This window comes from Methanomassiliicoccales archaeon, from assembly GCA_038850735.1.
GTDB lineage: Archaea > Thermoplasmatota > Thermoplasmata > Methanomassiliicoccales > JACIVX01 > JACIVX01.
The window spans coordinates 230,686-279,074 of sequence record JAWCLO010000001.1; the positions used below are offsets into that span (position 1 = coordinate 230,686).

General features: G+C 45.6%; 59 protein-coding genes and 1 pseudogene (1 of these 60 running past the window's edge). 24 read left to right on the top strand and 36 right to left on the bottom strand.

The genetic code is table 11. The features are described from left to right. The 18 genes from QW087_01090 to QW087_01175 all read right to left on the bottom strand — a co-directional run. Positions 1-14, bottom strand: partial view of a 30S ribosomal protein S14 gene (locus QW087_01090; protein ID MEM2943324.1) — the 5' portion only. It extends 133 nt beyond the left edge of the window; the window shows 14 of its 147 coding nt (coding positions 1-14); it begins with the start codon at positions 12-14; the stop codon falls past the left edge of the window. Further along, the gene (locus tag QW087_01095; GenBank protein MEM2943325.1) at positions 11-523 is read right to left on the bottom strand and encodes a 50S ribosomal protein L5; all 513 of its coding nucleotides are present in this window, start codon (positions 521-523) and stop codon (positions 11-13) included. Before QW087_01095 ends, QW087_01090 begins: the two co-directional genes overlap by 4 nt. Continuing rightward, positions 520-1,230 carry a 30S ribosomal protein S4e gene (locus QW087_01100; protein ID MEM2943326.1) on the bottom strand — a complete coding sequence of 237 codons (711 nt, stop codon included), beginning with the start codon at positions 1,228-1,230 and terminating at the stop codon, positions 520-522. The genes QW087_01095 and QW087_01100 overlap by 4 nt, the downstream gene beginning before the upstream one ends. Further along, positions 1,227-1,604 carry a 50S ribosomal protein L24 gene (rplX, locus tag QW087_01105; protein ID MEM2943327.1) on the bottom strand — a complete coding sequence of 126 codons (378 nt, stop codon included), beginning with the start codon at positions 1,602-1,604 and terminating at the stop codon, positions 1,227-1,229. The genes QW087_01100 and rplX overlap by 4 nt, the downstream gene beginning before the upstream one ends. Positions 1,605-1,614: 10 nt before the next feature. Next, positions 1,615-2,022 (bottom strand): 50S ribosomal protein L14, encoded by a 408-nt coding sequence (locus QW087_01110; protein MEM2943328.1) that lies wholly within the window; start codon positions 2,020-2,022, stop codon positions 1,615-1,617. Beyond that, positions 2,019-2,348, bottom strand: a complete 330-nt coding sequence (locus tag QW087_01115) for a 30S ribosomal protein S17 (protein ID MEM2943329.1) — start codon at positions 2,346-2,348, stop codon at positions 2,019-2,021. Before QW087_01115 ends, QW087_01110 begins: the two co-directional genes overlap by 4 nt. Positions 2,349-2,352: 4 nt before the next feature. Next, complete coding sequence (locus tag QW087_01120; GenBank protein ID MEM2943330.1) at positions 2,353-2,598, bottom strand: ribonuclease P protein subunit; 246 nt, start codon at positions 2,596-2,598, stop codon at positions 2,353-2,355. A 25-nt stretch (positions 2,599-2,623) separates the two neighbouring features. After that, positions 2,624-2,923, bottom strand: a complete 300-nt coding sequence (gene yciH, locus QW087_01125) for a stress response translation initiation inhibitor YciH (GenBank protein MEM2943331.1) — start codon at positions 2,921-2,923, stop codon at positions 2,624-2,626. Further along, entirely contained in the window at positions 2,923-3,123 is a 201-nt protein-coding gene (rpmC, locus tag QW087_01130; protein MEM2943332.1) for a 50S ribosomal protein L29, read from the bottom strand. The genes yciH and rpmC overlap by 1 nt, the downstream gene beginning before the upstream one ends. Positions 3,124-3,129: 6 nt before the next feature. Beyond that, on the bottom strand, positions 3,130-3,939 hold the full coding sequence (locus QW087_01135) for a 30S ribosomal protein S3 (protein ID MEM2943333.1): 810 nt from the start codon (positions 3,937-3,939) through the stop codon (positions 3,130-3,132). Further along, positions 3,940-4,386 (bottom strand): 50S ribosomal protein L22, encoded by a 447-nt coding sequence (locus QW087_01140; protein ID MEM2943334.1) that lies wholly within the window; start codon positions 4,384-4,386, stop codon positions 3,940-3,942. Between the two features lie 8 nt (positions 4,387-4,394). Then, complete coding sequence (locus QW087_01145) at positions 4,395-4,856, bottom strand: 30S ribosomal protein S19 (protein ID MEM2943335.1); 462 nt, start codon at positions 4,854-4,856, stop codon at positions 4,395-4,397. 5 nt (positions 4,857-4,861) lie between these two features. Beyond that, entirely contained in the window at positions 4,862-5,563 is a 702-nt protein-coding gene (locus QW087_01150; protein ID MEM2943336.1) for a 50S ribosomal protein L2, read from the bottom strand. A gap of 11 nt (positions 5,564-5,574) precedes the next feature. Then, complete coding sequence (locus tag QW087_01155; GenBank protein MEM2943337.1) at positions 5,575-5,853, bottom strand: 50S ribosomal protein L23; 279 nt, start codon at positions 5,851-5,853, stop codon at positions 5,575-5,577. Next, positions 5,846-6,628 (bottom strand): 50S ribosomal protein L4, encoded by a 783-nt coding sequence (gene rpl4p / locus QW087_01160; protein ID MEM2943338.1) that lies wholly within the window; start codon positions 6,626-6,628, stop codon positions 5,846-5,848. Before rpl4p ends, QW087_01155 begins: the two co-directional genes overlap by 8 nt. A 2-nt stretch (positions 6,629-6,630) precedes the next feature. Next, complete coding sequence (locus tag QW087_01165; protein ID MEM2943339.1) at positions 6,631-7,632, bottom strand: 50S ribosomal protein L3; 1,002 nt, start codon at positions 7,630-7,632, stop codon at positions 6,631-6,633. A 794-nt stretch (positions 7,633-8,426) separates the two neighbouring features. Then, positions 8,427-8,747, bottom strand: a complete 321-nt coding sequence (locus QW087_01170; GenBank protein ID MEM2943340.1) for a DUF5611 family protein — start codon at positions 8,745-8,747, stop codon at positions 8,427-8,429. Between the two features lie 54 nt (positions 8,748-8,801). Then, entirely contained in the window at positions 8,802-9,821 is a 1,020-nt protein-coding gene (locus QW087_01175) for an archaeosine biosynthesis radical SAM protein RaSEA (protein MEM2943341.1), read from the bottom strand. A 573-nt stretch (positions 9,822-10,394) separates the two neighbouring features. On the opposite strand from QW087_01175, the gene QW087_01180 reads away from it, so the two are divergent. The 3 genes from QW087_01180 to QW087_01190 all read left to right on the top strand — a co-directional run bounded on the left by QW087_01180 (position 10,395) and on the right by QW087_01190 (position 13,301). Beyond that, positions 10,395-11,744 (top strand): FAD-dependent oxidoreductase, encoded by a 1,350-nt coding sequence (locus QW087_01180; protein ID MEM2943342.1) that lies wholly within the window; start codon positions 10,395-10,397, stop codon positions 11,742-11,744. 39 nt (positions 11,745-11,783) lie between these two features. Next, the gene (locus tag QW087_01185) at positions 11,784-12,059 is read left to right on the top strand and encodes a ubiquitin-like small modifier protein 1 (protein ID MEM2943343.1); all 276 of its coding nucleotides are present in this window, start codon (positions 11,784-11,786) and stop codon (positions 12,057-12,059) included. 171 nt (positions 12,060-12,230) lie between these two features. Continuing rightward, the gene (locus QW087_01190; GenBank protein MEM2943344.1) at positions 12,231-13,301 is read left to right on the top strand and encodes a tyrosine--tRNA ligase; all 1,071 of its coding nucleotides are present in this window, start codon (positions 12,231-12,233) and stop codon (positions 13,299-13,301) included. Between the two features lie 15 nt (positions 13,302-13,316). Here QW087_01190 and QW087_01195 read toward each other — a convergent pair whose 3' ends face one another. The 13 genes from QW087_01195 to QW087_01255 form a co-directional block, all read right to left on the bottom strand. Continuing rightward, positions 13,317-14,267 (bottom strand): DHH family phosphoesterase, encoded by a 951-nt coding sequence (locus tag QW087_01195; GenBank protein ID MEM2943345.1) that lies wholly within the window; start codon positions 14,265-14,267, stop codon positions 13,317-13,319. A gap of 266 nt (positions 14,268-14,533) precedes the next feature. Beyond that, entirely contained in the window at positions 14,534-14,896 is a 363-nt protein-coding gene (locus QW087_01200) for a prefoldin subunit beta (protein ID MEM2943346.1), read from the bottom strand. Beyond that, positions 14,889-15,131 carry a KEOPS complex subunit Pcc1 gene (locus QW087_01205; GenBank protein MEM2943347.1) on the bottom strand — a complete coding sequence of 81 codons (243 nt, stop codon included), beginning with the start codon at positions 15,129-15,131 and terminating at the stop codon, positions 14,889-14,891. The genes QW087_01200 and QW087_01205 overlap by 8 nt, the downstream gene beginning before the upstream one ends. Before the next feature lie 13 nt (positions 15,132-15,144). Beyond that, on the bottom strand, positions 15,145-15,288 hold the full coding sequence (locus tag QW087_01210) for a DNA-directed RNA polymerase subunit P (GenBank protein MEM2943348.1): 144 nt from the start codon (positions 15,286-15,288) through the stop codon (positions 15,145-15,147). Next, the gene (locus QW087_01215; GenBank protein ID MEM2943349.1) at positions 15,281-15,556 is read right to left on the bottom strand and encodes a 50S ribosomal protein L37ae; all 276 of its coding nucleotides are present in this window, start codon (positions 15,554-15,556) and stop codon (positions 15,281-15,283) included. Before QW087_01215 ends, QW087_01210 begins: the two co-directional genes overlap by 8 nt. A gap of 5 nt (positions 15,557-15,561) precedes the next feature. Then, positions 15,562-16,335 (bottom strand): exosome complex protein Rrp42, encoded by a 774-nt coding sequence (rrp42, locus tag QW087_01220; GenBank protein MEM2943350.1) that lies wholly within the window; start codon positions 16,333-16,335, stop codon positions 15,562-15,564. Positions 16,336-16,337: 2 nt separating this feature from the next. After that, complete coding sequence (gene rrp41 / locus QW087_01225; protein ID MEM2943351.1) at positions 16,338-17,102, bottom strand: exosome complex exonuclease Rrp41; 765 nt, start codon at positions 17,100-17,102, stop codon at positions 16,338-16,340. Positions 17,103-17,124: 22 nt separating this feature from the next. Further along, complete coding sequence (gene rrp4 / locus QW087_01230) at positions 17,125-17,877, bottom strand: exosome complex RNA-binding protein Rrp4 (GenBank protein ID MEM2943352.1); 753 nt, start codon at positions 17,875-17,877, stop codon at positions 17,125-17,127. A 25-nt stretch (positions 17,878-17,902) separates the two neighbouring features. After that, a complete protein-coding gene (locus QW087_01235) occupies positions 17,903-18,598 on the bottom strand; it encodes a ribosome assembly factor SBDS (protein MEM2943353.1) in 696 nt (231 codons plus the stop codon). An 11-nt stretch (positions 18,599-18,609) separates the two neighbouring features. Next, positions 18,610-19,332 carry an archaeal proteasome endopeptidase complex subunit alpha gene (gene psmA, locus QW087_01240; GenBank protein MEM2943354.1) on the bottom strand — a complete coding sequence of 241 codons (723 nt, stop codon included), beginning with the start codon at positions 19,330-19,332 and terminating at the stop codon, positions 18,610-18,612. Positions 19,333-19,530: 198 nt separating this feature from the next. Continuing rightward, positions 19,531-19,839: an Rpp14/Pop5 family protein gene (locus QW087_01245; GenBank protein MEM2943355.1), complete on the bottom strand. Its 309-nt coding sequence runs from the start codon at positions 19,837-19,839 to the stop codon at positions 19,531-19,533. A gap of 26 nt (positions 19,840-19,865) precedes the next feature. After that, a complete protein-coding gene (gene ftsZ, locus QW087_01250; GenBank protein ID MEM2943356.1) occupies positions 19,866-20,963 on the bottom strand; it encodes a cell division protein FtsZ in 1,098 nt (365 codons plus the stop codon). A gap of 138 nt (positions 20,964-21,101) precedes the next feature. Then, positions 21,102-21,317, bottom strand: coding sequence for a hypothetical protein (locus QW087_01255; protein MEM2943357.1), 216 nt, complete (start codon positions 21,315-21,317; stop codon positions 21,102-21,104). Positions 21,318-22,432: 1,115 nt separating this feature from the next. Between QW087_01255 and QW087_01260 the strand changes: the two genes are divergently transcribed. The 17 genes and pseudogenes from QW087_01260 (at position 22,433) to QW087_01340 (ending at position 42,608) form a co-directional block, all read left to right on the top strand. Further along, on the top strand, positions 22,433-24,481 hold the full coding sequence (locus tag QW087_01260) for a CoB--CoM heterodisulfide reductase iron-sulfur subunit A family protein (GenBank protein ID MEM2943358.1): 2,049 nt from the start codon (positions 22,433-22,435) through the stop codon (positions 24,479-24,481). After that, positions 24,482-25,060 carry a 4Fe-4S dicluster domain-containing protein gene (locus QW087_01265; protein ID MEM2943359.1) on the top strand — a complete coding sequence of 193 codons (579 nt, stop codon included), beginning with the start codon at positions 24,482-24,484 and terminating at the stop codon, positions 25,058-25,060. A gap of 1 nt (position 25,061) precedes the next feature. Next, on the top strand, positions 25,062-26,000 hold the full coding sequence (locus tag QW087_01270; protein ID MEM2943360.1) for a heterodisulfide reductase-related iron-sulfur binding cluster: 939 nt from the start codon (positions 25,062-25,064) through the stop codon (positions 25,998-26,000). Beyond that, a complete protein-coding gene (locus QW087_01275) occupies positions 25,997-26,419 on the top strand; it encodes a hydrogenase iron-sulfur subunit (GenBank protein MEM2943361.1) in 423 nt (140 codons plus the stop codon). The genes QW087_01270 and QW087_01275 overlap by 4 nt, the downstream gene beginning before the upstream one ends. Then, on the top strand, positions 26,419-29,448 hold the full coding sequence (locus QW087_01280; GenBank protein ID MEM2943362.1) for a CoB--CoM heterodisulfide reductase iron-sulfur subunit A family protein: 3,030 nt from the start codon (positions 26,419-26,421) through the stop codon (positions 29,446-29,448). The genes QW087_01275 and QW087_01280 overlap by 1 nt, the downstream gene beginning before the upstream one ends. After that, a complete protein-coding gene (locus QW087_01285) occupies positions 29,445-29,861 on the top strand; it encodes a hydrogenase iron-sulfur subunit (GenBank protein ID MEM2943363.1) in 417 nt (138 codons plus the stop codon). The genes QW087_01280 and QW087_01285 overlap by 4 nt, the downstream gene beginning before the upstream one ends. Beyond that, complete coding sequence (locus QW087_01290) at positions 29,861-31,021, top strand: heterodisulfide reductase-related iron-sulfur binding cluster (GenBank protein ID MEM2943364.1); 1,161 nt, start codon at positions 29,861-29,863, stop codon at positions 31,019-31,021. The genes QW087_01285 and QW087_01290 overlap by 1 nt, the downstream gene beginning before the upstream one ends. After that, on the top strand, positions 31,021-31,410 hold the full coding sequence (locus tag QW087_01295) for a hypothetical protein (protein MEM2943365.1): 390 nt from the start codon (positions 31,021-31,023) through the stop codon (positions 31,408-31,410). The genes QW087_01290 and QW087_01295 overlap by 1 nt, the downstream gene beginning before the upstream one ends. A gap of 149 nt (positions 31,411-31,559) precedes the next feature. Continuing rightward, positions 31,560-32,864 (top strand): CoB--CoM heterodisulfide reductase iron-sulfur subunit A family protein, encoded by a 1,305-nt coding sequence (locus QW087_01300; protein MEM2943366.1) that lies wholly within the window; start codon positions 31,560-31,562, stop codon positions 32,862-32,864. Beyond that, positions 32,861-34,705 carry a CoB--CoM heterodisulfide reductase iron-sulfur subunit A family protein gene (locus QW087_01305; protein MEM2943367.1) on the top strand — a complete coding sequence of 615 codons (1,845 nt, stop codon included), beginning with the start codon at positions 32,861-32,863 and terminating at the stop codon, positions 34,703-34,705. The genes QW087_01300 and QW087_01305 overlap by 4 nt, the downstream gene beginning before the upstream one ends. Beyond that, positions 34,702-35,106: pseudogene (locus QW087_01310) on the top strand (hydrogenase iron-sulfur subunit). The gene QW087_01305 and the pseudogene QW087_01310 overlap by 4 nt, the downstream one beginning before the upstream one ends. A 369-nt stretch (positions 35,107-35,475) precedes the next feature. After that, positions 35,476-38,484, top strand: a complete 3,009-nt coding sequence (locus tag QW087_01315) for a CoB--CoM heterodisulfide reductase iron-sulfur subunit A family protein (GenBank protein ID MEM2943368.1) — start codon at positions 35,476-35,478, stop codon at positions 38,482-38,484. Positions 38,485-38,515: 31 nt separating this feature from the next. After that, positions 38,516-38,938 (top strand): hydrogenase iron-sulfur subunit, encoded by a 423-nt coding sequence (locus QW087_01320; GenBank protein ID MEM2943369.1) that lies wholly within the window; start codon positions 38,516-38,518, stop codon positions 38,936-38,938. A gap of 40 nt (positions 38,939-38,978) precedes the next feature. Continuing rightward, positions 38,979-39,311 (top strand): hypothetical protein, encoded by a 333-nt coding sequence (locus QW087_01325; GenBank protein ID MEM2943370.1) that lies wholly within the window; start codon positions 38,979-38,981, stop codon positions 39,309-39,311. A gap of 2 nt (positions 39,312-39,313) precedes the next feature. Further along, positions 39,314-40,339 (top strand): oxidoreductase, encoded by a 1,026-nt coding sequence (locus QW087_01330; GenBank protein MEM2943371.1) that lies wholly within the window; start codon positions 39,314-39,316, stop codon positions 40,337-40,339. Continuing rightward, complete coding sequence (locus QW087_01335; protein ID MEM2943372.1) at positions 40,336-41,847, top strand: Ni/Fe hydrogenase subunit alpha; 1,512 nt, start codon at positions 40,336-40,338, stop codon at positions 41,845-41,847. Before QW087_01330 ends, QW087_01335 begins: the two co-directional genes overlap by 4 nt. A 239-nt stretch (positions 41,848-42,086) precedes the next feature. Next, complete coding sequence (locus QW087_01340; GenBank protein ID MEM2943373.1) at positions 42,087-42,608, top strand: DUF2148 domain-containing protein; 522 nt, start codon at positions 42,087-42,089, stop codon at positions 42,606-42,608. Here the strand turns inward: QW087_01340 and QW087_01345 are convergent. Both QW087_01345 and QW087_01350 read right to left on the bottom strand, forming a co-directional pair. Continuing rightward, positions 42,565-43,356, bottom strand: a complete 792-nt coding sequence (locus QW087_01345; protein MEM2943374.1) for a metallophosphoesterase — start codon at positions 43,354-43,356, stop codon at positions 42,565-42,567. The genes QW087_01340 and QW087_01345 overlap by 44 nt on opposite strands. Positions 43,357-43,417: 61 nt before the next feature. Continuing rightward, a complete protein-coding gene (locus tag QW087_01350) occupies positions 43,418-44,095 on the bottom strand; it encodes a YfcE family phosphodiesterase (protein ID MEM2943375.1) in 678 nt (225 codons plus the stop codon). Between the two features lie 272 nt (positions 44,096-44,367). On the opposite strand from QW087_01350, the gene QW087_01355 reads away from it, so the two are divergent. After that, positions 44,368-44,658 (top strand): DUF211 domain-containing protein, encoded by a 291-nt coding sequence (locus tag QW087_01355; GenBank protein ID MEM2943376.1) that lies wholly within the window; start codon positions 44,368-44,370, stop codon positions 44,656-44,658. Here QW087_01355 and QW087_01360 read toward each other — a convergent pair. Both QW087_01360 and QW087_01365 read right to left on the bottom strand, forming a co-directional pair. After that, positions 44,646-44,939 (bottom strand): signal recognition particle subunit SRP19/SEC65 family protein, encoded by a 294-nt coding sequence (locus QW087_01360; protein MEM2943377.1) that lies wholly within the window; start codon positions 44,937-44,939, stop codon positions 44,646-44,648. The genes QW087_01355 and QW087_01360 overlap by 13 nt on opposite strands. A 40-nt stretch (positions 44,940-44,979) precedes the next feature. Continuing rightward, a complete protein-coding gene (locus tag QW087_01365; protein MEM2943378.1) occupies positions 44,980-45,360 on the bottom strand; it encodes a 30S ribosomal protein S8e in 381 nt (126 codons plus the stop codon). Positions 45,361-46,077: 717 nt separating this feature from the next. Here QW087_01365 and QW087_01370 point away from each other — a divergent pair. Both QW087_01370 and QW087_01375 read left to right on the top strand, forming a co-directional pair. Continuing rightward, positions 46,078-46,308 (top strand): hypothetical protein, encoded by a 231-nt coding sequence (locus QW087_01370; protein MEM2943379.1) that lies wholly within the window; start codon positions 46,078-46,080, stop codon positions 46,306-46,308. Between the two features lie 88 nt (positions 46,309-46,396). Further along, positions 46,397-47,374 carry a hypothetical protein gene (locus tag QW087_01375; protein ID MEM2943380.1) on the top strand — a complete coding sequence of 326 codons (978 nt, stop codon included), beginning with the start codon at positions 46,397-46,399 and terminating at the stop codon, positions 47,372-47,374. A gap of 160 nt (positions 47,375-47,534) precedes the next feature. Here the strand turns inward: QW087_01375 and QW087_01380 are convergent, their stop codons facing one another. After that, the gene (locus tag QW087_01380) at positions 47,535-47,657 is read right to left on the bottom strand and encodes a hypothetical protein (protein ID MEM2943381.1); all 123 of its coding nucleotides are present in this window, start codon (positions 47,655-47,657) and stop codon (positions 47,535-47,537) included. A 383-nt stretch (positions 47,658-48,040) separates the two neighbouring features. On the opposite strand from QW087_01380, the gene QW087_01385 reads away from it, so the two are divergent. Beyond that, positions 48,041-48,178, top strand: coding sequence for a hypothetical protein (locus QW087_01385; protein ID MEM2943382.1), 138 nt, complete (start codon positions 48,041-48,043; stop codon positions 48,176-48,178). Positions 48,179-48,389 lie beyond the last annotated feature (211 nt).

Here is a 48,389-nt window from a genome sequence, read left to right on the forward strand (position 1 = left end):
TTTTTCGGTTTCAATAGATCACCTCCGCACCAAATTTCTCTTTAATGAACTCTATCACTTCTTCTCTTGTTAATCGGTGAGATTTTGGAAGTCTGCGCGGCATAACGCGTCTTGTAGATACCCTATACCCAGGACGCTTCACAGAGACACAGACGTCCATGCCAAAGATTCCTATTTCTGGATCATATTTCATCCCCTGAAAATCCGTGTAGTCTGATATACCAAAAGAGAAATTGCCTTCAGGATCGAAAGAATAACTAGCGATTCTGTTCTCTCTAATCCAGAGGGCTCTTTTCAAAAATTCTTCTGCCTTTTCTCCCCTCAGCGTCACTTTGCAACCAATTGGCATCCCTCTTCTTACGCCAAGGTCTCTGTTCGTCACCCTGGCAGTAGTTACTATTGGCTTCTGCCCAGTAAGCATTTCCAGAACCCTCTGGGCCTTAACCAGTTTCTCCCCAGCCTCGCCGACGCCAATATTCACAACGACCTTCTCAATCCTGGGCTTTTTCATCATCTCACTCATAGTGCACTCTCCTCCGGAAGGTCAATTTCAGGAGCTTTATTACCGATAACAAATACATTCTCCTTCGTTGTCGAAGTACCATCTTTGAATTTGACGATGTTTGGAGTAGGACTTCGCATTATTACATAATCCTCGATGATTGACATTTTGCCCACATGAGTTCCACCAATGATATATGCAAGATTTCCCTTCGCCAGCCTATATACATCAAGTATTTTCTGGCTCGGAATTTCGATTTTCAGCACATCGCCAGTTTTGTAGTCCGCATTATCGAGGAGAATGCTGCGACCGTCGTGAAGGCAGAGCTGCGTCTTACCTCCCTTAACAGTTACCCTATCCTCAATCTTACAGAGCTTCCACTTTTCCTTATTTTCAGGTATTTTGACGAGTTCGAATTTTCCACGAGAGTTCAACATCATTCTATAATGCTGATTCAATTTCGGTAGGGATATTACGTCCATAAGGCCAACAGGGAATTTTCTGTTCTTGACGGGCCTTCCGTCAACCAAGATATCTTGATTCGAAAGAATAAGTCTTGCCTCATGTGCTGTATCGCACAATTTCAACATATCCCGAATGATGATGAGTATTGGCATGCTTCTTTCCTTCGAATGCGGACCCGGTGAGGGCTTAGTAATCCAATGCCATTCCTTTCTTGGCACAGGCCAACTTCTGGGTGCTGTCAGACGCTTCATATCTCTACTCATGACGACCCCTCCTGGCTTACGGCGAGTTTACGCTTGCGCCACTGATCACTGAGATCAAGCTTTGTTATGACGACATTTGAAGCATGAATTGGTCGAGGTGCTTGCGTCCCATCGGCCTTGCTGATAGTAACTCCCTCGATAACTATTCGACCGGTCTTTGTGTTGACCTCAACTACTTTTCCTTCAGTCCCAACAATATCTCCATCTCCTCTAACAATGAGAACGGTATCTCCACGAATGACTGGTAAAGACCTTCGTTTGAATTCCTTCATCAGGGAGTCGCTGAGGTGCGATGACACCATCCTTCTCCTCTTGGCGTTGTGTGCGTTGTAGATCGCCTTTCTTTGTTTCCTAGCTTTTGTGCTTTTGATCATTGAAATCACCTCAAACGATCATAGATGCTACCGCGGCAATTCTTGGCCATCGCTCGGCAGCTTCTCTCGCCACAGGTCCCTTGATGTCCGTTCCTTTCGTTTCGCCTGTTTCTGTTGTTATGACCGCAGCATTGTCTTCGAAAGATACCATAGTTCCATCGGGTCTTCTGTAAGGACGCTTCTGTCTCACAACTACCGCGTGCAAAACTTGACGCCTCATTTCAGGCGTTCCTTTTTTTACCGAAACAATCACAATATCGCCAATGCCCGCCCTTGGATACCTTCTGCTCACACCATGATATCCCGGAACAGCAATAACTGAGACAACCTTCGCACCGGTATTATCAATGACGTCCAACTCGCTACCTGTTTGAATTCCCCTGGTCTGTCTGCCCGCGATTCCCTTCAAATGTATCACCTCTTCTCGATAACCACAAATGCTACTGTTTTACTCAGTGGCCGGCATTCGATTATTTTTACCTTATCGCCTACCTTTACTCCCAAGCATGGAGGGCAATGAGCCGAAATTCGACTAGTTCTCTTCTCATACCGCTCGTATTTCTTGATGTATCGCAAATACTCCCTCTCAACCACGACCGTCTTATCCATTTTTGCGGAGACAACCGTGCCATCGAGTATTTGCCCTCTTACAGAGAGTCTCCCGTGAAATGGACAATTTACATCATTGCACCGTGTTTCTGGGAGCTTTACATCGATGCCGATATCCCTAACATTCGTATCCATAAACTCACCTGATTTTCTTGATACGATCCTCTGGTCTAAATCTGATTTCATCACCACGGATCTTTATCTTTTGATTTTCAACAGTAAATGTAAATTCATTTCCGACTTTCGGAACCACTTTCTCCTTCCCATTTTTCTGAATTCGAAACGTGTTCTTTGTTTCGTCAACGATCTTTCCTTTCATGCTAATATAACCTGGATGATGGGATGATGTAACCTCAACTTCTAGACCAATAAATTCAGCTTTCATGAACTCCCTCTTTTTCATAAACCGCTCATCTAACCTCAGTTTTGAATCCCATTTCTTCGAGAACCTCTTTGACCTTTTTCTTGTGATCGCCTTGCAACTCAATTTTCCCATCTTTAGTAGTACCACCAGCAGCACATTTTGTCTTTAGCTTACGAGCCAGATCCTCTAAATCAATATCATTCGCGTCGATTCCTTCTATAACAGTGACAGTTTTCCCATATCTCCTGCTGTCGGTGCTGATCCTAACCGTCTGTTGTTCCCTTGCGATTTCCTCACACATGCACAGTTCTTTTGGCAACCCACATACCGGGCAAATCTCGGCCATTACTTTTCTTCCTCCCTTTGGACGGTGAGAATCCGGGCAATGTTCTTCCTGAGTGCTCGGATACGTCCAGGATTTGCTGGTGCGCCACCCATCGCCGCTGTTCCCCTTTCGTGCATCAATTCATTTTCTAATTCCCTGAGTTTTGCGATTCGTTCTTCTTTGTTCATCTTCCTAATTTCCGAGGTCCTCAGAAGCGCCATTTGATTCTACACCTCCCCAGCATCTTCATCATTCTCGTCATCTAGTTCAGCATCATCAGACAAGTCATCAACATCATGATCCTCACTACCACCAGATCCTTCGTCAACATGTTTCTCTTCTGACGTATTTTCGGTCGCACTAACTCCAGGTGTTCCAATACTCTGCTCCTCAGATGGAATAAGCACCTCGGCTAGTTCTGGGAGCTTCTCTACAGCTTTATCTGGTGGCAATACCTCAACTTCATCTGGCAGTTTTGCATTTGGATCCATTATTTCCACGCGAACTCCAATAACCCCAGGTTTCAATTTCGCCACTGCAAAACCTGTTCTCATAAATTTCAATCTCGGCTCACCACAGAACTTGATATAACCTTCCTTGAATTTCTCCGTTCTATGACGCTGGCCTGTAAGTTTTCCAGAGATAACTACCTGGCATCCTCTTGCACCAGCGTCCATTATTCTTCTCACAGTGGAGTGACCTGCTCGTCGAAAATGCCATCCGCGTTCTAATGCAAATGCAAGTTTCTCAGCCATTATTTGAGCATTCAAGCTTGGATTCTCCGCCTCCTGAACCTCTATCTGAGGATTGTCAAACTTGAATCGCTCTTCAATCGCTTTTGTGAGGTTCTTGATAGCTGCACCTCTTCTGCCGATAACCATACCTGGTCGTTCAGTTATGAGCGTCACTCTCGTGCCCATCGGGGTTCTCTGTACTTCTACTCCGCCGAATCCTGCCCGATCGACTTCCTTCATGAGAAATTCCTTCAAAAGAACCCTTCTGATATTCTCCGTAACGAATTTTCTCTCGCTCGCCATCTACTTCATCTCCTCCAATATGATCTCGATGTTGGTGGTCTGCTGATTCCATTGAGTAGCTCTCCCATAAGCCCTAGGCATATATCCCCTGATGGTTCTTCCCAAATTTGCCGTGATCACTTTTACCTTCATATTTTCAGGATCCAGTCCCTTATATTCAGCGTTGTGTTTTGCTCCTTCCAAAACCTTCAATATTTCTTTAGCTGCCTTTTGAGGATACCTAGCAGGCCCCACGCCGCTCTTATGCGCAATCCCTTTCTTGAAACGCTTCATGGGCACGGGTCGTTTAAGTTCGATGATTTCCTCCAAAATCCGAGCGGCTTGATTGGTCGTTTTCCCTCTTAGCATGTTGCATATCTCTCTAGCATGCTTCGGTGAAATGGGTATTTCCTTGCCGATAGCTCGGGATGTAATATCTGGATCAGCTTCTGCAGTGTACCCGACCATAACATCACCTACTTAAGTGGCAAGAACTTGGACGATCTTGTTGCACCAACGCCTGGTCCCGAGTGCTTCACGGGCTTTCGGGTCATCGCAAATTCGCCAAAATAGTGCCCTATCATCTCTGCTTTAATCTCCAATTCCTTGAACTCCTTTCCATTATGCACCGCTACTTTTTTTCCGACAAATTCAGGCAACACAGGAATATCCCGACAATGAGTCCTTACCACTGGATATTTTCCTGATTTCAATTTCTCAATAAATACTCTCTGCTCTTCGTTGAACCCCCTAATAAGCGTGCGCCTGATTCTAGCAGGCATAAGTGTTATCAACTCATCAAATGGCATCTTGAGCATTTCTTCTAAAGTGTAACCTCTATAGGTGAACTCCTTCTTGCGTCTTGCCTGGATAGCTCCCTTCTTCTTCCTCGCCTTCCTTCGGGACGCCTTCGTACCGCTCATCTTTTCCTCGACCATAATACTCACTTCCTCACTTTCTTCTTTCTCGGCGACAGACGGCCTACTTTTCGACCAGGTGGAGCATTGCGACTAACTGTACTAGGTCTTCCCACATGCTGGTGTGAACCACCACCGTGAGGGTGATCGACGGGATTCATCGCCACACCTCTCACCTTGAAATAGGCTTTGCTCTTCGACCGATACGCATGGAATTTTACACCAGCTTTTCCAAAAGGCTTTTCTTTGTGGCCTCCTCCAGCTACGACGCCAATCACCGCTCTACATCGTGGATCGAAGCTCTTCATGGCACCTGATGGGAGCTGTACGACCACTTTAGCTCCCTTGCTTACGATAACTGCTGCATTTCCCGCGCATCTCACAAACTTTCCACCATCGCCCGGTCTCGACTCGATGTTGTATACAAGAGTACCTTCAGGAATGTTTGCCAACGTCATAATATTGCCAGGCGCTATCATTTCTGATCGACCGATTACGATCTCCTGTCCAATAGCCATTCCTTCAGATGCGATCATTTTGAAAACATTTCCATTGACCTCGATTTCTGCCAATGGGCCTGTTCGGCCTGGTGCATGAACTATGTCGATGATTTTTCCGGTTCCCTCAACAATGGGAGGCAACCTGATATCTCCCAGATGTCTATGACTGGGTGATCGGTATTGAGATCCGCCACGACCTCGTCTTTGCTGTCTGAGATTTTTTCCCATCGATCCACCCCTTAGAACACTCCAATTCTCATTCCAATTTCTTCAGCAGAGTAACCTTCCGCTAATTTGATGATGGCATGCTTCCCTTCTTTGGTAATCCTTGTCCATACTTTTTCCACCTTAACCTCAAATCTCTTTTCAAATTCATCCTTGATTTCTTTTCTTGTGGCGCTTCTGAGCACTACGAATTCAATCCTGTTACCATCCTTGAATTCCTGTGTTGGCGAACCCGTCATGTGGTTCATCGACTTCTCAGTAACATAAGGATATAAAAGAACATTCCTAGCCATCAGACCACTCCCTGAGCTTTGTGATCGCAGATTCCGAAAATAATGCAAGTCTTCCAGGAGTTCCTCCTGGTGCGAGGAGTCTAACGTTTAGATTACTCACGTCTGTGATTTCCACACCAGGTAGATTTCCGGCTCCTTTTCTTAATGGTACACTCATATTAGAAACAACGATCAGGAGGCTCCGAGGTACTTTGTACTTTCTATTCCTCATTTTTCCGCGACCGGCCCTAATACTGGTGCCCTCAATAGCCCTCAATACATCCTCGTCGATTCCAATATTCCCAAGAACGCTGAGGACCTCACCAGTCTTCGAAATATTCTCGATATCATCTTCCACTACCACTGGAAGCGTTACACTGTCTGCAAAACGGTGTCCACGAGCTCTTACTTTCTCAGTGTCAGCAAGAGCGGCAAGGGCCGACATTTTCGCTTTAATTTTCTCTTTGACATTAATTTTCTTTAACCAATCTCGTTCCGCATATGGAGGATGGGCCCGTCTTCCACCTACGGTGCCAGGCGATTGAGCACCTCTTGAACCCTGACTGAGTCGCTGTACTCTAGCAACACCTCTCCCCTTTCCCCATGTCGATACCGCATGCCTCATTCCAGCTGATGACGATGCTCCATACGGTTGTCGCTTATTAGATTCCATCACTAAAACAGCACGGCGGATTAGATCTGGTCTAAATTCAGTGTTAAATACCGGGGGCAAATCGATTTCCTTGATGATTTCGCCCTTCAATGAATAGACATTGACTCTTCCGCTTCTAACCATCTTCAGACCCCCTGTTTAGATTCTAGAGAAACGTATGTCACGACTGGCGGTTCCTTCAATTCCACACCCATCGGTCTAATCGGATCTCTAAAGCGTATGAGCCTTTTTGAAGGTCCTGGAACCGACCCATGAAGAAGAACATAATGACTTGAAATCTTCCCGTAATGTAAGAATCCTCCCTTGGGTGTAACATCCAATCCATTATCACCAATCTTGAGTACTCTCTTGTTGAATTCAGTTCTTTGGTGATAACCGACTTGACCAGCCTGGGGAACTGTTGGTCTCACATAACCCGGTCTCTTAGGTCCCAATGTTCCCACTAACCTGCGATGCTTACTGTTTTTATGTGATAGTAACTTGATCCCCCAGCGCTTCACAGCGCCTTGAAATCCCTTGCCTTTCGTAACCGCTGAGACATCAACCATAGCGCCTTCTTTCGTGAAATCAGTTATCTTAATCTCTTTCCCAAGTAAAGACTTGGCATAATCTAATCTTTCTTGTATAGTCCCGCCACCTATGCGTATCTCCATGAGATCGCATTTCTTTTTAGGAATTCCAGTAACCAAGCGGGGCTGGGTATATGCGAGTATTCGCACATCATCTACTGAAGAAGCATCATAGTTAGTCCAGGCCTTCCCTGAATCATAATTCTTTGGAATAGGAAGTAATCTTCTTAGCTCCGGATCAAGTGTGGACGTCCAGACCTCGCCCATAGTTTTTAGCCCATAAGCTGTGTTTTCATACATCCTCACCGCAGCGACTTTCATTGGAGGTACCTCAATTATTGTAACGGGCACCTGCACCTCCGAACCAGATGTGGTGCTGGTTGGTCTGTAATCCACAATAAGAGCGTGAGTCATTCCGGCCTTGTACCCAGCAAACCCTTGTATCTTTGGACCATCCCCTATTTCTGGCCATGAATCCAGACGTGGAAATGGCCGCTTCGCTCTTTTCCGCGGCGAATACGCCTTTGAACCCCGAATAGGACGTCTTTTATTTGGCATGTCTTTCCCTCTTAAGCATCAGAGAGTACTCTCTCTTTGCTCCACGCGTTTCTTCAGACGAGCGCGACCAGCTCTGTCATCGACCGTGACACAACATTCCGCACCCAGAATACGAACAAGGGTGCGAACAAGGGTTGCACATCGCATTGCCCAATGTGTCTGGTCGATTGTCCTTATCGCGTTCAGCGGATTCTCGCATGAGAGTATCCCTATTTAAGCTATGCGGTTTCGAACCTTCATACCGAGAGCTAACACAAAGCCTATGCCCCGACTTCTATGAATTTCTCCAGTGTGACTTATTATCTTTCCATATCGTGCGATTATGTGCATGTTTGACAGCGGATATTAATAAGGCATATAATGCGATCATTTCATGAATTTTGCCGAAGGTTTTTGCAGACAAGTATACGAGTTACCACGAAATTCTTCATTTTATTGCAAAACCGGTTTTGTTTTCCTGTTTTGTTTTCCTGAATACCATAATCGGGCTTTCGTAGAAGTCACCTCCCGGCCATGATAATAGTGTGATCTTGAATAAATTCAAAGTTATGATCAAATCATCAAAACTGCATTCCTGAATGTTTTTGCTGCAACAATACATATGAAAAGAGCCTACATCGAATCCCACAGTTCGAATCAATTAAACTTCAAATCCTGCGAGGCTTTGTCATCGTATGCAAATGAAACCTTTTTCCATTTTCGCGAGGACGAATGCTGAGAAATCAGGATACGGAACCTCGAAATGTAAGATGAGTTTGAGAAATTATCTAGCTGGTAATGCGCGAAATGCATCCCTAGAGCTTACCTTCTCGAGCTTTTTTCTGTAATTTATTCCTGCGTTCCTTTGCCGTAAATCCAGTTGCCTTTTCAAGAAATTCGTTATATTTCTTGATCGTCAGAATGCTTACATTTTCTGGTGTATTAGTATCACTTACCGTGGCAACATACAGAGCTGACTTTCCGATCAATTTTGTCTCAAGCCTTTTGAGAGCTCCAAATGTTGTTACGTACATGTCGTCCTCCTGCCAGGCGTTTCCAAAAACCTGCTCTAAAATTTTCCTCAACCCGTCCCCTTCGAGCTCCTTATATTTCCCCTTTTTCAATTCATATTCCATCAAATCACCCCGCTTGCTACGATTCTATTCGCGCGGTTCAAGATTCAAGGCCGATCAGTCTCCACAAATGGAAAACGTATTTTCATTATCCATTTCATATTCAATGTATCTTTCAATATTAACACTGGATCCTGCTATACATCCAAATTCAAGTTGCGCTTTCCAATTATTCTTGCATGAACAATCAAGTGCATAAAATTCATTTGGATCTTGATTGAATGCATGGCGCTTCACCGCGTCGAGCACAACACGATCGCACTTCAAGCAATTATGCGCCCCTCTTAGCGTGCCAGCACCAGTAGGCGCAGAAAATATCCGAACTCCTTTTCTGATTTCTACATTCGACAGTACAGTGACTAGCGACCATAGCCACGGAGGTCTGTAATCCCCACGCTTCCACAAAACCTCAACGAGCGTTCCCTTTTGCACATTGACAGGATTGATCGATATACTTTCCGAGAATCTCGACGCAAATACAGCTGATTCGACTGTATCAAGGATCGCTGCACTCTCGTTCAAAAACGGGGGTTTAAGAAGTAAATATGTTCTTAAAGGAATGCCCCTTTCATTTAGATATCTCGCAGCCCTTTCGTATTCCGCAACAGTAAATCCTTTATTCACACATTTCTCAAGCGTACTATCAAATGCGCTCTCCAGTCCCATCGCTATTTCAAGCCTCGTAACCTGCAAATTGGAGATATTTTCATCCGTAATAAATTCTGGTCTTGATTCTATCAAGATTCTCCTTGCGTCGGAAAATGTTTCAAATATTTCCGCTCTTGAAGTCACAGGAACTTCGATTGGGTCAAGAAAGCTTCCAGAAGTATATATTTTAACATATTCCTCGTTTGAGTAGGCTTCCTTCAATTCATCAATCTGCGCATGAATGTCGTGGATATCAATGCGGGGATCGCTCTCGATATTATAGCCGCACATAAAGCATCCTTTTTTTCTAGCCCAATAACATCCAGAGGTCCTCAATATAGCGACGAATGTCTCGACTTTTTCTCCATCAATGATATCCCATTCCTTCCAATATGAAACGGGTGCCGATCTCTTCTTTGCGTAAATCATATCCCGGTGGAAAGATGACAATCGGGAAATAATATGTTTCGGCTCATCATGAACAGATTAAGTATCGACTCGTCATGATCGTTTTTCTTCAATGTAATCGACTATGGAATGAAAATGTTTTCCGAAAAGTGAATTCGCTAGTGAAAGTAAGGAGGACGTATTTTACAAAGATATTCGAGTCATCGATTTATGTATTTACATTACTCGAAAATCCACGTAAGATTAGCCGAGTGATATTTATCGAACATACAGGAAGCAACCATTAAACTACGTCTGTGGAATGCACATAAAAGTTCTGTATTTGAACGTCCAAATAAACGTGTTGACTCGAGTTTCTCGTTAGAGTGGCGATCACTCGATTCTTTTGTTTGGTTCTCGTTATCATTTTCTTGGCCTAAAAAAATTTACATTCTCCATATCTCGGAACAAGTTCCATTGATTAGCAATGGGTAACGGCAGAAAACATTCGGAAAAAGATGCGAGGAATCCGCTTTTTTTGAAAAAGGTGTTTTTTCTAATTCGGAAATATATTAATAGATTGGGGTAATTTCTCGGCAAGAGGGGTTGATTTTGATGACAAGGAAAATCATTGTAATAGGTAGTGGTGCAGCAGGTATGACAGCTGCATCAACGGCGAGGGAGCACAGCAAGGACGCAGAGATCACGGTATTTACGGAGGATGAATATATCGCGTATTCTCCGTGCGCAATACCGTTTGTGCTGGAGGGTAAGATCAAGGACTTCGAATCAATCGTTATGCACACTCCTGAATTTTACAAGAAAGAACGTAACATTATTGTACATACAAAAACAAAAGTAACAAGTGTTGATGTGGACAAGAAGATCGTAAAGATTGCCGACGGGACCGAGTACACTTATGATGCTCTTGTCGTCGCAACTGGCGGCACCGTCTTTATTCCGCCTGTTGAAGGTGTGAATCTGCCTGGAGTCTTCACGGTGCGAAACATAGCCGATGGAAAAGCGATTCAAAAAGCCATGAAAAATGCAAAGTCTGTCGTCGTTGCTGGTGCTGGCGTAATTGGTCTAGAAATGGCAGTTGCTTTTAAACACGCAGGCCTTGATGTGACGGTCATCGAAATGTTCCCTCAGGTCATTCCAAGGATTTTCGATTCTGATATGGCAAAATTGGTTCAGGAATACTGCGAACAGCAGGGAATTAAATTTGTACTCAACACACCAATAGGTGGAATTAAGGGCAATGGAAGGGTTGAGAAAGTTGTCGCAGGCGGTAAAGAATATCCATGTGACTTTGTCATTATGGCCACAGGGGTCCGCGCAAATCTAGAACTACCCAATATTATGGGTCTCGATATCGGGCCACTGGGGGCAGTGAGAGTTAGTCCTACACTGCAACCCTACAAGAAAGGACGCCTCGTTAAGGACGTTTATCTCGCTGGTGACCTGATTATGGTCGAAAGCGCAGTTGTACCAGGACCGACTATGAGCCAACTAGGATCTAGCGCTGTAAGACAGGGACGGGTTGCCGGCATCAATGCAGCTGGAGGATATGCGTTCTACCCAGGCGTGCTCAGCGCATTCATAAGCAAGATTGGAGATTTGGAAGCGGGTGGAACAGGGTTATCAAAAGGTCTCGCAGATTATTATGGTCTGAATGTCGTTGAAGGCAAGGCTACGGGGTTGACCAGAGCAAGATATTATCCAGGCGGAAAAAAACTTACAGTAAAGATTCTAGTGGATAAAGATACCCACAAGATCCTGGGTTCGCAGATCGTTGGTGGAGAAGAAATTACTGGCCGTGTCAATTGGCTTACAGCTGCAATCGTAAAGGGAACCACTGTCGAGGAATTCGTTTCTTCCTTTGAAAATGCATACTGCCCGCCCACCAGCATGGTCATGGATGTTGTCAATCTGGCTGCTGAAGATGCGGCTAAGAAGCTATGATTATCAAAATAACCAATTGGAGGGAGTGATACGGCAACCGTGACTTTCAAGACCTTTGGACATATAGCCGCTGCGGTTGGGGTAACAGAGGCAAGGGTTGACGTCAGTGGGAACACTGTTCAAGATTTCCTTCACTCCCTTACTGAGAAATTCGGTGAAAGCATTTCAAAAATCCTTTATCCAAAAGGATCAGAATTATCAGAAGTGATATACATCCTGGTCAACGGTAGAAACATAAGACATTTGAGTGGACTGCAAACACAAATCAAAGACGGCGATATCATCTCAGTGTTCCCGCTCACTGCTGGCGGCTAATGTGCTTAGAGTTTTGCCTTCCAATAATTTTTATTTTCTTTTTGCCATACTTTTCTTATTGTCGTTCGAGACATACATACAACTCTTCTAGCTATTGCAATTATTAGTATTGTCGATACATCCGTAATCATGAATTAACATCAATTATCGGAAATGTTTTATTTGGAAATATTGGTTACCGACTTTGATCTCATGGATACAGAAACACGCTATCAAATTCTAGCGAGGAATACCGAAGAAATCGTAACACCAGAGGAAATGCGCAAATTGCTCGAAACGGAGAATTCTCCGCATGCGTACATTGGCTTTGAACCTTCTGGACTTGTTCATCTAGGATGGATTATATGCGCTGATAAGATTATGGACTTTATAAATGCCGGATTTAGATTCACGATATTCTTTGCTGATTGGCATGCCTTTATAAATGATAAACTAGCGGGCAATGTTAGCAACATTAGAACATGCGCAAGCTACATGGAAGATTGTTTTGAAGCGCTCGGTGTTGAAAGGGAGAAGGTCAATTTTCGACTGGCATCAGAACTTATGTCAAATATTTCTTACTGGGAGAAGGTCATTCGAATAGGAAAGGCCTCTACTTTAACGAGAATAAAGCGAGCTATGACAATTATGGGCAGGCAGGAAGAGGAGGCTGATCTCGACTCCTCTAAGGTAATATACCCATTAATGCAAGCGGCAGATATCTTCGAGCTCGACGTCGATGTCGCGTACGCCGGAATAGATCAGCGAAGGGCACATATGCTAGCGAGGGAAGCCGCAGAGCGATTGAAGTGGAAAAAGCCTATAGCGCTCCACACTCCGCTTTTACCAGGTCTTCGTGGCGGAAATAGAATGGATCCCATTTCATCAAAAATGTCAAAGAGCGATCCTGATAGTGGAATTCTCATCCATGACTCAGCAGAAGACATCAGGAGAAAAATTAGCAAGGCCTTCTGTCCACCAGAGGCTGAAGGTAATCCTATACTTCTCTTGTTTAAATTCGTAATATTTAGTCGGAAAAAAGAAGTGATTATAGAACGCCCACAAAAATATGGAGGCACCATCATTTTTTCAAATTATGATGAGTTAGAAAAGATGTATGTGTCAGGAAATGTACATCCAATGGATCTCAAAAATGGGGCCGCAGAAGCACTAATCGAGATACTCAAGCCTGTAAGAGACTATTTTGTACGCAAGCCTGAAAAATTAGAAGTCATGAAAAGAATCGTTTCTGGCAATTATTGAGTGACCTTGCTCATCTCATTGATGTTCGATTTTCTTCAAAAAATCCAGCGCACGCTGCATGCACATATTGAGAATTGCTTCAATATCGCCTATTCCCATGAGTCCTGCCGCCCCACCGTGACCTCCACCATCGTTCGATGTCTCAGTCCCTATGTCTTCCAACAACTTCCCAAGATGCAGACCTTTCCTGACGACTTCGGGCCTGGCCCTTGCACTAACCCTAAAAGCTTCGTTTCTTTGAGAGCCGACAAAGGCAACGTCTGCTCCAAGCGCAATCAGAGCTTTGCATACAGAACTCTCAAATGCGCTACCATGCGAAATCGCTACGATATAGCCGTTCGTTCTTTCGAATCTCAGTCTTTGAGCCCCTTTAAGCTGGGATATCCTCTCGGACACATCAGGCTCTACATCGATAAGACTCATTACTTCATCCATGTTGATATTCAATTCCTCCATGATTTCAGAAAAATCCCTCAATAGAGAAGGAGTTGCGAAGGCGAAGTGCCCGCTATCAGTGAGCATTCCCGAGAGTAGTGCCATACCAACTGCCCTTTCCATTTGGATACCAGCGATCTTCAGCAGCCTGTATGCAATTTCCGCGCAACTTCTCTTCGATTCATCGCAATAGTAAGTGCATCCTGACCATCGATCAGAAATTGCGTGATGATCAATTACTATGCAATTTTTTAGTAACGGGAGGGGCGTGTTCAATTGATCAGGAGAGGACGTATCGACGATCACGATTATCTCATAATCAGCGAAGTCTATATTTTCCTGCACTTTTATTTGCAATTTATCCATCATGATCTTTGATACTCTATCTAGCCCGCCAGGAGCGACAATAATTGAATCTCCAAAGCCTCGGCAGATTGCAAAAGCAGAGCCAAGTGCGTCGGGATCGGCGTTACCGTGAAGAAGAATGGCTTTTTTTCCGGTCTGAAGTTTTTTTGCGATATGCGTCAGCATCCTAATTTCGGTGAATGCCGTTGGACTATATGCACATTTCGTAATCAACATCGGAGTACTGACCCAGCAAACATCTCAAATTCAAGCCAACGCTTCGCTTGTCAATTACTGAAACGCAGATTCGTAATTCAACCACGAAAAATATGATTTCGGGAGATCATGAAAAGAGCTATTAGCGAATGCTCAATCCATCATAGTAATTGACATAGACACATGGCATATTCTTAATATTAATGAATTCTCGAAAGATGCGGCCGTGCTCCAGGCTATCCGGCTGATTCCTGTTTGGCTCCCAATGCCTTAGATATTTGGTCTTGCAGTGCCTGGTAACGCTCTCGAAGAGCCTTTTCTTGTCGATCAAGAGTCTTCACACGAATCTCTAAAGTTTCTTTATCTTCCTGAATTTCGTGCACTACACTTTCCTTGTCTCTTGCTTTGATCAACAGTGAACCTACACTCCTGTATATCGGCACGTCATCTGTGATTTTAGCCAACTCTTCGAGCGTACGGTCAATCTCTCTCAGTTGTGCTTCCATCTGGAATTTCTGAGTAAGAATTGCCTGAAGCTGTTGCTGCAATTGCTGAAACTGAGCAATCTGATTTTGTAGCTTGGGACTCAATTCATCCATTTTTCTCACCTACCATTAATGTAATCTCTTCTGCCAATTTTATCCATCGAAGATAAGAATTGAGAGCTGCTCTCAACGCCGAAATATCCGCGGCCTTGATCTTGAGTACCAATTCATCGGATTCGAAACGCGCCTCAACCTCGGTTTTTGGAATTTCCCTACCTGTTTCAGGCATAATTGCTTCGTGTATTAATCTCGCTATGGGCGTCGAATACCTCAGCATTGCTCTATGCATCTCAATTCCATGCCTATTTTGCCTTGATGACCTTCTTCACATTAGGCCTCTCCTTGTAGAAGATCTTTGATCCGCATGCCTCACACTGAATACCCACAGTGTTGACATTTGAATGTATAGGCTTATGGCATTTTCCACACTTATACAGATCATTCACCCCCCTTCGCTTCTTCCTTCAACACCATTTCCTCAGATGTGATTTTCTTCGTCGTCGGTGAATAAGCACCGGCTGCGAACTTTATTTCGCAGTGACGACATGCCCATACACCCGATGCCACCCTTCTTACGCTGATATGATGACAATTGGGACATTCGTATCTGCTTTTACTGAGCTTTTCAATTTCCTTATAGAGCTTTCTTACGCGTACGCCGTACCTCGCACCAAATCTTCCAGCTGTTCCAACTTTCTTGGTTCCTTTTGACATCCGCATCACCTAACCAATTTTCTCAGTTCATTTCCCAATCTCTGAGAGGTTTCAATAATCTTGCGTACTTGATCTATTGTGAGCGATCCCTTAAGTCCCTTCTGCATCGCCCTGATGTCCCCATTCTCATCGGTGGTTACCGTAAGGCGAGCGGAAGCAACTTTTTCTTCATCGAGAGTTGGATCGACCAATATAGAATTTTCGATTTGCACTGATGTGACCGACATGGGTAGACATTTAATTGGAAGCGGGAAATCTTCGCCCTTTCCAAATCTAGAAGCAGGAACGATTGTTGACTTGAGTGCTGCCACAGTTCCGAGAAATGAAGCGTCAAAAAGGTTTCCATCATAATCCAGCACATATATATCAACAAAACAGATCCATACCTCTTCATTTGGCACAATACAGAGTGCCTCGAGATCGATCATCTCACTCTCCCTTATACCCCTGTCGACAACCCTCGCGAGCTCAATTGCATTTTCATCGGGGGGGCCGGGCTCAAAAGTAGGTGACGCAAGAGGAATGAGCTCTGCATTTGTGGCAAGCACGCCCTTGTCTGGGGTATCTGGAAATGGGATGCCAGTCTCCATTTTCACACCGATCAGCACATCAGTATTACCAAGTTTGACCCTTGCAGAACCTTCCGCTGTTTCGGTAAACTTCACTTGGATTGAAATGTCCCGGAATTCATCCCAGTTGCGCCCATCAACCCTTTTGCCTCTAGCAAGCAATCTATGTATGTGATCCTTCTTTATTTCTGACATGATGGACCGGGCCATGTTCACTCCTCCATAGAGGTCTGCACTTGCTGTGCATCTTCAAATGATTCAATCTCTTCAACAGCGTATCTCCGCCTCAGAGCGTCCTTCTGAAGCTGGTAAATCTTCTCACATGCACGATAACCCATTTCAATCCCTTTATTAAACTCATCAACAGTCATGTGACCGTCCATCTGTAGCAGAAGAACTTCCCTGGTTCTTGGAATAATCGCCATTGGTAAGTCCGCTTGACCATGATTGTCCTCCTCCTTTGTTAAATCCAGGACAACATGATTGTCTACCTTGCCAACAGCCACAGCAGGAATGAGATCTCTCATTGGCACGCCTGCGTCTGCGAGAGCAACAGAGGCCGCAGTTAGTCCCGCGCACCGCGTTCCCGCATTCGCTTGGAGTATTTCGATGTAAACATCGATTGATGTCCGTGGGAAATATTCCGTGAATATAACGTATTCCAAGGCTTCGGCAATTATCTTAGATATTTCCACCGACCTGCGATCCGGTCCAGGCCTCTTTCGCTCCATTACAGAAAATGCAATCATATTATATCGGCACTGAACAAGAGCTTTAGAGGGGTCCTGAAGATGTCTCGGATGGCATTCCCTCGGACCATATACAGCCGCTAACACCTTATTTTTTCCCCACTCAACATAGGCTGATCCATCAGCTCTCTTCAGGACACCAGCCTCAATCTTAATTGGTCTAAGCTCATCGACCTTTCTTCCATCAATTCTTAATCCATTTTCATCAATCAATCTTAACGTTTCCATAAAATCACCGCGAAATTCAAGTTCAAACACTCCCATTTGCGCTCTGGCGGGTCATTGTTTCAAGGTACTCCTTGACCCTTTCCGTGAGACGAAGGGTTTGAGCGCCCTCTTCAATCATTTTTATTGCCCTTATAGCTATGACAATATTCTCAATATCCCCATCTAACCAGATACGGCCATTTTGCCCGACATAAATGCGGCAGTTGGTATAACTCTTTATCATCTGGATCATGGAACCGCCTTTTCCAATCACTCGTGGCACCTTGCTGTGAGATATGTCGATGACCTGTCCACCTTGTAGCTTGCGCAGTCCTTGCTCCTTCATCGTCACCTGAACTCTTTTTGTTTCATCTACCATGAGAACCTTGGCAAGGATCGTGTCACCCATGTTTAGATACCTAGCCGTATCTCCAAATTCAACCTTCCATGGAACCTCAGTCACATGCAATGGAGCTGGATATGGAGAATTTATGTCCACAAGCCAGTTTGAAGGCCCTATGTCAACAATTTTCCCAATAACCGTATCTCCTGGCGAGGGGATGTAAGGACCACCTAGCGGTATAACATTGATGAAATTCGACTTAATATTTTTTATACCAAGCTGAGAAGCATAGATCTTTCCATCACGAACGTATGTCCCATCACCGGGTTTGAGTTTTCCCGAGTCCAAGAGATCTCCTGGGACGACGAGTTCTCTAATCGGTCTCGGAATGTTTTCCCTTTCTTTGCTAAGAGCTCTATCATTTTCTCTCATAATCTCGTCACTCGCTTTCATCTTTCATTATAATGGTTTTTCAAATTCATTTGAGTATTTTTGCTTCCACGTTACCTCTCGTCTTCTCATTGAGACGATTTAGAAACTCATCTCTCATTCCGGCGGGAAGCTCGATTACTCCGATCCAGCTACCGTTAGCCTGCCACTCTTCCTTTGTAATCTTTCCCATATGAACAATGTCCTCGTAGCAACGTCCGTACGCCTCTCCAGACAACCTTACTGCAATCCTCACCTTATCGAAACGAATTGGAATGATCGGCCTGAGTGCTTCTAGGACCGTTTTTACTTGCATTTCGACGGGCTTGAACGGATCGATGTGAACCCGCGCCTCTTCCATCGCAAGTTCGATTCTCTGGGGGGGATGTGGAGCGCCAGTCTGTGGATTGATTGCATTTCGTGCTATTTCTGCGATTATCCTTTTCTTCTTACTCTCTTGCATTTCCCTACGTTGCTGCGTCGTAAGTTGGACTTCGCCCTTAAGTATAATTTGCTTTGCCACCTGGACAGGATCAGTTGTGCCAAAGACTTCTTTGATCTTTTCTTCAGATGGCCGGGTACCTTTTCGTGCATTGCGAAAAATCTCATCAATGACCATGTAATCTGTAAGCTCCACTTCCTTTCCTTCTCTGATTAAATTCACGACCTTAGGATCGATCAAAATCTCGAAAGTCTCGCCGTGGGATTCGAAGCGCGCGATTATCGCAGTTTCAATATCGACCATCTTAACCCCGGTTACAATGCGTTTGCCTTTTCCACGTATTTCTCCACTTCAGACTCGTCCATTCTCCTGAATTTCTCGCCTCGCCTCACGATTCCAATTTCGACGGCTTTTGGGTTCAGTTTTTCTTCTTCTGTTGCCTTCTTAAGTGCCTTGAGACCTAGCAGGATTGCCGATTCCATATCCATACCTTCTTGATACTCCTCTTCGAATACTTCCATGACAACATTCCTGCCGGCTCCGATGCTTCCGGCTTTGTATGACACTAAAGCACCACTTGGGTCCGTCTCGAAAAGGTGCTCCCCCTCGTGATCCACGCCTGCTACAAGAAGCGCAGTTCCAAACGGTCTTACACCTCCGTATTGAGTATAATTCTGTTTGAAATCGCAAATTCGTTTTACCAGTGCTTCTACGCTGATTTCTTCATCATAGGTTATCTTGTTGATCTGCGCAATTATTCTCGCTTGGTCGACAAGAATTCTTGCATCTGCCACTAGACCAGACGTTGCGCAACCCATGTGATCATCAATTTGGTAGATCTTTTCGATCGACTTCGGTTCCATAAGCCTGCTAGCTATCCTCTTATCAACTATCAATACAACTCCATCCCTAAACTTCAGTCCTACAGTAGTCGTACCTCTCTTGACGGCTTCTCTTGCATACTCAACCTGAAAGAGTCTCCCATCAGGTGAAAAAACCGTTATTGCTCTATCGTATGCCATCTGTCCTGGCTGCATATAATCACTCCTTTCTTCTCGGTTCGAGGGAGCCTAAAGTTCTCCACAGATATATATGTATTGCTGTAAAAGGGGAAATATCTGGCTACAGAGTTGCGCTTAATAGTCTCGTGGATCTAGGGGAACAACGGAAACCGGCAGAAAACGCACTTTACAAATTACACCGTACTGAGCTCCTTCAAAGAGATTGACCATCGCTTAATAACGTGATCGTACTTTATTCCGCAGGGCTCTTAACGTTCCAGATGTTCTTAAAGTCTCGATCCAGATATTTCCATTCCCAAGTCTCACACTACGGAGAATCTCGATCATTTTTTCTTTGTCCCTATGCGCGCAGCGTATGATTCCAAAATTGCCACTGATTTCGATAATTTTGGCAGACCTCAATAGCATCTTCTTACCAAATTCTTCGACAAACCCCTCGATTTCATCTGCACTTATCTCGCAATCTCCTACAATCCTAAAGGCAATGTATCTTCTCCTGCCTCTCGCAGATTTTGAAGTCATCCGCCAAATCACCAAAGAGCACCTTATCAGCCAAATGATTCTCTTGCGAAAAATTGATTCGACTTTACTCCTGTGAGAACAACCATTACGCGAACCTTTCCTTCGCTGTCAGGTTCAACAGAACAACCCCATATTATTCGCGCCATCGGGCTGATCCTTTTCCCGACAATTTCAACTCCCCTCTCAGCTTCAGCGAGTGTCATGTCAGACCCCCCGACTACGCGTACTAATGCACCTCGCGCTTCATTGATGTCGATGTCACCCAGTAATGGAGAAGAAAGCGCTTCCTCAACCGCTTTATTGATTCTGTCATCATCTGCATCGGATTCTCCCATTCCGATCATAGCAACTCCACCATTTTTCATGATAGTCATGACATCGTTGAAATCGACATTTACCAACCCAGGCTTCGTAATGATCTCTGTGAGTCCCTTGATCGATTGAACTAGGACTTCATCGGCAACCTTAAAAGCTGCTTCGAGCGGGAGCTTTGGTACGATTTCAAGCAACCTGTCGTTCGGCACTACTATCGTTGTATCACAAAATTCTCGCAGACGATTAAGCCCCGCTAATGCATTTTCCATCCGAACTTTCCCCTCGGCTTTAAATGGAAGTGTCACAACGCCCATGACAAGAAGGGCTCTTTGTCTCGCAAGCTCCGCAACGACGGGAGCAGCACCAGTTCCAGTTCCTCCTCCCAAACCGGCCGTCACGAAAACGATATGCTGCCCGTCAAGATAGCGGGTCAGTTCGTCTCTTGCTTCTTCAGCTGCTTTTTTGCCAATATCTGGAATAGAGCCTGCGCCAAGACCTCTTGTGAAGGTTCGACCCAATAGAACTTTATGGGGCGCAACTACAGATAAAAGGTGCTTAGCGTCGCTATTCGCAGCAACGAGCGTGGCGCCAACAATTCCAGCTTGATACAATCTTCGAATGGTATTCGATCCTCCGCCACCACAACCTATGATTGCTATTCTAACTTTCAAACTTTCAACGATGCGTTTCAATTCTTCGTCATCAACACTCACGTCACTGCCCGCACTTTTCTCAGGGCCCTTTGTTGACGCCTTGTCTCTAAAATCCGAGATGCGATCAAAACCTGAGTTCATAGCATATCCAACCATCGATATTTATCTAATCGTTTTTCGAAAACACTATTATTTCACTATTATTTAAATTCACTATAACACCAGCATCTTATTTTGCGTAAGCAGATAAGAGGAGCACCAGAAGGGTGCGTTTTTTTGCATCAATCTCTTTTTTCAAATTAACTCGAAAGCCGTTCCGCAATTGCTACATATCGTATCTTCTATTCCCAGTGCTGATCCACAAACAGGACACTTCTCACCAGAAATTGCACCGCACTCAATACATACACCATTGATATTTACCATTCCACCACATAGACGACAAAACTCCAAATCATATCCTTCAAAACGCTCTCCACATTTATCACACCTGTTCGCATGCTCATCCAAGAAAGAACCACAAGTGGGGCACTGGAAAGTTTCGCCTTCACGAACGAAGATTGCGCCGCACTTGCAAGAGTTAGAACTGTATGAATTCAAGGTTCCACATATTGGGCAAATGAAAGTGTTGCGCAATTTGTTTTGTCTGGATGCATCTGAGGTTTGTGCTATGCGAATTCTGGATGAATTTATACTCCAATTTTGACTGTTTGGCTCATATTCATTTAAGCAGTACGGGCAGAAGCCAGTTCTGCGTATGCAAGCCATATGAAAAACCTTACCGCAATTGCATGTCGCGTATTCTAGGTCATCTTTTATGATTCCTAGACAGATCTGGCATGTCTTCTGCCTGGCCTTTGCGTCCTTAATTTGCACCTTTCGCTTATTTATTTTCCGACTCCGCCGGATAACAAGGTTAATTTTGTGGAACAACTGAACAATGCCATATCTCAATTCACTGAAATCCAAGGGTCGACCCCTGATCAATCAGTATTTGGCACTTGAAGAACTAAGGTCATAAAATTCTTTTCTGCATGATTATTACAATTGATAATCTCGCATCCTTTGCGCTCATGCCATGAATTCTTCTTTTTGCATTATGCTAAAGTACATACAACATTCGCGAAATAACAATATTTCTTCTGGCTTTTTAGATTTTGAACAAGCACGGCATTATTTCAAAAATTCCTATCAGATTGAAATCCCGAGTGCAACAATAAAGTGCACATAACTCATATTTCGTCTATATCTTCAATCCGCAGAACTACTTCTGCGTTGGGCTATGTTCGACAAAAGTCGATGTACGTTCCACCGGCCAAAATGTCTACACGAAAATACTATGCGGAGTGATCACAATCTAAGGATGTCGTACCACACATTTGTTACGAATTCCTTCCTCGAGAGTGAAGGTATTTTGCGATTCTTTTGACAATTGTCGAAAGTTATATTAACTATAGTTATATTAGGACCCTTCGGGGCTCCCAGATGAATTCCCATAATGTTAAAATATATCATGGGTTTTCGTTAAAAACCCGAAGTATGCGGGCATGTTCCGAAATCGATTCGCTAAAGGAAGAAGCGCATCTTCCATACCCGATTGGTTATTCGTCTTGGGGGCATGAGACTTGAAATCAAAAGACGAGATGAAGATTGGCGTTTTTATTTGCAAATGTGGAGCTAATATAAGCAGTGTCATCGACTGCGATGCTGTAAGGGACTATGCCTCTAAGCTTCCTGGCGTTGTTTGTTCAAATTGTAGCGATTACTTGTGTTCTCCGTCTGGACTCTCACGAATGAGGGAAGTGATTAGTGATTCGGATCTTACTTCTGTTGTTATAGCTGCATGCACCCCGAGAATATGTGAAAGGATTTTCAGAGAGAACTTGGAAAGGGCAGGTATCAATAGACACATGCTGTACATCGCAAATATTCGCGAACAGTGCTCCTGGGTGCACGTAAACGAGCCATTCGAAGCAACACAAAAAGCAAAAGATCTTGTGAAGATGGGAGTTGAAAGAGCTACAACTCTAACTCCTCTGGAATGCACACCTTTAGAATTGAAACAGGAAGTAGTTGTAATAGGAGGGGGAGTTGCAGGCGTTGAAGCTGCTTACAAACTAGCAGAATTGGGATTCAAGGTTCACCTTGTTGAAAGAAGGCCTGTGCTCGGAGGAAATATGGCCACAATGTTTACCTGCCTTTTATGGTGTCATGAAGCGCCCGGTGGAGTGCTACGGTCACATGATTTCAGGCACGGAATCTTTCCTGCGTGTGACTGCTCTGGGTGTACTATTACCTCCAAACTTAACGACGTTGTTTCGCATCCCAACATTGAGATCTACCTACTATCAGAAGTTGTAGATATAACAGGGCATGTTGGTAATTTCAAGGTAAGAATTTTGAAGAAGCCGAGATTCATTGATGAACAAAAATGCGTCGGCTGCGGGAACTGCGCAATTGTTTGTCCCGTAGTCAAAAAGAATGAATACGATTACGGTCTTTCTGAGAGAAAAGCAATATTTATGCCGTTTCAGCAGGCAATTCCCCGTAAGTTTCTCATCGATACCGAAGCTTGCCTTCGGCTAAATGGCAAAGAGTGCAGTGCTTGCGTTGAAGCATGTGAATTTGAAGCACCGAATTTTGAAGATAAAACAAGGGAGATTACAATTGAGGCTGGAGCCATCATTATCGCAACTGGTTTTGAACCTTTCAAACCTAAAATCCACGGTTATTTGGGATATCAGGAATTTGAGAACGTCATAACGATAATGGAACTGGAGCGGATGCTGGATAAAGCTGGACCGACTGGTGGTATGGTGATCAGACCATCAGATAAGAAAGTTCCAAAAAAAATTGCGTTTATACAATGCGTCGGATCAAGAGATAGGAAAATCAATGCCGCTTATTGTTCGAAAGTCTGCTGTATGTATACCATGAAAAATGCCCAAGCAGTCAAGGAGGTGCATCCCGATACAGACATCACGGTTTATTACATTGATATAAGAGCCGTCGGCAAAGGTGTCGAGGAGTTCTTCCATAGGACTAGAGAAGATTATGGTGTTGAGTATACAAGGGGAAGACCGGCAAGAATCATTGAGGACAAAGCAACAAAAAATCTGATTGTCAGAGCAGAAGAAACTCTTCTGAATAAGATTACCGAGCGTATGTATGAGTTAGTGGTACTTTCTGTCGCGATGATTCCCTCAAAAGGCAGTAATGAGCTTGCTTCGATGCTGAGATTGAGAACAAGCCCCGATGGATTTATTCAAGAAGCCCATACTCGAACAAAGCCTGTAGAGACGTCAATGGAAGGGGTCTTTATTTGTGGATGTGCCCAGGGTCCCAAAGACGTTCCCGAGTCTATTGCGCAGGCACGCGCAGCGGCCCTCGAAGTGGCCATACTTCTGTCTAAAAAAATGATAATGGCTGAATCTCTAAATGCGTACATAGAAGAAGAAAGGTGTCTAGGATGCGGACTATGTGTTGACATTTGTCCTTATGGTGCTCCTACGACTGTTCAGACTGAAAGGGGAGTCAAAATGAGGATTGTTGATGCTCTATGCAAGGGTTGTGGAACTTGCGTTGTATCATGCCCTGCCAAGGCCATCCATGCTCGTCAGTTTACAGATGAGCAGATTCTGAGCGAGATCAGAGCGGCCCTGGAGGTGGAGTGATTGAATCCTATAACGGCGAAAAAAGAGTTCGCAATTTCTGAGAAAGAGGCAATCTTGGAAGAATTGCCGATCATCGATGAGGAATGCGATCGAGACTTCATCAAAGAAATAATAGAAATGGGGGGAGGGGATGTACAGGTCTGCCTCCAGTGCGGAAATTGCACTGGTGTCTGTCCAGTATCTCTCAAAACTGAAAACAAAATCCGCAACATTATTAAGATGTGTCAGATGGGCCTGAAGGATAAGGTCCTTGCAACCCCATGGGTTTGTGCAACCTGTCACCGATGCTTTGAACATTGCCCTGCAGGCATGAACCCCGCAGAGCTTGTGATCGCGCTCAGGCATATAATTGTAAGGCAACGAGGTCCTCCATTTTTTGTCGTCTCAATATCAAAGAATGTTGCTGATCTGGGACAAGCCGTCACGATCTCAGAAGAGATCTCAAAACTAAGAAAGAAACTCGGATTAAGAGAGATGCCGTTCGATGAGAGTCAGAGGCTGAAGGCGACGAGAGACATCAAGATGATCATGCGCGCGACTGGATATGATAAACTTATCGGCATTGCATTGAGTGATTGAGATGAAGAACGCAAAGGCAAGTGCGAGATATGGATTATTCTACGGTTGCCTTATTCCCAACAGATATCCTGGTATTGAAAGATCTGTAAAATTGATTCTCGAGAAGCTCAAATGTGATGAACTATTTCGCGAATTGCCACTTGCTTCCTGTTGTCCTGTACCGGGAATATTTTATTCCACAGATAAAGACACTTGGCTAACACTTGCCGCTAGGAATCTCTGCTTAGCTCAAGATAGAAAACAAGAACTCGTTACATTTTGCAATGGCTGTTTCACCTCACTCCTCATGGCCACCGAATACCTATCAGACCCAAAGAATCTCGGCAAAGTTAACAAGATTTTAAAAAACATATTAATGAAATACACAGGAGTCCCGAGAGTAACACCTGAGGGGCAGCGCGTCTTAGAGCCCATCAAGGTGAGGCACTTTGTGGACGTGTTTTACAAAGACATAGGAATCGAAGCTATCAAATCCGCCGTCCAGGTTCCTCTGCATAATCTAAAGATCGCAGTCCATTACGGATGCCATTACCTCCGCCCAACGGAGAGCCAGAGCATCGAGGACCCAATAAATCCGGTGATGATCGATGAGATCATCGCAACGCTAGGCGCTGAGTCCGTTAATTACGATCATAAGCTTAACTGCTGCGGGGCAGGTGGAGGAGTCCGATCGTACGTCAGCGATCTTGCCATAGCAATATCAAAGGACAAACTCGTCAGCGTAATGAACGCTGGAGCAGATTTAATCGTGACTCCATGTCCGTATTGCCTCATGCAACTCGACAATGCGGAGAAGTCGCTGGCCACATTCCAAATACCTGTGCTTCACCTCACGCAGCTTATGGCACTTGCATTTGGTGCCGAAGAAGAAATGCTTGGGTTTGAAGCTCACTCCATTCCAGTGCATGATGTAATTGCCAGAATTGGAGGTAAAAAATGATCGAAGAATACGAGCCACGCATCATCGCTTTCTGCTGCAATTGGTGTTCATATGCCGCTGCCGATCTTGCTGGAACATCTCGACTGCAATATCCTCCGAACATCAGAATTATCAAGGTCATGTGCACTGGAAGGGTTGATCCGGTCTTCGTACTGCAAGCATTCGAACACGGTGCTGATGGAGTACTCATAGCTGGGTGTCATCCGAGAGGGTGTTACTACGTGACCGGGAATGAGAAAGCCGCTTATCGTATGGAATTTCTCCAAGATATTCTACCGATCATCGGGCTTGATCCGAGGCGGCTTAGGCTGGAATGGATAGCGGGTTCTGAGCCGGATAAATTCGTCAGAATTTGTAGAGATATGGTGGAGGAACTCAAAAGGCTCGGGCCACCACCGACAAAAGGAGGAATGTACTGATGCTAGAGAAAAAGATCGGGGCCGTGCTTATTGTGGGTGGGGGTGTAGGAGGAGTTCAAGCAGCACTCGACCTTGCGGATTCCGGCTACAAAGTCTACCTTATTGATTCCAGCCCTAGCATTGGTGGAGGAATGGCGCAACTCGACAAGACGTTCCCTACCAATGACTGTTCGATGTGCATATTATCACCCAAACTCGTTTCCGCTGGAAGACATAATAATATAAAAATTATTACAAACTGCGAAATCACAAAGGTGGATGGTTGCGCAGGCCATTTCAAAGTCACTGTTGCAAAACGCTTTCCCTATGTTAATGCTGAAAAATGTACTGGCTGTGGAATATGTGCAGAGCACTGTCCGATAGAGGGGCCCAACTGGTTTGATGAGAATCTAGCACCGAGAAAAGCTATCTACATTCCGTTTCCACAGTCGGTTCCGCTTGTATATACCATTGAAAAGGGAATGTGCATCGGGTGCGGTGAATGTCAGAAGGTTTGCCCCGCGAAGGCGATCGAGTTCAAAACATGTGATGAGGAAACGCAACAGATCGATGTTGGTGCGATCATACTAAGCATAGGTTTTGACAAGTTCAAAGCATTCAAAAAACGAGAGTATGGATATGGCATTTATCCTAATGTAATCACAAACTCAGAATTCGAGCGCATGCTAAGCGCTTCTGGTCCGACTGGAGGCCATATTATTCGGCCTTCCGATGGCGACATTCCCAAAAGAATTGCATTTATTCAGTGCGTTGGATCACGAGATGCTCAACTTGGTCATTCTTACTGTTCATCGATATGCTGCATGGCGGCACTTAAGGAAGCGATCATCGCAAAAGAACACGAAGCGGAAATCCATTGCCAAATATTTTTCATGGACATCAGAGCTTTTGGAAAGGAGTTTGAAGAATACAGAATACGAGCCGAAAAAGAATACGGAATCAAGATCGTTAAGAATACCCGAGTGGCGGGTATCGAAGAGGATCATTCAACGGGTAATCTCATCATCAGATATTACAAAGAAACAGAAGATCTTAGAGATGAATTGATCGAGGAGGTCTTTGATCTTGTCGTTCTATCAGTAGGTATGATCCCATCAGAAACTGCACAGCGGCTTTGTAAGAAACTTGGCATTAAACTCAATGAATTCGGTTTTTGTCAGACTTCAGAATTCTCACCTCTCGAGACGAATATACCAGGAGTTTTCGTGTGTGGCACTTTCTCGTCGCCAAAGGATATCCCCGATACCGTCGCTCAAGGAAGCGCGGCCGCTGCAAAAGCTGGGTCGCTGTTGGCTGATGTCCGAGGGACGCTCGTCGGTGAAGAAACATTTCCTGAGGAAATTAACGTATGTGATCAAGAGCCAAGAGTGGGTGTATTCGTCTGTCATTGTGGCATAAATATAGGAGGAGTTGTCGACGTTCCATTAGTAAGAGATTATGCAAAGACACTTCCAAATGTCGTTTATGCAGAGGATAATCTTTACACATGTTCGGCTGATGCGCAGGAGCACATTAAAGATGTAATAAGAAAATATGATTTGAACCGCATTGTCGTTGCCTCATGTACACCGAGAACGCACGAACCGTTGTTCCGCAATACGCTGAAAGAAGCGGGTCTTAATCCCTATCTTTTCGAGATGGCGAATATCCGAGATCAATGTTCTTGGGTACATATGAAAGAGAAAAGTAAGGCCACTCAAAAGGCAAAGGACCTCGTTAGAATGTCTGTACTCAGAGCGTCACATCTTCAGCCGCTTTCGATGCAGAAGGTGCCTATAAAGAAAGCCGCTCTGGTCATAGGTGGTGGCCTCAGTGGCATGACCGCAGCTTTAGAAATTGCAAGGCAAGGATTTCCTGTGCATCTCGTGGAGAAGAATAAGGAACTTGGGGGAAATCTTAGAAAGATTCATTTCCTCATTAACGGCTCCGATCCGAAGAAAATTCTCAACAATCTGGAAAAAGAGGTAAGGGATCATCCATTAATAAAAATTCACCTCGAGACAACAGTTGATAATATCGGGGGTTACATTGGAAATTTCAGCACGACGCTATCAAATGGTGAAAAGGTCGATCACGGCGTAATTGTGGTTGCTACTGGAGGCGTTGAGTACAAGCCAAAAGAGTATTTGTATGGAATATCGCCTAAGGTCGTCACGCAAACGCAATTCGGCGATATGCTCTTGAACGACAATGTCGAAGCAGATGTAGTTGTCATCATACAGTGTGTGGGTTCGAGAAACAATGAATATCCAAACTGTAGTAGAATATGTTGTTTTACTTCCATGGCGAATGCAATTGAGTTGAAACGAAGACGCCCAGAAACAACCGTCTATGTCTTGTATAAAGATATCCGAACATACGGACTCAACGAAATTTATTACACAGAAGCTGCTCGTCTGGGAATTGTGTTTCTCAGGTACGGAGAAGATGATCCTCCAGTGCTGAGAGAATCGGACGGGAAGCTTGAGCTTATTGTAAAAGACCAATTCCTAATGCAGGAATTGGCGATTCATCCCGATCTTGTGGTGTTGAATGCGGCAGTAAGACCAAACCCAGATAATGAAAAACTCGCAAGAATGCTTAAAGTTCCTCTGACGAAGGATGGATACTTCCTTGAAGCGCACATGAAGCTGAGGCCTGTGGATTTCGCGACCGAGGGAATATTCCTTGCGGGTCTTGCTCATTGGCCGAAACTCATGGATGAAAGCATTGCGCAAGCATGTGGTGCCGCAGCTAGGGCCACTACGATACTGGCAAAAGATGAACTGGAAACAGAGGCTGCAGTGTCGGTCGTAAATGATGCAAAGTGTCGCGGATGTGGAAGGTGCGAAGAGATCTGCGAGTTTGCGGCACCAACCGTGAGGGAGGTTGCACCAGGAATATTCAAAGCTTTCATCAATCCGGCGCTCTGTAAGGGATGCGGCGCGTGCGCTGTCGCTTGCTGCAATGGGGCAATAACAACAAAGCATTTCACCGATGAGCAGGTATTGGCGATGGTCGAGGCGGCACTAAGGGGGGAGGTTGTATAAGCGATTTCGAGCCTCAAATTGTTGCATTCTGTTGTAATTGGTGTTCCTATGCGGGAGCAGATCTTGCGGGTGTAAGCAGATTTCAATATCCTCCTAACGCAAGAATCATTCGAGTGATGTGCTCTGGGCGAGTAGAACCACAATTTATCCTCAGAGCTTTTGAACTAGGTGCGGATGGTGTTCTGGTTGCAGGTTGCCATATCGGGGACTGTCATTATATTTCCGGCAACGAGAAATGTCAAGAGAGGATAAAGATCACAAGCGAACTGCTTGATCTCTTGGGAATTGAAAATAAACGATTGCGTCTCGAGTGGATTTCGGCTTCAGAGGGCGCAAAATTCGCAGAAACAATGCGATCATTCACAGAAGAGTTGAGGAAACTCGGTCCTAATCCATTGAAGGGAGGGAAATGATGGGCGACTTCGATGAGCTTATCGAGGAGACAGGTGCACATGACTGCGTGGAATGTGGAAAGTGCACATCGGTTTGCCCAGTTGCAAGGATAAATTCGAACTTCGCACCGCGCCTCATAGTCCTAAGGGCTCTCGAGGGTGTCTCAAGCGGTTTGAACAAAGAAAAAGACATCTGGTCCTGCATAACCTGCGAAATGTGCAATGATATGTGCCCATATAAAGTAAATTATTCTGGCTTCATTCTTGGACTAAGGACAAGGGCCTTCAAGATGGGAAATCTGCCTGAATATTCTCTATCGGGAGCCATCCACACATACCAGCGTCTGATGGCAATGGGAGTCAAGCAAAACAGACTCAGGTGGCTCACGCCTGATTTAAAGATCAGACAAAAGGGGGAAGTATTCTATTTTACTGGCTGCGCCTATCACCTAGGTACGCTCTTTCCAGACAAAGCCGAAGAACTCCGGAATACGCCGGCAAGCATCGTGAGACTTCTTAATTTCGCTGGCATAGAGCCAGTCGTCAGCAATGATGAAGTGTGCTGCGGGCATGATCTTCTCTGGAGTGGTGACGAAGAAACGATGCTTACTCTCATGGATAGAAATATTGAAGTCATTAAAAGATCTGGAGCAAAGGAGGTTGTTTTCGCTTGCCCTGAGTGCTTGAGAACCTTTGAAATTGATTATCAAGACTTTCTAGGAGACTTCGACTTTGAACTCATACACATATCGGAATTTCTTCTTGATCTCATCGATGCAGGCAAATTGGAGTTTGCCGGAAAATACTACAAGGTTACATACCATGATTCTTGCAGATTAGGTAGGCATCTTGGCATTTACGACCCTCCGAGAGATATCATAAGTGAAGCGGGAATGCAACTAATTGAAATGCAGAACAACAAAGAAAAGGCTGGGTGCTGCGGAGTCAATGCATTTGCAAATTGCGGTGAAGTCTCACAGAAATTGCAGCTCGATCGGCTTGTTGAGGGAACAGCAACAGGTGCGGACGTGATGTTGACATTCTGTCCCAAGTGCGTGATTCATTTCAACTGTCTTACTAAAAGCCCAAAGTTTCCTTTGTTTCAGGAAAAGGTGAAAATAAAAGTAAGGGAATTAGGGAATGTCCTTGCAGAGTGCATAGGAGGAGAGGGTGATAAATGATGGCAGGTAATGTCCCAGAAGAACTGCAGAAGAGATATCTGATGGTTGAACTCTCGTGTGCTGAACGAAAATGCAACCCATGTACATATCCGAATTGTCAAAGATTTGTGCGGGAAAAGGGAAAGGGAAAGGTCATTTCGACACGCGTATTTGAATCCGTTCCTGCGCCACAACCGGACAAAGCAAGGCAAAGATACGTTCTTATCGAACTTTCCTGTGCTGAACGAAAGTGCAATCCATGCACATATCCGAATTGCCAAAGATTTGAAAGGGAAGTAAGTAAGAAGAAATCTTTCAAGATGAAGGTTGTAGAACTCACTGACGCGGGAATCGGTAGGGAAGGTAGTTTAGAAAAGTCTAACGCTGCTATTCAGGAGGTGCGCGGGTGATTGAAGTTTTTTTTACAGACCAGAACATGAAAAGCGTGACGTATAGTTTTGCGTGTGCAATGTTGAAATGTCGATCCGAGAGACTTGACTGTAAAAAAAAGTCATTGAGAAATAGCAAACAGAGGTAAGGATGAGCGGAGGGATTTGATTTGGAAAGAGCTATATTGGTAATTGGAGGAGGAGTTGCGGGAATTCAGGCATCGTTGGATTTAGCGGATAAAGGGGTTATAGTTCATCTCGTAGAAAAGGAACCAAGTATAGGCGGAAGAATGGCACAGCTTGACAAGACCTTTCCAACGAACGATTGTTCTATTTGCATTCTTGCACCAAAAATGGCAGACTGTTATGGTCACCCTAATATAAACGTGATGACTTATTCAGAAGTCATTGGTCTCGAAGGGAGCAAAGGAAATTTCAGAGTCAGAGTACTCAAAAAGGCTCGATATGTTGACGAAGAAAAATGCACAGGATGTGGTGAATGTTTCCAGAAATGCCCGACCAAGGACATCCCGAATGAATTTGAGATGGGTCTGTCAACTCGAAGAGCCATTTATATGCCATTCTTGCAAGCAGTGCCTAGAGTTGCAACAATTGATAGGAATCACTGCAAATACCTTACAGAAGGGAAATGCGGTGTTTGCAAGAAGGTCTGCAAGCGAGATGCGATAAACTACGATATGAAGGATCAAGTCATTGAGTTAGAAGTAGGGGCTATCATTGTGGCGACTGGGTTTGATGTTTGGAATCCAAAAATTGCTTCTGAATATGGTTACGGTCGCTTCCCGAACGTCTTTACGGCGATGGAATATGAGAGAATGATAAATGCTGCTGGTCCGACAGGCGGACACATCAAGCGACGTTCAGATGGTAAAGGACCGAAAAAAATTGCATTTATTCAATGCGTTGGCTCAAGGAATGTCCAATTGAATCATCCATATTGTTGCGCGGTCTGCTGTATGCACTCAACAAAGGAAGCGATGTTAGCGAAGGAACACGATGAAGAGATAAAGGCAACGATTTTCTATAAAGACATGAGATCGTGTGCAAAAGGATTTTATGAATACGTAGTAAGAGCGAAAACCGATTACGGCGTTGAGTATATTAATTCCGACGGCACAGTGCAAGAAGAGACGGAGAATCATGATCCCATTGTGTCATACGACGTCGCAGGACGTCCCGAGCGTAGACCATTCGATATGGTCGTTCTTGCTACGACGCTGGTTCCAAGACCGGGGACGGCTGAACTTGCCAGAATCCTGGGATTAAATCTTGATGAATTTGGTTTCCTAAAACCAAAAGATAGGATACTTGCGCCTGTCGAAACAAATGTTCCTGGTATTTTCATTGCAGGATACTGCGCAGGACCCGCAGATATACCAGAGTCCGTTGCGCAAGGTTCAGCTGCTGCGGCAAAGGCCGCTGAGGTACTTCTTGAATCGAGGGTGTTCGCATGAATGAGGAACAAGTAAGAATAGGTGTATTTATTTGCCATTGCGGGACCAACATCGGCGGGTTTGTCGATGTTCCCGCTGTTACCGAGTACGCTAGGAAGTTACCAGGCGTTGTATTTGCAACAAATAATCTATATACATGCGCAGAGGATGGCCTGACATCAATTCGCGACGCTATTAGAGAACATAACTTGAATCGAGTTGTCGTCGCATCGTGCACTCCTCGAACGCATGCCCCGTTGTTCCAAAGCACTTGTGAGGAGGCGGGTCTTAACAAGTATCTCTTTACATTCGTAAATCTCAGAGAGCACTGTTCTTGGGTTCATATGAAAGAGAAGGAGAAGGCTACGAGAAAAGCGATGGATCTTGTAAGGGCTGGTGTTGCTAGGGCCAGATTACTTCAGCCACAGCAGGAGGCAAGGATCGAAGTGGAGCCAAAAGCACTCGTCATTGGCGGCGGGATTTCGGGCATGACAGCAGCACTGTCAATCGCCCAACAGGGTTTCCCTGTATATTTGGTGGAAAAGGAAAGCGAGTTCGGCGGATTCGTGCGCAATCTCAACAATTTATATTTTGGCGGGAAAGATGCAATGGAAACGATAAAACCCATCGTGGAAAAGGTAATGGCAAATAGAAATATAGTAAAGTGCCTGAACTCAAGGGTCACCTCGGTAGAGGGCTTCATCGGCAACTATAACATCGTTATAGAGACAAATGGCAGGCAAATCAAAGATAAAGTGGGTGTCATAGTGGTTGCTACTGGTGCACTCGAATATATTCCAGAGGGCTTATACGGATACGATCTGTATGAGAACGTCGTAACGCTCGCGGAATTTGAAATCCTTTGCAAAAAGAAGGCACTTCCTAAGATCAACAGCATCGCATTCATCCAATGTGTTGGTTCAAGAGGGCAGGACAAATCATATTGTTCAAGGATCTGTTGCAATGTTGCGATCAAGAATGCGCTGAATGTCGTGGAAAATTATCAGAATATGCTTGGTCTCGAAACTGGAGAAGTTGTTGAGAAGGTACCTGTTGAAATGAAGGCTCCCGAAGAAATTTTGGAAAGGAGACGAAGGAGAAGAGGACGAAGAGAGCGCGGTGAAGAAGAGGAGGAGTCGGAAACCACCTCAGGGGCAGGTAAAGTAGAGGTGACAATATTCAACAGAGATATCATGGCATACGGCGTGGAACACGAGTTAAATTACAACAGAAGCAGGGAAAAACATGTCAGATTTGTGAGATACACACCAGAAAACAAGCCGAAGGTATATAAAGAAGGCGATAAGCTCGTAATCGATTACTGGCACGATACTTTGAAAATGCAGCGGAAGATGCCAGTAGATATGATTGTTCTTTCTACCCCGCTAGTCAACAACCCAGATGCAAAGGACCTCTCCAAGATGCTTAAGGTTCCGCTCGGCCAGGATGGGTTTTTCTTGGAGGCCCATGTTAAATTGAGGCCAGTTGACTTTGCCACAGATGGAATTTTCGTCTGCGGCACGGCGAAGGGGCCCGCCGATATAACTGAATGTGTCTTTCAGGCGCAGGCAGCAGCGTCCCGCGCAACAATTCCTTTGGCGAGGGGTTATGTCCAGACAGAAGCACTCACTGCAAAGGTGAATCCAATGTTGTGTTCGGGATGTGGTACCTGCGTAGAGGTGTGCCCGTACAAGGCGATCCAGAAGAATAAAGAAGGTGTGGCGGAAGTAATCGTCGCCGCGTGCAAAGGTTGCGGTTGCTGTGGTGCTACCTGTCCTGAAGGTGCCATCGAACTATCCCACTACACGGATTCGCAACTCATCGCAGAAGCGAAGGCCGCGCTGGAGGAGGTGGTGGAATGAATGAATTTGAGCCTAAGATTCTTGGATTTCTATGCAATTGGTGTTCATATGCAGGAGCGGACCTCGCCGGCGTGAGTAGATACCAATACCCGCCAAACATCAGAATTGTGAGGGTCATGTGCAGTACGAGGGTGAGCCCACACGTCATCTTGGAAGTCTTCAAAGCAGGAGCGGACGGCGTAATGGTAGGAGGTTGCCATATCGGCGACTGTCACTACATTACGGGGAATTATTACACGGAAAGAAGGGTCAAACTCACAAGGGAACTCATGAAGCTCGCAGGTCTTGAGCCTGAAAGGCTCAGGCTCGAATGGGTTTCGGCTTCTGAAGGGGAGAAATTCGCCAATGTAGTTGCTGATTTCGTCAAGCATGTTAAGGAAATGGGACCTTCCCCAGTCAAGCGCGACGAAAAGCGCATGAGGAGGTTATTAGCTGCGGCTAATGCGGCGAAAGTATTCCGACTGAAACTTCTTTCCGGCAAAGAATTGAAACTGACGACTGAGGGCAATGTTTACGGTGAGAAGATTGAACAGCAGAGGATGGATGCGATGCTCAAGACAGCTGCGGAAAGGGAGTTCAATAGAGCTCTCATTCTCGAATTGACCCGAGAAAAGGCGCTGACCGTTCGAGAGCTCGCTGAAGAGATGGGCGAGAATCCTGAGATCGTACTCGATGATATTGTAGCCCTGAGATCTAAGAATCTCATTTCCCTCAATAGGATTGAGGGGACTTCTCCACGCTACAGATCGATCATTGCAGGAGGTGCATAAATGACAGATCCAGTAGGTGCCGTGATGATCATTGGCGGAGGTATATCGGGTGTCCAAGCAGCACTCGACCTCGCCGATTCAGGATTCAAAGTCTATCTTGTTGAAAAGAAGCCGAGTATCGGGGGAACCATGGCGCAACTCGACAAGACGTTCCCTACCAATGACTGTTCGATGTGCATACTGGCGCCAAAACTTGTCGCCGCTGGGAGACATCACAATATCGAGCTTATCTGCAACGCCGATGTCGAGATGATCGATGGTGTCCCGGGTGACTTCAGGGTAACTCTAAAGAAGAGAACACTCAGGGTTGATGAAGAAAAATGTACCGGATGCGGTGTTTGCGCCGAAAAATGTCCGGTTGAAACCTATGACGAATACAATGAGAAGATGAAGAAAAGAAAGGCGATCTATATCATGTATCCCCAGGCGGTTCCACTTGTTTATAGCATTGACAAGAATGTGTGCATAGGCTGTGGCGTGTGCGCAGAAGAGTGTAGGGCAAAGGCAGTGATTTACGACAAATCCGATGATGCCGTTGAAATTCCTGTCGGTGCGATTATTCTTGCACCGGGATTCGAAGAATTTGATGCAACATTGAAAAAGGAATATGGGTACGGCAATTACAAGAATGTAGTAACAAGCATTGAATTTGAACGCATGCTTAGCGCGTCCGGTCCATATCTTGGAACGGTTATGAGACCTTCCGACGGCGAGGTGCCGAGGAAGATCGCATTTGTTCAATGCGTTGGTTCAAGAGACGAAACCGTGGGCAGGGTGTACTGCTCATCCGTATGTTGCATGTACGCGATCAAAGAAGCAATTATTGCGGGAGAGCATTCGGAAGATCTAGAGTCTCATATCTTCTTTATGGACATCAGAGCAGTTGGCAAGGAATTTGAGGATTACAGAGAAAGGGCTGAGAAAGAATACGGAATCAGGATTCACAGGGCGGCAAGAGTTGCATCAATTGAGGAGGATCCTTCAACGAAGAATCTTATCGTAAGATACAGTGAAAATGGAAGGACTCTCAGCGATGAGTTTGACCTTGTGGTCTTATCTGTAGGACTAACGCCGTGCGTCGACGCCGAAAAACTCAGCCGCCGGCTTGGTTTTAAGCTCAATAAACATGGATTCTGCGAAACGGATCTTTATAACCCGTTGTCAACATCAAGAAGTGGGATCTTCGTAAGCGGATCGTTTGCATCTCCGAAGGACATTCCCACGACAGTTGCAGAGGCATCGGGTGCAGCTGCAAAAGCGGGTTCGCTTATCAGTCCAGCAAGGAACACACTTGTTACCGTTAAGGAATATCCACCGGAAATTGATGTCACCGGGCAGGAGCCGAGAATTGGCGTATTCGTCTGCCATTGCGGTATAAACATAGGTGGCGTTGTAAGGGTACCATCCATTGTTGAGTACGCTCGCAAGTTGCCTGGCGTAGTTTATGCAGAGGAGAACCTGTATACGTGCTCCTCAGACACACAGGAAAGAATAAAGGAGAAAATTAAGGAGCACAAACTAAATCGTGTGGTAGTCGCCTCGTGCACGCCAAGAACCCACGAGCCACTCTTCCAAAACACAATAAGGGAAGCTGGTCTCAACCCCTATCTTTTCGAGATGGCGAATATCCGAGATCAATGCTCATGGATTCACATGCACGAGCATGATAAAGCCACAAAGAAGGCGATGGATCTTGTGAGAATGGCAGTCGCAAAGGTGAGACTCGCGGAGCCCCTGAAAAAATTCAAATTACCAGTCAATCAGAATGCAGTTGTCATCGGTGGCGGAATCGCTGGGATGACAGCGGCACTCGAAATAGCAGCTCAAGGATTTAATGTGCATTTGGTAGAAAAAGAAAATCATCTAGGTGGTAACTTCGCTCGACTTTATCTGCCTGAGGGCGGAAGGAGACCAAAAGAGGTCGTTGACGAACTGATCAGAAAGATAACTAGCTCAAGAAACATCACTGTACATCTTAACAACGAAGTTAGAGACGTATCTGGATTCGTTGGCAATTTTAAGGTAAAGTTGAAGGACTCTGATATTGACGCAGGAGCGATAATCATTGCGACGGGCGCGGAAGAATACAAACCGAAAGAATACCTTTACGGCCAGGATAGTAGAGTGATGACACAAATTGAATTTGAAAAGAAGCTTGCTGAGGAGTCTTTCTCACCAAAAAAGGTTGTGATGATCCAGTGTGTGGGTTCAAGAAATGAAGAAGTGAAATACTGCAGCAGGATATGCTGTGCACATGCCGTTAAGAACGCAATAGAATTCAAAAAGCGCTTTCCCAATTCCGAAGTTTACATCCTACACAAGGATATTCGAACCTACGGCTTCAGGGAAGATTTGTACAAGGAAGCGGGTCAGTTGGGAGTCAACTTCGTAAGGTTCCCAGAGGATACTATGCCCGATGTTGAAAAACATGGAGAATTGCTTTTGGTTAAAGTCAAAGATGTGACCCTAGAGGATGAGATCAAACTCAAACCAGATTGCCTAGTTCTTAGCACCGGCGTAAGACCTAACCATGACAACGAGGAAATTGCGAAGCTGGTCAAAGTTCCATTGAGCAAGGATGGGTACTTCCTTGAAGCGCATATGAAGCTGAGGCCTGTGGATTTCGCGACCGAGGGAATATTCCTTGCGGGTCTTGCTCATTGGCCGAAATTTGTCGACGAGAGCATAGCTCAGGCTTGCGGAGCAGCGGCGAGGGCTATTACCATCCTCTCAAAGAAAGAGCTCGAGACCGAAGGGATCATTGCGGCCGTCAACGAATACATATGCGATGGTTGCGGAATTTGCGAGCCAGTATGCGAATACAAAGCAATACAGATTGTCAAAGACCCATCAAACCCTGAGAAGCTCAGGGCTGCGGTGAATGAAGGTCTTTGCAAAGGATGTGGAGCTTGTGTGGCCGCATGCCCATCAGGCGCCATGGAGCAGAAGGGGTTCAAAACAGTGCAGATGATTGCTATGATCGATGCTGCGCTCTCTGGAGGTGATTAGAATGGTGGCAACGGAAATTGTTGGTAGTCAGATGGAAATGGAAGAAGAATGGGAACCAAAAATCATTGTCTTCTGCTGCAATTGGTGTTCTTATGCGGGAGCTGATCTCGCCGGCGTGAGTCGTCTTCAGATGCCACCGAATTTTCTCGTCATAAGAACTATGTGCTCTGCACGAGTTGACCCAGAATTTGTCTTGAGGGCATTCGCAAAGGGTGCAGACGGCGTCATGGTCGCTGGCTGTCATCCCGCTGACTGTCATTACATCGGCGGCAATTACCGTACACGTCGTAGGATCGCCATGTTAAGGATGCTACTTGAGCAATACGGATTCGATCCTGAGCGTCTCAGACTTGAGTGGATTTCAGCATCAGAAGGCGAGAAATTTCAGAAGACTATCAGAGAATTTATCGAGAAGATCAAAGAGCTCGGACCCAATCCGCTAAAGGAGGAATGAGAATATCATAACTGAAAAGAAGATCAGAGCCGCTATAAGAATGATGGAGAATGAGCGGGTGCGGTGGTTGCTTGGCAACAAACCTACCTTAACCACACGCGGGAACGTCTTCGGAGACGTCGTCACCGAGACTAGGTTCAATTTCATACTTCATAACGTGGCGATGACTGAAATCGAGAGAAATATGATACTCATCGAACTTGAGAGAGGACCAAAGACAGTCCATGAGCTGCATGAATTTACTGGAATACGAAAAATGGACATCGTCAAGCACTTGATGGCCCTCATGAAATGGAGAAAGGTAGAATATGCTGGAAGGATGGGGAATTCCCCGCTTTATGCAGCATTGACGACCCCAGAGAAGGAGGAATGATCATGGGAAAAGTGAAAATTGCACAGTATTGGGGAGCAGGGTGTGGCGGTTGCGACGTAGCACTGTTAGACATTGATGAGAAGATTCTCGAGGTTGCGAAAATCGCAGATATCGCTTTTTGGCCTATTGCAGTAGATGCAAAACTGAAGGATGTAGAGGCGTTACCTGATGGCGATATCGCAGTGACTTTCTACAACGGAGCTGTGAGAAATAGCGAGAATGAACACGTCGCAAAGCTCCTGAGAAAGAAGTCGAAAATCCTGGTTTCATTTGGCTCATGTGCATGTTACGGAGGTATCCCGGGACTTGCAAACTTATCAAACAGCAGAGAAATCCTGGAGCACGTTTACAATCATACGTTTTCAACGATCAACGAGAAGGGTACAATACCATCACCAGAGGTGGAAGTCGAAGAGGGTGTACTAGAACTGCCAGTACTTTATGATCAGGTGTTCACACTTGAAGACGTGGTGGACGTCGATTATTATATGCCAGGGTGCCCTCCAACGGTTGAACAGATCAATCAATTCCTCGAGATAGTAGTGAAGCACGTCACAGAGGGGGCACCGCTTCCGCCTAAAGGTGCCGTAATTGCCTCAGAGAAGACTCTTTGCGACGAGTGCGGTAGAAAAAAGACGGTGAAAGCTGTCGAGAGGGTGTACCTCCCGCATGAAATCGATATCGATCCGGATAAATGTATGCTCGAGCAGGGTGTTATTTGTCTTGGTCCTGCGACTAGGGCTGGGTGCGGTGCAAAATGTTTGAAGGCGAACCAACCATGCAGAGGATGCATGGGACCCACAGCAGCAGTTATGGATCAAGGAGGCAGTATGCTCAGCGCACTTGCATCTATATTCAAAGTTTCGGAGAAAGAAACGCAACTTTCGGAAGATGATATCATCAAAATGATGTCGCAAGTTAAAGATCCGCTGGGCACGTTCTATGCTTTCACGATGCCCAAGTCTATAATTAAGAGAAAAGTCAGGGAGAAAAAGAAGATCAAAGAAAAGGTGGAGGTTAGGCAATGACGCCTGAGATTTGGGATAAGCCAGAGATGATAAAGGAAAAGAGGATCACAATCGACCCTATTACGAGACTGGAGGGTCATGGTAAGATCGAGATATTTCTTGATGATAATGGAAATGTGAAAAATGCTTATTGGCAAGTACCAGAGTTGAGAGGATTCGAGAAATTTTGCATAGGAAGATGCGTCGATGAAATGAACAAATTAACTGCAAGGTTATGCGGTGTGTGTCCTGGGGCTCACCACATGGCATCTACAAAAGCGCTAGATGCCGTATATCAAGCAGATCCGCCACCAGCAGCAAAGAAACTGAGGGAGCTGTTTTATTCGGCCCACTACGTGCACAGCCATATTGCTCACTTCTTCGCACTCGCAGCACCTGATTTCGTCGTCGGACCCTCCGCACCAGTGGAGAAACGAAACATTCTAGGTGTGGTCGACATAGTCGGAACGGAGATTGGGAGTGCTGTCATTCGGCACAGATCCTATGCCCAGAAAATCCAAGAAATGCTCGGAGGAAAGGCGACCCATCCTGTTTGCGGCATTCCCGGTGGGATGTCAAAACCAATTAACGAAGAGGAACGCAAAGAGATCGAAAATATGGCAAAATCATGCGTTGAGTTTTCGAAATTTACATGCGATGTCTTTGAAAAACTCGTGCTGAAAAACAAGGATTATCTTTCGATCATCACCAACCCCGAAATCTTCTACAACGAAACATACTACATGGGACTCGTCGACAAAAACAACAAGGTGAATTTTTACGATGGTGTGCTGAGAGTAATTGACCCAAAGGGAAACGAATTCGCGAAATTTGATCCCAAAGACTACCTTGATTACATTGGTGAGCACGTTGAACCCTGGAGCTACGAAAAGTTCTGCTTCCTGAAAAAAGTCGGATGGAAAGGGTTGATAGATGGCGAAGAAAGCGGAGTGTACCGTGCCGCTCCTCTTGCAAGAATCAACGTATCGAGCGGATTCGCGACGCCGCTAGCCCAGGCAGAATACGAGAAGATGATGGGCTTTTTCAGAGACGCTGGAATCAAGGGACCAATTCACTTCACCCAGGTATACCACTGGGCACGAGTAATTGAGCTGTTGTATGCCTCAGAAAGACTTCTTGAGCTTGCGCAAGATCCTGAGATTACGAGCAAAGATATCAAGGCAAAGACAAAAACGCCCGGAGAAGGTATTGGTTGCGTTGAAGCCCCGAGGGGAGTTCTTATACACCACTACGTATCAGATGAGAATGGAATCGTTCAGAATGTCAATCTCATTGTGGGAACTACGAACAACAACGCGCCCATCAACATCAGTGTAGCCAAGGCAGCCAAGGCGCTTATCAAGAATTGGCAAGTGTCGCCTGGCCTGCTCAATATGATCGAGATGGCGTACAGAGCGTACGATCCGTGCAATTCATGCGCGACTCACACACTTCCCGGACATCTGCCTTTTACAGTATATATTAGGAAACCTGATGGAAGTCTTTATAAGAAGCTTTCGAATGCGTGAGTTTCCCAATCCACAAGGGAAATTTCCAACTTCTTATTTTTCATTTTTAGAATACTTTTTCTTCATTCCTCGCAACCATTTCGCAGAAGACGTGCAAAAAGATGCAATTTGGAAAAATATGCGGTCAATCGAAGGTGATTCCCTCGTCATTTAATTTTGAATCTAGCTCAATCAGAATTTCTCACCATGATTCCGAAAACAATTTAGGATTATGTCATGATTAGGGGGCGGTGTTCTAAATGGACAGTGCTGTCAGACTTGTTGCTGAACTCATGGCCATATCAGCAAAAACTGCGCCGAAAGGGCTAGGCAAGGACTTCGTTGATATCAAAATCCTTGCGGGCGATGATGTTAAGAAGCTCGGCGAGATAATGATAGAGATGGCAAAGGATAGAAATGAACAAGGTTTCATTCGGGATGGAAAAAATGTACTTGATTCGAGCGCTGTTGTGCTTCTTGGTTTGCGAGAGCACCCTCCAAACGGAGTGGATTGCGCAGGCTGCGGTTTCCTGTGCGAAGAGATGAAGACACGCCATCTCGAGAGAGATTACGCTGGTCCTAACTGCGTCTTCAGGCTTCTTGACCTAGGTATTGCAATAGGATCTGCAGTGAAGACCGCCAGTATTCATAATGTCGACAATCGTGTCATGTACAGAGTTGGAGTTGCAGCAAGAAAGGCAGGATTTATGAGTTCAAAGGTCGTCATAGGAATTCCTCTCAGCGCGACGACGAAGAGCGTCTATTTCGACAGGAAACAGTAATATCCCTTACTCTTCCCAATTTCACACCATCCAGCAAATAGACTTCAGCGTTATCAAGATCGATTAGATTATTGGTGAATAAAGGACCAAGTAGCCCGGATTCACAAACATTAATCGGGGAGCCGCCTAGCATTCTATTAAAGGCAGGCATCAAAATTATCTCTTTGGGGAAAGTATCGTAAAACTCATCGATCTTATTCGTCGGAGATGCTTTTACCCAGCACGGCTCGCTCTGCACATTTCCGAGACCGTCTTCGAAAAGAACTGCCGGATGATTATGTGACATCACCAAAATATCAGTCGATAGAATTTCGTCTGAAGGCCATGTATGACCATGGAAAAAAGCAACGTTGCCGATTGTAATTCCAGTCGCTGGATGAATTGAAATTCCATCGGGCATGAAGGTTTCGATACCGCCATCATGATTTCCTTTTACTAAATCGATTCTCTTATATACAAGTCTTAATGACCTGAAAAAATTAGGAATTTCAAGATGCTCCTGCCTTGTAATTCCAGGAACTTGATGCTTGATATCGCCTAGAAGTATAAGCCGATCAAACTCTTTGGCAAATTGAGTCAGATCTTCATGCATTCGATGCGTTTGGCTAGGTACATGTATGCCTTTCTTCCTCAACTCCGCTTCAAAACCTATATGCAAATCTCCCACGCATATTATTTTTTCATTATTCGCAATCTCAAGCGCTGGTGTATCGGGGATTGGTGTTGCCTTAAATGCTTCGCGTTTCATCAACAAACCTCTGCTTTAGCATGAAGATTACATATCAACTTTTGCAGTTGCAAGCAGATTCTCAGAATCCGTATCTCAATCTCTCTCCTAGAAAATGAGGAAGACCGGCTTCCCTCACCTCTTTGTCGACCTTATCAATATCATAGTCAATCCTTCGTATCTGCGCATCTCGCGATTCTAAATCGAAAATCACATACGATGCGCGAGAGTCTCCATCACGAGGTTGTCCAACTGAGCCAGCATTAATGATCGTTCCTTTCTTCGTTCTTTTCACAAATGGTATGTGGGTATGTCCCATTACAAGAACTGCTGCTCGACTCATTTCCAAAAGCTCATCAGTGGCGTCGATCTCATAAAGATACTCGTCGTCATCTCGCGGGGATCCATGATAAATTGCGACGTTCATATCGCCCAACTTGAGGTCCATTCTAGATTTCAGAGATTTAAGGTAATCCACACATTCAGCCTTGATATTCTTCGCTGTCCAAAGAATGGCCGCTGCAGCCATCTTGTTCATTCCTACAGGGTTGATGCGGATTACGGCTCGATCGTGGTTTCCGATTATTGATATAATTTTCTTTGAAGTGAAGCGCTCAATAGTCTCATTTGGATACGGATAGTATCCGACAATGTCGCCGGCTGAAATAATCATATCTACATTGTTATTTTTTACATCTGCTAATACCGCATCCAATGCGATTAGATTTGCATGTACATCTGAAATGAAGGCTACACGCACGTATTAACATACCCTAAAACGTAGTTATAACTTTCTCGATCAAATCCAATATTCCTTCCGATTTTTAAAGATCACCAGTCCTAAAAGTTATTCATTTCCAGCAGAACCTCTTGCCTAATGATGCCTAGTCACAAATCCAAATTGAATGCGCTCTGAGAATAAAATAATAAATTATGCACATATATGCACATTCGAAATTGCGCAACCCCTGCATTCAATTCTCATAATGATTTTATACCATATCAGCATTTCAAATGTGGAAGGTAAGTGAAGTGAGCGAAATCAAGAGATTGGTTCTTGACGTTCTCAAACCTCATCACCCCACGATTATAGAACTTTCTCGAAGACTCAGTCTGCTCAATGGAGTAGCCGGTGTCAATTGTACGTTAGAAGAGGTGGACCAGGAAACAGAGAGCATCAAAATTACAATAGAAGGTAACGCAATTGATTTTGAAGACGTACAGAAAACAATTTCGGAAATGGGCGCGGTTATTCACTCAATCGATAGTGTATCTGCAGGAAAAAAACTGGTCGAAGAGGTTGAAACACCTCAGGATCGATGAATTTTTGCGAGTTCACTGGCAACCCTTTGAATTAATTCTGACTTTGGCATCGACCTTTCCACAAGAATTCTTCCCTTCTTGGACCACCAGTTGCCTGGATATGCCTTGTCTCTTTCGATCTTGAATTGCAAACCCAATTTCTCAACAGCTTTTGCCAGAAGGTCGACCGTAGGATCGTTAACCGCCATCGAGCGTCTTACCTTCCGTCCTTCGGATCGTTTGCGATTGACGTCAAAATATTCTGGCCATAAAACCCAGGCAATATCCTCATCAAACGGCATAGTTAATGGGAGATGAAATCAGAATAAATAAACTAACTGCTCATTTAATTAGGATGGCATTGACCGTCCCATCCCTACCTGGTCTTGAAGTTACCTTGGCAAGACCCATTTCCGTCTGAATTACAGCGCCTTTGTTGATAATATTCCTCTGGACATAGTTGGGATTTGCAGGGTTTTCTTTCACTGTTACAATCTTCACGCGAGAAGTTTTTCTTGTAGCAGGATCAACAACATTGGCAAATTGGGCCGAGAGCATTCTAATCTTCCAGTTCCCTCCCATTGTTCTTATCTTCTGGAGCTTCTCATCTCCAAGGTGAGCTGGTTGCACCTCGGTTCCAATTTCGAACCTACGCTTTTTACGGAATGGTCTGAGTAAACCACCTGTTGGTTTTCTGCGCGATTTGCCTTGCCATAGAGCCATTACAATCCTCGGTGAGAGGAAAATAAAGGCAATATAAAATACTTATCTTATTCAATGTGCTTCCCCGATCAAAGAAGATCCCTGAATCCCTTCGAGAATACGCGATATGAATCTGGTTCTTATCTTTGGTGAGCTTTCATTGGCATATTGGCCCGATGCTACTTTGTTAAATGAGGCGATTACCAGATTCTGAAGCAGAATCTTTAAGGACACGAAAACCGCTGGGGGAACTGCAATCTCTTATAAAGCATCATTTCAACTGTACATCAAGATCGCGTGGCTACTGACATCAAATAAATTTCATCACAACCAAGTAGAAATTAAATGATGGTGCTATTTACTCAGTGCTAGGTTCTCGATGAAGAGAAATGTTATGTTTAATCACGACACGCATTCAAATATCAGGCGGGCACAGTAATAGGATGCATGAATATTTCTGCGAGTACTCCTGATGACGTAAGCGCTATGATAAGGGTCTAAATGGATCAGTATGCGTGGTTGAGGATCGCCTTGAAAATGATGGACCTTTCGCATCTTGAATATATACATCATTTCTTTGGTAGAAGTTATTTTTGAGATTTTTTGCTAAGAAATTCTCGTTTTTATCCACGTCCAAATAAATATCGACAATTCGAGGGCATACGTTATGGTAATTGTAGAGATTGTTTACAAAGTAATCAAAATGTGATAGAAAAAATGACACCTTCGGATTGGCATATGCGTCTATTAGAAAACCAAAATCGCGAAGTGGGGGCGCTGGGATTTGGTGGAACTGGCATATGCTGGCCGGATCGGAAAATACCAAAAATTCCGGGTAATACGACCCAGCTCCTCGAGTGCTGTTTCTATCAAGGCGTAGAGAACGCAGAGGTACGGAGGCTCCTTAAATCGGGAGCCCTTCTTTTTGTGCGCGACGAGCGCGAGCTCTCTTTGGAGGCGAGGCCTTGATGTTTTACCGCTCTTACTACGCGAAGCTCCTCGCCGCTGAGATCCTTTGGATGCTTTTTTTCACGATAGTCGCCGTGGAGGTGATGAATTGACCTCCTCGGTCTTTACGCGAAAAGACTGGGACAGGGCCGTCAATTTGAAGGCTGTAGCCTGGGAGTGCATCCCGTCCCGCCGGCCCGTCCCGGACCACGATGAACAGGGAGGCGCAGCTTCGCCAAGACTTCCTCCCTCTGTTTCTCCTTGCGCCTCCCATCGCATGACAGGGGGCCTCTTGAAAGATCCCCCAAATCTCCCCACCACGGAACCGCCCGTCGTTTTTGGAGGCCCCCTGTCTCCCCGCGGGGTTTGCTGCGGAGAAACGCCCCCGCTCTGCGATTTAAGGTGCAGGCGAGGTGCGCAAGCGTCAAAATTATTAACTCCCCTCAGACATACCGCACCTGTACCTCACCTCGTGAACAACCCCGACTTCATGGCGTGGAAAGGTGCGCAGAGGCCCGCCCGAGCGGCCCCCGTTGATCCCTCCTTTTGTTGCACCTCCACGCCCACCCGGCCGTCATGCGGGCTCGCGGAATTCGTATGCTTTTCTCAAATCCCGACGGTTGGAGAGGCAGAAGGGTCGAAAAATTTATCCATAGATCCTCCAAAAGGATTCACCGCAGGGACCATCACCTCGGAAGCGTACAAACAAATGGCGGGAAGAGGTGCTGAAGATACGCCCGGAGGCGTTCATTCCTTTTCCATACGCGCCAGCGCCTCCCCGCCTCCCCTGCGGCACCGCAGCCCTCACGGGCGTCTATCGGTTTTTCCCTCCGCTGGAACCACTGAAATTGTAGGACCGTTAAGTTCATTATTTGATGTTCAAAAGCGGGTCTCCGAAGGCGCTCTCTCCACACAAGGAGACCACACGGCGGGGAAAGGTGCGCATAGGCTTCCTCCTTGTCCTTGTGTCTCGTCCCCGAGTTTTTGCACCGACCCGCCTACCCGTGGATCCCCAGGTCCAAAGCGCAGGTACATGTTTTTCGGCCCCGGCATGATTTTTTCAGGATACAGGGGTGAGGAAGAGTGATCCTCGTCCCCTGCCCCTACAAAGATCATTTTTTCTGCGGCGCGACCTGGCGCCTCAAGCACGAGACGCCGTGCCCGTCGTGCCCGTATGTCCCCTTTTCTTTCGATATCGCGATCACTATGGGGGTGGCGGCCGAATGAGCCCTGCCCCCTTTTCTCCATCATGCTCCCAAAATGTGGGGGAGGCGTCGGAACGAAGAACCGCCGTGCCCGCTGTCCCATGTAATGGGAAAGGGACAGCTTCGCATCCGCCGCACTGCTCTTACCGCCTCCTCCTCTTGCAACTGACGCTCCTCGTATCGCCCCAGTACCGCGATGCGCAGCGCGGCACTGCTTTCCCCGAAAGTGGGGGCCTCGGGAAGGGGCCTGCCGAAAAAGGGGATAGGGCGTGTTCCCGGGAGACGGGACTGCAGGGCCCGCAGGTGCCCGGCCAAGCGCCTGTTGGTCCTGCAGGGACGAGACGGTGCGGGCACCATCCGGCATCGGATGCTACCAGGTGCGGGATCTGTGAGAGCTGGAGGGACCCGGTCGTCGAACCGGCGCGGCGTACGAGCACTCGGATTTTTTCAGAAACGTTGTGCGCGGCCGCTTGGGTGGACGCCCCGCGTATTTTTGGGTGGGCCTCACGGAGTCCTCCCTCCCCGGGGACGCGAGGAGGCATACATGCGTGTGTGCGCGCGTGCGTGTGCGTGCGCGCGCGCGTGTGTGCGTGTGTGCGTGCGCGCGCGGGTGTGTGTGCGTGCACGGAAAGAGGGCGAGGGAGCTAAAAGAAGACTCCCTCAAGGGCAAAAATGAGGGCATCTGAAGGATAGGAGAGCTCTCGGGTCTCGAGCTCTCGAGGTGAGCTTTAAACGCTCGCCTTTTGCCCCGCTTTTGCCCCATCGCCTGCCCAAAGCCGGGCGCTGACCCGAACGCCCGGCATAGCGAGGGCTATGCTCTGCCAACTCAGGCTCACCCAGGCTCGCTCATCGGGGTGAGCCCGTCGCCAATACACGCGCGCGCACACACACGCACAC

Bases quoted from the DNA above. Each gene is read 5' to 3' on its own strand.
- QW087_01095 (MEM2943325.1), bottom strand. From the start codon at position 523: ATGAGTGAGATGATGAAAAAGCCCAGGATTGAGAAGGTCGTTGTGAAT.
- QW087_01100 (MEM2943326.1), bottom strand. From the start codon at position 1,230: ATGAGTAGAGATATGAAGCGTCTGACAGCACCCAGAAGTTGGCCTGTG.
- rplX (MEM2943327.1), bottom strand. From the start codon at position 1,604: ATGATCAAAAGCACAAAAGCTAGGAAACAAAGAAAGGCGATCTACAAC.
- QW087_01115 (MEM2943329.1), bottom strand. From the start codon at position 2,348: ATGGATACGAATGTTAGGGATATCGGCATCGATGTAAAGCTCCCAGAA.
- QW087_01120 (MEM2943330.1), bottom strand. From the start codon at position 2,598: ATGAAAGCTGAATTTATTGGTCTAGAAGTTGAGGTTACATCATCCCAT.
- yciH (MEM2943331.1), bottom strand. From the start codon at position 2,923: ATGGCCGAGATTTGCCCGGTATGTGGGTTGCCAAAAGAACTGTGCATG.
- rpmC (MEM2943332.1), bottom strand. From the start codon at position 3,123: ATGGCGCTTCTGAGGACCTCGGAAATTAGGAAGATGAACAAAGAAGAA.
- QW087_01135 (MEM2943333.1), bottom strand. From the start codon at position 3,939: ATGGCGAGCGAGAGAAAATTCGTTACGGAGAATATCAGAAGGGTTCTT.
- QW087_01140 (MEM2943334.1), bottom strand. From the start codon at position 4,386: ATGGTCGGGTACACTGCAGAAGCTGATCCAGATATTACATCCCGAGCT.
- QW087_01145 (MEM2943335.1), bottom strand. From the start codon at position 4,856: ATGGTCGAGGAAAAGATGAGCGGTACGAAGGCGTCCCGAAGGAAGGCG.
- QW087_01150 (MEM2943336.1), bottom strand. From the start codon at position 5,563: ATGGGAAAAAATCTCAGACAGCAAAGACGAGGTCGTGGCGGATCTCAA.
- QW087_01155 (MEM2943337.1), bottom strand. From the start codon at position 5,853: ATGGCTAGGAATGTTCTTTTATATCCTTATGTTACTGAGAAGTCGATG.
- rpl4p (MEM2943338.1), bottom strand. From the start codon at position 6,628: ATGGTTAGAAGCGGAAGAGTCAATGTCTATTCATTGAAGGGCGAAATC.
- QW087_01165 (MEM2943339.1), bottom strand. From the start codon at position 7,632: ATGCCAAATAAAAGACGTCCTATTCGGGGTTCAAAGGCGTATTCGCCG.
- QW087_01170 (MEM2943340.1), bottom strand. From the start codon at position 8,747: ATGGAATATGAATTGAAAAAGGGGAAATATAAGGAGCTCGAAGGGGAC.
- QW087_01175 (MEM2943341.1), bottom strand. From the start codon at position 9,821: ATGATTTACGCAAAGAAGAGATCGGCACCCGTTTCATATTGGAAGGAA.
- QW087_01180 (MEM2943342.1), top strand. From the start codon at position 10,395: ATGACAAGGAAAATCATTGTAATAGGTAGTGGTGCAGCAGGTATGACA.
- QW087_01195 (MEM2943345.1), bottom strand. From the start codon at position 14,267: ATGCTGACGCATATCGCAAAAAAACTTCAGACCGGAAAAAAAGCCATT.
- QW087_01200 (MEM2943346.1), bottom strand. From the start codon at position 14,896: ATGGATGAATTGAGTCCCAAGCTACAAAATCAGATTGCTCAGTTTCAG.
- QW087_01205 (MEM2943347.1), bottom strand. From the start codon at position 15,131: ATGCATAGAGCAATGCTGAGGTATTCGACGCCCATAGCGAGATTAATA.
- QW087_01215 (MEM2943349.1), bottom strand. From the start codon at position 15,556: ATGTCAAAAGGAACCAAGAAAGTTGGAACAGCTGGAAGATTTGGTGCG.
- rrp42 (MEM2943350.1), bottom strand. From the start codon at position 16,335: ATGGCCCGGTCCATCATGTCAGAAATAAAGAAGGATCACATACATAGA.
- rrp41 (MEM2943351.1), bottom strand. From the start codon at position 17,102: ATGGAAACGTTAAGATTGATTGATGAAAATGGATTAAGAATTGATGGA.
- rrp4 (MEM2943352.1), bottom strand. From the start codon at position 17,877: ATGAAAGCGAGTGACGAGATTATGAGAGAAAATGATAGAGCTCTTAGC.
- QW087_01235 (MEM2943353.1), bottom strand. From the start codon at position 18,598: ATGGTCGATATTGAAACTGCGATAATCGCGCGCTTCGAATCCCACGGC.
- psmA (MEM2943354.1), bottom strand. From the start codon at position 19,332: ATGCAGCCAGGACAGATGGCATACGATAGAGCAATAACGGTTTTTTCA.
- QW087_01245 (MEM2943355.1), bottom strand. From the start codon at position 19,839: ATGACTTCAAAATCTGCGAGAGGCAGGAGAAGATACATTGCCTTTAGG.
- ftsZ (MEM2943356.1), bottom strand. From the start codon at position 20,963: ATGGTTGGATATGCTATGAACTCAGGTTTTGATCGCATCTCGGATTTT.
- QW087_01270 (MEM2943360.1), top strand. From the start codon at position 25,062: ATGAAGAACGCAAAGGCAAGTGCGAGATATGGATTATTCTACGGTTGC.
- QW087_01275 (MEM2943361.1), top strand. From the start codon at position 25,997: ATGATCGAAGAATACGAGCCACGCATCATCGCTTTCTGCTGCAATTGG.
- QW087_01280 (MEM2943362.1), top strand. From the start codon at position 26,419: ATGCTAGAGAAAAAGATCGGGGCCGTGCTTATTGTGGGTGGGGGTGTA.
- QW087_01290 (MEM2943364.1), top strand. From the start codon at position 29,861: ATGGGCGACTTCGATGAGCTTATCGAGGAGACAGGTGCACATGACTGC.
- QW087_01295 (MEM2943365.1), top strand. From the start codon at position 31,021: ATGGCAGGTAATGTCCCAGAAGAACTGCAGAAGAGATATCTGATGGTT.
- QW087_01305 (MEM2943367.1), top strand. From the start codon at position 32,861: ATGAATGAGGAACAAGTAAGAATAGGTGTATTTATTTGCCATTGCGGG.
- QW087_01315 (MEM2943368.1), top strand. From the start codon at position 35,476: ATGACAGATCCAGTAGGTGCCGTGATGATCATTGGCGGAGGTATATCG.
- QW087_01320 (MEM2943369.1), top strand. From the start codon at position 38,516: ATGGAAATGGAAGAAGAATGGGAACCAAAAATCATTGTCTTCTGCTGC.
- QW087_01325 (MEM2943370.1), top strand. From the start codon at position 38,979: ATGATGGAGAATGAGCGGGTGCGGTGGTTGCTTGGCAACAAACCTACC.
- QW087_01330 (MEM2943371.1), top strand. From the start codon at position 39,314: ATGGGAAAAGTGAAAATTGCACAGTATTGGGGAGCAGGGTGTGGCGGT.
- QW087_01335 (MEM2943372.1), top strand. From the start codon at position 40,336: ATGACGCCTGAGATTTGGGATAAGCCAGAGATGATAAAGGAAAAGAGG.
- QW087_01340 (MEM2943373.1), top strand. From the start codon at position 42,087: ATGGACAGTGCTGTCAGACTTGTTGCTGAACTCATGGCCATATCAGCA.
- QW087_01345 (MEM2943374.1), bottom strand. From the start codon at position 43,356: ATGAAACGCGAAGCATTTAAGGCAACACCAATCCCCGATACACCAGCG.
- QW087_01360 (MEM2943377.1), bottom strand. From the start codon at position 44,939: ATGCCGTTTGATGAGGATATTGCCTGGGTTTTATGGCCAGAATATTTT.
- QW087_01365 (MEM2943378.1), bottom strand. From the start codon at position 45,360: ATGGCTCTATGGCAAGGCAAATCGCGCAGAAAACCAACAGGTGGTTTA.
- QW087_01370 (MEM2943379.1), top strand. From the start codon at position 46,078: ATGCGTCTATTAGAAAACCAAAATCGCGAAGTGGGGGCGCTGGGATTT.